Origin of the sequence: Microbulbifer hydrolyticus, from assembly GCF_009931115.1 — a bacterium.
Taxonomy (GTDB): domain Bacteria; phylum Pseudomonadota; class Gammaproteobacteria; order Pseudomonadales; family Cellvibrionaceae; genus Microbulbifer; species Microbulbifer hydrolyticus.
Window position 1 is genome coordinate 171,399 of record NZ_CP047491.1, and the last position, 57,671, is coordinate 229,069.

A 57,671-nucleotide genomic window follows, 5' to 3' on the forward strand; every position below is an offset into this window, starting at 1 on the left:
GGAATATCCGGAGCACCTGCATGATCACGGCGACCCCGAGTACAACCCGCACCATCCGGACCATTTCAAGCACGAGGAAGATGAGGCCTGGGCAGAGGTCGACCGTCTGGATCCTGCGGAAACCGAGGCGCCCGATGAGCCGAAAACACCGGAATCCGAGCATTCGTCAAAAAGCGACAGTCCCAACCAGGCGGAAGACAAGCGTCAATGACCGAGAAAGACCAACCGTTTATTGATCACCTGATCGAGATGCGCGACCGGCTGCTGAAAACGCTGCTGGTAGTTGTGGCGATATTTGCCTGCATGGTGCCTTTCGCCAACGATATCTACAATTTCGTTGCCGACCCGCTGCAGGCCCGTCTGACCGAAGGCGCGGGCATGATCGCCACCGAGGTGACGTCGCCTTTCCTTACACCGTTCAAGACCACCTTCGTCCTGGCGTTTTTCGTCGCAATACCATTTGTGCTGTACCAATTCTGGGCATTTATTGCACCCGGACTGTACAAGCACGAAAAGCGCCTGATCGGACCGCTGATGTTCTCCAGTATTTTTCTGTTTTATGCGGGCATGGCGTTTGCGTATTTTGTGGTTTTTCCACTGATTTTTGAGTTTTTTATCAGTTCTGCACATGCGGATATCAAGGTAATGCCGGATATCCGCAGTTATCTGGACCTTGCGCTGAAGCTGTTTTTTGCCTTTGGTTTTGCGTTCGAGATTCCCATCGCCACCGTACTGCTCATCTGGAGTGGTGCGATCAGCGCAAAGGATCTGGCGAAAAAGCGCCCTTACGTCATCGTCGCCTGCTTTGCCGTGGGCATGCTGCTAACCCCGCCGGATGTCATTTCCCAGACGCTGCTGGCCATTCCCATGTGGATCCTGTTCGAAATCGGGGTTTTCTTCGGGCGCCTGATCAAGCGTGGCAAGGGCAAGGAAGTCGAGGACTCCTGAGGTCATCTGGATATCGCCTCCCGTGATCATCCCATCGAAGTATTGGCGGTAGAATCCATTCCGCGCGGACTTTTCGGCTTGCGAAGATGCTGGCGCAAGCGAAGTACACTTTGTGGCTCACCCCATGGGCGGGCGCCGGAGTGAGCGTGGCTTTATGTCTGACTCACGAATAAATTGCAGCTATGCTGGAAAGGCCGGCCACCAGCAACACCAGCGGTAGCACTTTCTGGCGGTGCCGGCTACTGATCACAAACAGTGCCAGTGGGATGGGCGGAAACAGAATGGCCAGTACCGCCAGGCCGGTAGACTCGGCAATACTGAGCCGCAGAACCTGAACCCAGAGCACGGCACCAAGCACAATCGTAAAAACCAGTGAGACCGCTGCCACGGGCTGCATGGATATTTCCCTTAAACATTTTCTCGCTTCCCTAAAGTTAGCCGCTTCCGCCGCGCTTGGCAGGCGTCGATGCCGGACATTTATCTCGGCGGCGGTTATCCTGGTGCTATTGCCGACGGCGGGGTGTGAAACCGTACACTTCTACTCTCAGGCGGCCACCGGCCAGCTGAAAATCCTCGCCGGACGCAAGTCCATTGACCGCCTGGTGGTGGATGGAGAAACCGACGCGAAACTGAAATTGCAGCTGGAATGGGTACGCGCCATCCGTTCCTACGCCGCCGGTGAGCTGCACCTGCCGGTGGGCTCGGCCTACAGTGAGTTTACCCAGCTCGATGGTGAGTATGCGCTGTGGAACCTGATTGCGGCGCCGGAATTTTCCCTGTCGCCGAAACGCTGGTGCTACCCCATCGCCGGCTGCGCCAGCTACCGGGGTTACTTCGACAAAGCCGACGCGGAAACACAGGCCGGGCGGCTGCGCGCCGAGGGCTACGATGTCTACCTCGGTCCGGTTCCTGCCTACAGCACTCTGGGCTGGTTTGATGATCCGGTACTGTCGAGCTTTGTAAGCTGGAAGCCGGAACGCCTCGCCGGCCTGTTGTTTCACGAACTCGCACACCGGCGAGTGTATATTGCAGGCGACACACGCTTTAATGAGAGCTTTGCCACGGCGGTATCGCGTATCGCGCTACCGGACTGGCGCCGGCGCAATGGCATTCCCGCGCCCGGCGTCAAGAATGTGGCGCAGGCGCGTCGCGTCAATGGACTGATGGTGGCGGCGCGCAAGCAGTTACAATCGATCTACAAGTCAGATCTGAGTGACAGCGAAAAACGCGAGCGTAAACAGGCGACGCTGCAGAAGCTGCGCCGTTGTTATCGCGAGGCCTCGGTGGGCTGGGTAGAGGACGAAAAGTTTTCGCGCATGATCGAAAAGACCAACAACGCTACCCTGGCGCTGGTGAGCGAGTACCAGTCCCAGGTGCCGGCGTTTATGCAGCTGTACGAAGACAGCGGACGTGACTGGAATGCGTTCTACGGCGCCGTTGAACGGCTCGGTGCGTTGCCAAAGGAGGAGCGCAAGGCACGGCTGAAGGCGCTCAGCGGGCGGGCTCAGGATTCCAGTAAAAAGGTTACCGGGCCGTCGTTACAGAGCGATACCTGCATGTCGGCGGCAAACTGACCGCCGGCAACGGCGAATTCCGCGTCGGTTTTCATCTCGGCCTGTTGCAGAAAATATTCGTAAAGTTCTTCCGCCTGCTGTGGCGTTGCGCCGCGGCTGAAACTCGGGCGCAGCCCCTTGGCGGTATCCGCCACCAGGGTAAACTGGCTTACCACCAACAGGCCGCTTCCGGCCTGCTGTACGTTCAGGTTCATCTTGCCCTTTTCATCACTGAAAATGCGGTAGTGCAGGACTTTGTGCAATAGCTTGTCCGCACTCTCTCGGGTATCGGTCGCCTCCACACCGAGTAACAGCAGAATCCCCTGGTCAATGGCGCCGACGGATTCACTGTTCACTTCCACTTTCGCGTGTTTTACCCGCTGAATCAGGCCTTTCATCGATAACCTCTTCTAAAATCCTGTTACCCGCTAGCTAGCTGGCGGCGAATTGCCTAGATTAGCCCACTAACCAACGATAAAAAACCGGAAGCCAGAAATGAAGAAAACCGCTTTCACCCTGCTCGCCGTATGCGTTGCTGCCGCCGCCGTGTATGCCACCAGTGATAACGGCAAGCCCGAATACCCGGAAACGGCCACAGTGAAGCAGAAAGACGATTACTTTGGCACCAGTGTCGGAGACCCTTTCCGGTGGCTGGAGCAGCAGGAATCGCAGCCGGTCAAAGAGTGGGTGCAAGCACAGAACGACTTTTCGCTGCCCAGGCTCAAAGCCCTGCCCGGCTGGCAGAAGATCAACGATCGGCTGACCCAATTGTGGGAGTACGAGCGCTACGGCGTGCCGTACAAAAAAGCCGGCCAGGTTTTCTACGAATACAATGACGGCAGCTGGGACCAGAATGTGTTCTACAGCACAAGCGATATTACCAAGGACGGGCATGTGGTACTGGATCCACGCAGCCTGAGTGAAGACGGCACCATCGCCGCCAAGGGCTACGCCGTCAGTCCGAATGGACGCTATCTTGCCTACGGTACGTCCGATGGCGGCACCGACTGGACCGACTACCATGTGCGCGACCTGAAAACCCGGCGCATGCTTCCCGACCGCCTTACCGGGATCAAGTTCAGTGGTGCCAGCTGGGCCAAGGATGAATCCGGCTTTTACTACAGTCGCTATCCGTTCAAACAGGATGGCAGCGCCGACGACAGCAAGCAGGTGTCGGTGTATTTCCACAAAGTCGGCGAGCCCCAGAGCCGGGACCAGCTGGTGTATCAGATCACCGACCACCCCACCCGTAATCCGGGAGCGGAAGTCAGCGACGACGGAAAGTACCTGATACTGGGTATTTTCGACGGCTACGACAGCAACGGCGTCTACTACAAAGACCTGACAGATAAAGACGCCCAAGTGGTGAAACTTCTGGACCGGTGGGACGGGCTGTATACCTTTCTCGGCAACCAGGGCAAAACGTTTTATTTTGAGACCAACGCGGCGGCAGCCAACGGCCGCATCATTGCCATTGACCTGGATCAGCCCGACAGGGCGCACTGGAAAACCCTGGTGCCGGAACAAAAAGACGCCTTGCAGAGTGCCAGCCTGATCGGTGGGCGTTTTGTGCTGCACTATCTCGAGGACGCCAAATCCAAAGTGGTGGTGACCGACCTTTCCGGAAAACCGCAATACACGTTAAAGCTGCCGGGCATGGGGACCGTTGAGGGATTCATCGGCGATCCCGAAGACAGCGAGACCTATTATTCCTTCAGTAACTTCCTCACTCCGCCGAGTATTTACCGGTTGGATGTCGCCAGTGGAAAAACCGACAAGGTAAAAGCGCCCCGCTACCCGGCCGACTTTTCCGACTACACCATCAGCCAGCACTTTTTCAAAAGCAAAGACGGTACGCGGGTGCCGCTGTTCCTGGTACACAGGAAAGGCCTGAAAAAAGACGGTAAAAACCCCACGCTGCTCTACGGATACGGCGGTTTCAACGCCGCGCAACTACCGAGCTTCTATACCCGCTTCGCCGGCTGGCTGGATATGGGTGGAACCTTTGCCATGGTGAACCTGCGCGGCGGTAGCGAGTATGGCGGTGCCTGGCACAAGGCGGGCACCAAGCTGCAGAAACAGAATGTATTCGATGATTTTATCGGAGCCGCTGAATGGTTGATTGAGGAAAAAGTCACTTCCCCGGATAAGCTCGGCATCATGGGGCGCTCCAACGGCGGCCTGCTGGTGGGGGCAACGGAAGTACAGCGCCCGGAGCTGTTCAAAGTGGCACTGCCCATTGTGGGTGTGCTCGATATGCTGCGTTACCACACCGCCTCCGCCAATGCGCGGCAGTGGTCCAGTGACTATGGCCTGTCCGAGAACAAAGACGAATTCCAGGCGCTTTACGCCTACTCCCCGGTGCATAACACCAAAGCGGGCAGTTGCTATCCGGCCACGCTGATAACGACCGCAGATCGCGATGACCGGGTAGTGCCATGGCACAGCTACAAATTCGCTGCGGCACTACAGCGCGATCAGGGCTGCGACAATCCCATCTATCTCGCCGTGGAGACCCGCGCGGGTCACGGCGCGGGTAAGCCGGTGTGGATGCAGGTGGAAGACTTTACCAACCAGTACGCGTTTCTTGCCCATGAATTGGGGCTGGAAATAAAGTAGCCTTTTACCCTCAAGTGGCCGGGCCGTGTTGCCCGCATTCGCAAAAAGGTGGTGGTATGCACGCATTTGTAACCGGCGGCACCGGGTTTCTCGGTGCCAACCTGATTGAGCAGCTGATCGCAGGCGGCTGGCAGGTCACGGCGATGCATCGCCCCGGCGCCAATGTCCGGCGCTTGCAGGCGCTTGGCGCAACTCCGGTCGAGGCCGCACTGGACGATGTGGCGGCTTTGGAAAACGCGCTACTGGCTGAAGTGGATGCGATTTTCCACCTCGCTGCCAGTACCAATATGTGGCGGGGCGGCAATGCGCAGCAGTGGCGGGACAATGTGCAGGGCTCCGCGAATATCGCCCGCGTCGCGCGACATCAATTTGCCAGCCAGAAGCGCGCTGGCCGGCTTATCGTTACCAGTTCCATCTCTGCTTACGGTTATCACGACAACCCCATTACCGAAGCGAGCCCAAAGCTCGCGGATGATCCCCGTCACCACTATCTCTACACGAAAAAGCGCGCGGAGCTAGCGGTGCAGGAGGAAATTACCAAAGGCCTGGATGCAGTATTCCTAAACCCCTGCGGTATCGTGGGCAAGTACGATGTGTCGAGCTGGGCACAGACATTCTTCATGATCGCCGAAGACCGGCTGCCGGGGGTGCCACCGGGGGCCGGTTCCTTCTGTCACGCAGGCGCGGTAGCGCGGGCCCATATCAATGCGTTCTACAAGGGTCGCTGTGGGGAAAACTATATCCTCGCCGGCACCGATGCGACGTTTCTCGAATTTTTCGGCATCATCGCGAAGCTGCTGGGAAAGCCGGTACCCAGGCGAACCACACCAGCGGTTCTGATCCGCGCACTGGCACGTGTGCACGACCTGGTGTCGCAAGTGACTGGCCGTGAACCCGTGCTGACGCCGGAAAAGGCGGCCATGATTACCCGCCGGGTGGTGGCCGACAGCCGCAGGGCCGCGACCGAACTGGGGTACGCCAATTCACTATCGCTGGAAGAGATGTTGCAGGAATCGCGGGACTGGCTGGTGGCGGAAGGACTGCTGACAGTGGCGCCCGGTACAAAGCCACTGCACGCCAAAACCAGCGGATAGCACCGAGGAGCGCAAATGAATCGCCGCAACCTGATTTTCATCCTTGTGATGACCCTGCTGGTGTTACAGCTGGTGCAGCACTACTTCATATCGGGCGCGCAATAATCCACTCCCTGCCGCCGCGCGCACGGCAACCCGGTTGTTCTCGATGAAAAATGCGAACCCTGTGGCTTGCGTCCTAGCCGTTGTCGTGGCTGTTGCCGTATTCTTGGTCACCAACCGTAACCCGTAACTGGAGAAGCATTGTGGATGGTCTGAAAGCGCAACTGGAGGAGCTGTGGCCGGTGGCCATGGGCGTGGGACTGAATGTGCTGTGGGCACTGCTCGCACTGGTGGTGACCTGGGTCGCGGCGAAGCTCGTTTCCCGCGCGGTCAACCGGCTTACCGAGCGCGGCATAGACGAAACCCTGGTGCCGGTGCTGGAAACCCTCGCCGTCTGGGGCACCTATGTGGTGGGCGGCATGGTGGTGCTGGACATTTTTGGAGCCAATACCACTTCTCTGGTAGCGCTGCTGGGTGCCGCCGGTCTCGCCATCGGCCTCGCGCTGAAAGATACCCTGCAGTGCATCGCCGCCGGCTTTGTACTGCTCGGCCTGCGGCCCTTCCGCGTGGGGGAAACGATACAGTTCGGCAGCATCATCGGTACTGTGCGCAAGGTCGGCCTGTTCACCACCGAGCTGGATACCCCGGATGGCCTGCGTATCTCAGCGCCTAATGACAAGGTCTGGGGCGAGACGCTGACCAACTTCACCCGCAATGCCAGCCGACGTATCGAAATTATTGCCAGCATCGCCTATGGCGATGATATCGAGACGGGCATGCGCGTCCTGCGCCAGCTGGTGGCACAGGAGCCGCGTATTCTGCAGGAGCCGGAACCCGCCTATGCCGTTCGCGCCCTGGCAGACAGCTCGGTCAACCTGCACCTGCGTGCCTGGGCCAAGACCGATGAGTACTGGGACGTGTACTGGGACCTGATGAAAAAGCTCAAGCCCGCGCTGGAGGCAGAGGGGCTCACCATCCCATTCCCACAGAGAGAGCTGCACATCGTCAACGGTGCGGAAAAGAGTATGGCGAAAGCCGAGGTACTCGAGCAGCAGTAAGTACTACCCGCCACTGATCCCGCGCGGCGGTAAATTCGTCGCAGCGGTATCGACCCGGCCGGGCAGGCATGCGATGTTGGCCGGCTGAATTTTTCTTTCACACACTGTATCAACACAATTCTAAAACAGAAGAGGCAAGTAGCTATGCGCAAAGCGCTCCTGAGCCTGGTGATAGCGTCCGCAATTGCGGGCTGTCAGCAGGGAGAAGAACCCAACAAGAATACCGAGCAGGCGGCTGCCGGACAGACCGCCGAGCAGACAGTGCAGCAGACCCAGACGCAGGCAGACCACCAGCAGGACGAGACCGCGCGTCTTACCAAGTGGTTCGATACCAAGTTTGAAGAAGAGCTGCAGTTCAGCCCCATCCAGCTGAGTTACCTGGGCCGCAAGGAGCAGTACAGCAAGATCGACGATATGAGCAAAGCGGCGGACGAGCGCGAGCTGGCCTGGAAAAAGGCCACCGTCGAGGAAATGAAGCAACAGTTCGATTACGACAAGCTGAGCGCCGAGGGCAAAGAGTCCTACGATCTCTGGATTCATCAGTACGAGCAGGAAAAAGCCAACCAGCCGTTCTGGGATTACAGCTACTTTGCCAGTGAACTGGGCGGCCCCGAGTCCCAGCTTCCCACCTTCATGATCAATCAGCACAAGGTCGACACCGAGCAGGATATGCGCGATTACATTGCGCGTATTGGCGGTATCAGCCGCGCCCTCGGGCAACTGCTGGAGCGCGCGCAGGGTTCTGCCGAGAAGGGCATCCGCCCGCCGCAGTTCGCCTACGACCTGGCGATCGAGCGCGCCGGGAAGGTGACCGCCGGTCAGCCGTTCGGCGACGGTGAAGATGCGCCGCTGATGGCGGATGCCAAGAAGAAAATCGCTGCTCTTAAAGACGCTGGCACCATTGACGAGGCCACGGCCAAAGATCTGCAGGGCCAGGTGGAAAAAGCCCTCACCGGCGAAATGAAGCCGTCCTACGATGCCTACATCGCCTGGCTGAAGGAAGACCGCGCGAACGCGGATAAGGAGCCTAAAGGTGTATCCGAATTACCGGATGGCGACAGCTACTACACCAACCGCCTCGCCAACTACACCACGCTGCCGCTGACCGCGGACGAAGTGCACCAGATCGGCCTGGACGAAGTGGCGCGCATCCGCAAAGAAATGGAAGCCATCAAGGAGCAGGTAGAGTTCGACGGCGACCTGCAGGAGTTCTTCACCTTCATCCGTACCGACGACAAGTTCTACTACCCCGACACCGATGAAGGTCGCCAGGCGTACCTGACCGAAGTGGAAGGCTACCTCGCGGATATCGAAGCCAGGCTGCCCGAGTACTTTGGTATCCTGCCCAAGGCCAAGCTGGTGGTGAAGCGTGTGGAGCCTTTCCGTGAAGTCCCCGGTGGCGCCCAGCACTATGTGCCCGGCACCCCGGATGGCGCCCGCCCCGGTACCTACTATGTGCACATGTCCGACATGAGCTCCCTGTCCAAGGCCGACATGGAAACCGTGACCTACCACGAGGGCAACCCCGGTCACCACATGCAGATCTCCATCGCCCAGGAGCTGGAGAATATTCCGCAGTTCCGTACCCAGGCCCACTTCACCCCCTATGTGGAAGGCTGGGCGCTGTACTCGGAAAAACTGTCCAAGGAAATGGGTCAGTTTAAAGACCCCTACCGCGACTTTGGCCGCCTGACCGCAGAAATGTGGCGCGCCATCCGTCTGGTGGTGGATACCGGCATGCATTCGAAAGGCTGGAGCCAGGATCAGGCGGTGGAGTACTTCCTCGACAACTCCGCCATTCCCGAGGGCGCCGTGCGTTCCGAAGTGCGCCGCTACCTGACCTATCCGGGCCAGGCCACCTCGTACAAGATCGGTATGCTGAAGATCGAAGAGCTGCGCGGCAACGCGGAAAAAACACTGGGTGACCAGTTTGATATCCGCGCCTTCCACGACACGGTACTCGGCGGTGGTGCGCTGCCGTTGCCGCTACTGGAAAAGCGTGTCAACGCCTGGGCGGAAAACGTCAAAGGCTGATTCTCTCCAGCAGTGAAAATAGCGGGCCAGGTGCCCGCTATTTTTTTATTTGCTCAAGACAAACCTCTTGGTCACGCGGTCACAGAGGGGCTGGCGATGGATTCGACGTCTTTGTGGCGGATCTGCAAAAAAACCGGCACGCATTTCCACGAGCCGGAAAAAATATGAATCCGAATGTTCCGAAGCCCCGTATACATACCCACAACGCAACAAGGTACGGTTTAAAAAAGGTTTCTCAGTAAGGAAAAACAAAGCACAACGTGTTCGTGTTGTACCAGCGGGAAACGATGAAAGCAGTACTTACTAGAGTTTGGGCGATCAGCCCGCGGTGTCGGCAATGGAGAGCCGGCAGAAGCGTCTGGATTAACACAGCGCTTCAAAACTGATTGCAGCAGGTGGTCGCAATCCGGGTTGGAGCAGGGCAAGGATGCCCTTTCCATCTCTTTATGTCCCTCAAAAGCCGCTTAACTTCCCCCGAAGAGCGGTCGTAAGAGTTGCCCTTTTTGGCCGCCCTCCCCCGGGCGGCCTTTTCTTTTCTGCTGTGGTAGTGGAACTCAGAAGGCGCGCCGGCGGTAGCGGCGGTAGTTCGGCGACCAGAAATTTTTCTCGATATTCTTTTCCAGCTTTTCCTCGGTAATGCCCGGGGCCACGCCATCTTCCTGCGCCTGTTTGCCGACCGCCCTGGCGATGGCCTTGCCGACCTCCCGGATATTCGAAAGCGATGGCAGCAGGGCGCCACTGCCCTCTTTGACCACCGGCGCGTTCTCCGCCAGCGCATTGGACGCGGCCATCAGCATATTTTCGGTGACCCGGTTGGCGCCGGCGGCGATGACACCGAGGCCGATGCCCGGGAAAATGTACACGTTATTGCACTGCGCGATCGGGTACTTGTTGCCGTCCAGTTCCACCGGCTCGAACGGGCTACCTGTAGCCACCATGGCGTCGCCCCCCGTCCACGTCAGCACCTCCTCGGGTGTGGCTTCGGCGCGGGAGGTGGGGTTGGACAGGGGCATCACCAGCGGGCGCTTGCAGCCTTTGTGCAACGCTTCGATCACCGGCTGGGTGAACAGGCCGCCCTGGCCGGATACGCCGATCAGCATGGTGGGTTTGACCTTGGCGATCAGGTTTTCCAGGTCCCACTCTGGCGCCTGTGGATATTTCTCCGGATCCTGTGCCAGCTTTTCCTGGAAATCGTGCAGGCCCTTCATGTCGCTGGTGACCAGCCCGTAGCGGTCGAACATGAAGATGCGCGCGCGGGCCTCGGCCTCACTCAGGCCATCGTTGACCATGGCCGACACCACCTGTTCGGCGATGCCGCAGCCGGCGGAGCCTGCGCCCACCACCAGCACTTTCTGTTTGGACAGCTTCTCGTCCTTGGCCTTGCACGCGGCCAGCATGGTGCCGAGGGCGACCGAGGCGGTGCCCTGAATGTCGTCGTTGAAGCAGCAGATCTTGTCACGGTAGCGGTTCAGCAGCGGCATGGCATTGGTCTGGGCGAAGTCCTCGAACTGCACCAGCACCTTCGGCCAGCGGCGTTTCACCGCGGCAACAAACTCCTCGATAAACGCGTCGTACTCGTCCTGGGAAATACGCTCATTGCGCCAGCCCATGTACATAGGGTCATTCAGCAGGGTGCGGTTGTTGGTGCCCACATCCAGTGTCACCGGCAGGGTGTAGGCCGGGCTGATACCGCCACAGGCGGTGTACAGCGACAGTTTGCCGATGGGAATGCCCATGCCGCCAATGCCCTGGTCGCCGAGGCCCAGGATGCGCTCGCCGTCGGTGACCACGATCACCTTGACGTTCTCCTTGGTGGCGCTGCGCAGGATGTCGTCCATATGCTTGCGGTCCGGGTAGGACACAAACAGCCCGCGGTGGTTGCGGTAGATATTGGAGAACTCCTCACAGGCGGCGCCCACGGTCGGGGTGTAGATGATCGGCAGCATCTCCTCGATGTGCTGCTCGATCAGGCGGAAAAACAGGGTCTCGTTGTCGTCCTGGATGGCGCGCAGGTAGATATGGCGCTCCAGATCCGTGCGGCACTGCTGGTACTGGTGGTAGGCGCGGCGCACCTGCTCACTGATCGATTCCACATTGTTGGGCAGCAGGCCGACCAGGTTGAACTCGATACGCTCCTGTAGGGAAAAGGCGCTGCCCTTGTTGAGCAGTGGCATTTCCAGCAGGGAGGGGCCGGCGTGGGGAATATACAGGGGGCGTTTATCTTTCTGACTCATAAAACTATTCTGGTCTATAAATTGCCGCTCTTGGGGTGCGGGCGCAAAAAAACAGCGTAGCGGATTTGGCCGCAGATTTTACGCGCACTTGACCATATATGCCGCAGTGGATTGCAAATGCAAACATTTGTCCAGGTTCTGCGCGATTTATGGCAGATGATCACTGGATGATGGCGCCGCCGGCTGATTAAATCTGCGCTTGCTTTTATCAATACGAATCAGTGAGAGAAAGTGCGATGTTCACTTATCAGGTAGAGCCCCGTTTCAGCGAAACCGACGCCCTGGGGCATATCAACAATACTGTGGTGCCGGTGTGGTTTGAGCAGGGCCGCACGCCGATTTTTGCGCTGTTCAACCCGGACCTGGCGTTGGACAAGTGGAATTTGATCCTGAAGAAAATGGATGTGGATTTTGTCGCGCAGATCTATCTGTATTCACCGGTGGAGATCCGCACCAGTCTGAGCGCCGTGGGCAACACCTCCATGACCATCCATCAGGAGGTATGGCAGAAGGACCGGCTGGTGGCGCAGGGGGATTGTGTAATGGTGCACTTCGATTACCAGCAGCAGGCCAAGGCGCCGATCCCGCCGGAAGTGAAAGAGAAACTGTTACAGCATCTTGCCTGACACAAAAATGCCGGCAGATAGCCGGCATTTACAGGTTGGACTTGATTCGCTCAGTGGATCTGGATGCGGTGACTCACCGGCTTTTTCGGTTCCGCCTTAGGAATCGTCAGCGTGAGCACACCGTCCTTGAATGTGGCATCGATGTCGTCTTCCTTGATGTCCTCGCCGAGATTGAAGCTGCGGGTAAATTTACCGTAGCGACGTTCTTGGCGCAGTACCTTTCTTTCGTCATCACCTTCTTCCCTGCTTTCCTGGTTGACTTCCGCCTCCAGCGTCAGCACACCGTTCTCCAGGGTCACGTCCAGATCTTCCTTGCGAATTCCGGGCATTTCGGCACTGATCTCGTAGCAGTTCTTGCGCTCGTGAATGTCCACACGCGGTGAGAAAAACCCGCTGCGGGATTCGCCCCTCGGCTGTCCGGGGTTGAAAAACTGCTCTACGAAATCGTCGAAATTGAGCATGGTGTCACGGGGTATCAGTTTCATGACTCTCACCTCCCGAAATGTCAGCAGCGGCCCCTACTCCGCACAATGGAAGGTCGAAGCCACTGTGTTTTTCGCGTCTTTATAGTAGGGAAAAAGAGGCCGAGCCAGTAGCTGACCTGAGGGCCGCGACCGGATATGGGAGGGCATTTGGTCGCGGGCGGGTTAGCCTATGCTGTCACCACCTGATTGCGCCCGGCGGTCTTGGCGCGGTACATACGCGAATCCGCCTCCGCCAGCAGCTGGCCGTGGCCCGGTTCCGTGGTGCCGGAACCGCCTTCAGCAACACCAAAACTGATGGAGATGCGCACGTCCTCCGCGTAAGTCTCGCTCAGCGCCTCGACTTTTTTGCGCAGCTTCTCGGCCAGTATGCCGCCGCCTTCCACGTCGGTATTTGGCAGCAGAATCAGGAATTCCTCTCCGCCCCAGCGCGCAACGATATCGTCGCCGCGGGTATTGTCCCGCAACACTTTGGCGACATCCTGCAGCACGCGGTCACCGAAACTGTGGCCGAAGTTGTCGTTAATCGCCTTGAAGCTATCGAGGTCCCCGATCAGTACCGTGTAGCGCCCGGCCAGATCACGGTCGCGACGCTCCAGTTCATTGATCGCCTTGTAGGCCTCGCGGCGGTTGGAGAGGCCGGTGAGTGCATCGGTGCAGGCGTGGCTTTCCAATTCCGCGGTGAGCCGGTGCAGCATCTGCTGGGTCTGGTGACGGCTGCTGTCGAGGATCGCCGTCAGTGCTGTGAGGGCACCGAATACCGCGATAAAGCGTGCGCGATGGGCCGTGTCGTATTGCGCCAGCAGGCCCGGGAAGTCCGGGTAAAACAGGATCAGTGCGGTGGCACCGCCAATACCGGCGAGGGTGACCGTTCCCCACTTATAGCCGTACAGGTTGATAAATCCCGGCACCAGCATCACCGCCCACATCAGGCCGGTGTTGTTCACGCCGCCGGAGAGCAGCAGGTAGAAATAGAGCACCAACAGAAGCACGCCCACCAGCACCGGTGTTTTACCACTGGGGCCGGCCACATTCACGCCGATATAGGCAAGCAGGATGACACCGGCAACCCCGAACAGGGAGGTGGCAAGGAGCAGGTCTGCACCCATCAGGGCAATGATCCCCATGGCGCCGGTGATACCGAGGGCGAAGATCAACATATAGCCGGAGGCCTGGATGCGGCGGCGCAACTCCAGGCCCCGTACCTGGGCAATCGGGTCGGCGCCGGCGTTGTCGCGATAGGTCGCGTCGTTATTCTGGAGTGCTGCGATTTCCATAATCTCAGTGGTGTTATTCGGGCCAGTTCCTTCGGCCGATGATACATAGCCCCGGCTGCGGGGCTCCAGCGAGCTATAGTAATGGCGAACGGGTTTGGCGCGGACACCACCATGGGACAACGGCAACTGATTTGTGACGATGTTCTCACTATTGAGGCTGATGCGCTGGTCTGCCGTGCCTACAAACACCTGATCTGCGGGCGCAGGTTGAAACCTTTGATGGCTGCACGGCAGGATTTTGCCCAATTGACCGTTTGCCTGCATGACCCTGGCGCCTTCGCCATAGGGCGAAAGTTTCGGGAGCACTTCCCGGAAAACGCGGACCGATAGGAGGTGCCGTATGAGTAAGCCGGGCCGAAAGCAATTAATGCGGGAACATCACCCGGAAAACATTGCCCGCCGGCTGGATAAATCGCGAAGGCCCAACCACCTGTCCGATGCGGTTCTTGGTGCAATTGATGGTTGTGTCACCACCTTTGCCATCGTGTCGGGCGCCTATGGCGCAGGCTTTTCTCCGGTAGTTGTACTGGTGATGGGGGTGGCCAATTTACTGGCTGATGGCGTCAGTATGGCAGTGAGTAATTTTGAAGCCGTCCATGCCCAGCAGCGGTTGGTGGATAAGGCGCGCCGTACGGAAGAGCTACATATCGAGCTGGTACCTGACGGCGAGCGTGAGGAAATTCGGCAGATTTTTTCCAACAAGGGGTTCAGCGGCGAAATCCTGGACAATATTGTCAGCACCGTCACCGCTAATCGGCGTTTATGGATAGAGACCATGCTGCAGGAAGAATACGGCTTGGGGGATATTCCCCCGAATCCCGTCGCATCCGCCTGGTGGACCTTCAGTGCGTTTGTTTGTATCGGGATGGTTCCGCTGATTCCATTCCTTTTCCGTAGCCTGTCGATGCCGCGCCAGTTTGTATTCAGCACCCTGCTGGCGGGGCTCATGTTTTTCCTGATCGGGCTCACAAAAGGCTGGGTGTTTGAAAGCTCCTTGCTGCGTGCCGGGATTCGAACCTTCGCGCTGGGGCTCTTTGCTGCGGCAGTTGCCTTTATGGTTGGAAAATTACTGGGGACTTTTTTGTAATCGCGCGGCCTTGTTTGTCTTCCCATTTGCGGGTGCGCAATCTCTCATGCACCTGATTCCAATCCATCAAAGGATTATCGTGACTCCCGCACCATTTCAGGGCGGGTCTACAACTTTGGTCTAATGGCCGTGGCCCCGGGCTGCACTATATTGAGCCAAGAAGTCTTTTATTGCCCTGCCCTGTGGTCCGCGTTGGGGCACTAATCGTTTATGCAATCCAACCATAAATTTAATAACCAGGTGGCTGCGATGAACGTTTCCCGAACGCCCGGCAAGGGCGTCCTCAACGGTATTCTCTTTTTTGTTTTCGGTCTTTTCGCCTCGCTTGCGTCAGCGGGCGGCTGGCAGCAGAACCAGTCTATTGGCGGCTTCAGTTCCGTTCATGTCTACACGCCCGACTCGCTGTCGCCGATCGGCGATGGCAAAGCGCTGTTGATCGTATTGCACGGCTGCGCGCAGCCACACAATAATTTCCTCACCGCAAATCTGGAAGTGGCGGCAGAACAGTACGGCATGGTGGTCGCACTGCCAGATGCGATGAACAAGGCCGGCTTCAGTTGCTGGTCTTACTGGCAAGGGACCAAGTCGCGTAGTGCCGGCGACTACAAAAACCTGATTGCGCTGGCCAATGCCATGAGCGGCGACGCCAGCCGCAATATCGACCCAGACCAGGTTTATATCGCCGGTCTTTCCTCCGGGGCATCCTTTGCCAACACCACCGCCTGCCTGGCGCCCGACGTGTTCGCGGGTATGGGCATCAGCGCTGGCCCCAGTATTGGCACCAGCTCCAATGGCGCACTGGGCCCGTGCGAGCAGGCGGATGTCACCGCGCGCTGCAACACCTACGCGGGCAGTTACAAAAGCGAATTCGCCACGCAGATTGCTTCGATCGCGCACGGCGATGCCGATACCACGGTAAACCTCTGCTACAACGAGCAGAATTCCGATGGCATGGCCGGGGTTTACGGGGTCGAGAAGCTTTCGGGTACCACGAATATCAGCGAGTCCGGTGGCCGCACCGCAGAGGAAACCCTGTGGGAGAACGGGCGCGTATCCATGCTGTGGCTGAACAATGTCGACCATGCCTGGTCCGGCGGTGAAGGTGCGTCCGGCGGTTACATTTCCGCGAACGGCATCAACTACGCTTCCTACCTGGGCCAGTATTTCACTGCCAATAACCAGCGTGTAGACCGCAATAGCGGGCCTGAGATCGCCAATCTCGCGGCGAGTGAAAACAGCGGCACGCTGGTGGTCAGCGGCAATGCCAACGACGCCGAGGGCAGTGTGGCCAACGTCAGCATCACCATCAGCAACATCGATGGGGGCACACCGGTATTGGTGGAAACTCTGAACACACAGGCGGATCCCTCCGACGGTTTCTTCAGCGTAACCAGTGGCGCTCTTGCCGATGGCCTGTATGAAGTCAAAGCGATCGCTACCGACAATGAGGGTGCAGATGGCGATGCCGCCAGCGTGACCCGTCGCGTGGGGCCGGAGCCACCGGAAACTGCGCCGGTATTGAGCGACACTGCAGCCAGTGTCAGTGGCCAGTGTGCCACCGTGACCGGCACAGTGGTGGACAGCAACCAGAACCTGAACACCGTGATGGTCGCGTTTGCCAGCGGCGATGTCACCGCGAGTGTGACCGGAAACAGCTACTCGGCACAGGGCTGCAACCTGCCGGGTGGCGAAAACACGGCAACCGTCACCGCCAGCGATACGGCCGGGCTGTCGAGCCAGGACAGTGTGACCTTCACCGTGGACGCCGGCCAAACCGGTGATTACAACTTCCATATCAGCGCCGGGCATATTACCTGGGGTGTGGGCTACTCGGCCTGCTATCTCGCATTCGGTACGTCTGCGTTCACCATGCGCGAGTACGAGGTTGGCGGTGATTGCCAGTGGGTGGCCGATGGTGACAGTAGCTGTGCCGGTCCGGTACAGGCCTGTTCCAGCGGTGGCGGCGAGCAGCCGACCGACAGCGACGGTGATGGTGTCGAAGATGCGCTCGACAATTGTCCGAACACAGCCAATGTGGGCCAGGCCGATAACGACGGCGACGGCATCGGCAATGCCTGTGACAGTACCCCGGACGGCGAACCGGTAGATGCTGACAGCGATGGTGTGAATGACGACGTGGACAACTGTCCCGCGGTTGCCAACGCCGGCCAGGAAGACAACGACGGCGATGGTATTGGTAACGCCTGCGACAGTACGCCGGACGGCGATGTTGTCTGCACCGAGTACACCGCCAGCAATTACAGTCATGTGCAGGCCGGCCGCGCGACCACCACCGGCGGATATGTATACGCGGCCGGCTCCGGTGACAATCTTGGCCTGTACAACATCTTTGTGACGACGACGCTGGCAGAGACTTCCGCCGATTACTACGAGCTCGGCAGCTGTCCCTGATTGCGAAGCAGCATGCTGAAACTGGTTTCCGCACGGGGCCGGTAAGCATCAGACACCGCTGATACGCGGGTAACAAGGTAGCGGGCCAAACGGCCCGCTATTTTTATATCTGGATGGATAGTTTCTTCGTCTACCTGCGCATACTCATGATCCCAGGGCGATGAGGAGAGTGGCGACGACTATTGTCTGTCATGTTAATCTTTTGTGTGTGCTGGATATTGCCGTGGGCGATGCCATTTCCGAACTGCTGCACCGACTGCTCGGCAGCGGCCAACGCAAAGCCGGTGTTGCCTGATGGTTTCCCGTCAGCGGTAAGAATCCCGCCTGCACTGTGAACAAAGGAATAATAAAAATGACAGATAATATTTACCAGGCTCCCGAGGCCGTTCTGGAGCGCGAAGAGGAAACGGTTGAGCAGGAATTTTACGTAGTATCCGGCACCAAATTCCTGGTGTTGATGATCGGCACCTTTGGATTGTACGAGGTCTACTGGTTTTACCGGCACTGGAAAAACTATAGCGTCTGCCACAATGAAAGTATGTGGCCAGTCATGCGCGCAATTTTCTCGGTGTTCTTTGCGCACTCCCTCAGCAGCAGAATCGACGCAAGCTTGAAGGCCGCCGACAAACAGTATCGATGGTCGCCAAAATTACTGGCAACCGTCTTCGTGGTATTCACGGTGGTAGGGCAGATTGCTGATCGAATTTCCGGCTCGACGAGTGAGCTTTCCGCGGTAGATCTGGTGTCGTTGGGTGCATTCCCCGCTATCGTCTGGTGCCTTTACCGTATTCAGGTGGCCGCAAACATCGCTTGCGACGATCCGCAGGCGGACAGTAATACCACGTTTACGCCGGCGAATTATGCCTGGCTGGCTCTGGGTGTGGCGATTTGGGGGTTGATCATTTTTGGCTTTTACGCCGCCTACTCCGGAGTGGTTTAGGTATCGATAAACTTAGACTCAGAAGACAGTTAGTTAACCAGAAATAATGTCGTAGCTGCTGTCGATCGGGCGCACAATGGCTCTATCCCCTTGCTGGGCAGGCTGCTTATGTGAAGGCGACGTGGATTGCACAAAGATTTGTACAGGGGGATATCGCCTAGAGTGAAGCGAAAAATATCTTCGATAATATCGGTAATTATTCTTTTTAGTGTTGCAGTAAGCGGCTGCACTTTTACTATTTACGAGAAATCCATTTCTTCAGTTTCAATGGATAGATTGGAGAGCGTCATTGGAGAGGATATGGATTTCCCATTGTTTTCTCACGTCGCTGGTGAAGATTTTATCGTTGTGTCCATAGTTTCAGATGCTGATCTGATTGCTCAGGATGAGCGTCAAAACCATGTTAGTGCATCTGCATATTTCTGCGATGAAGGTAGCGAAAAATCACAAGTTGGAGCCTCGGGCGTATACTGGAGCGGCCAGAGTGTATCTGGCTTGCATTCACTAAGACATCATAGTGAATCGAATGTTAAGGAAGACTTGCCAAAGGTCTATAAAATTGTAATTTTCTCGAAGTGGGATGCGGAGTTTGCCGCTGCGAAGGGGGCGAATAATGATTTTTATCCGGAGTTTGATTTCTACAGTTCCCCAAGAGATGTCTGCCTGAGAATTCAGTACGCCGATATGGTTCGTGTGGTTGAGTCGAATGAATTAACGATTACACGGGATAAAATAAGTAAGCTCCTTTTATGAATAGCTATTATCGCGTGCTAATTTTTTCGATTACTGCTCTTCTAATCTTTTATTTTCGAGTCCTAGATTTTGCTTTTCAGAAAGATGAGCTTATTTGGGAGTTTTCATGGAAAAATGATAAAAGTCACCAAGTTGCTTTCCTTTTGAAGTTCGGAGCTTCACCGACTAATAAGATCAAGGGTTGGAATGCGATAGAAAATTCAATTTATAGTGACTCCGATAAAAATTTTTCTATTCTTTTGGATGCGGTTGGTGAGCAGGTGCGAGGGAAGTATATAGTTTTGGGCTGTCGTGAAGGTGGAGAGCGCGTTCAGCGTATGTTAAGCGATGAATGCTCGAAGAGAAATAAAGTTGATTAAACTAGCTAGAGTTTAGCAGAGCAAAAAGGTATCAATGGGGTCAGGGCAGCGATCGATGGCGATCGATGGGGGCAGAGTCATGGATTTGTTCGTGTCCACAGGCTAGTTTTCCAGCATTGAGTTTCATGGAGGAGACCTATGGCCCGCTTACCCCGTCTTTAAGAAAATTGGTTTACGTTGCGAAGTGGCGGGCAAAAGAGGTGGCGCGTATCAGCCACGGATGCTGTGACATCAACGCTCACCGAGTGCTTCACAACAGGCACAAAAAACGGGCCATCGAGGCCCGTTTTTTTGTGCTTTGAAGAATTACTTCTTCGCGCGCTTGCGCATATTTTCCTGCAGGATTTTTTTGCGAATCCGGATGCTTTCCGGAGTCACTTCCACCAGCTCATCGTCTTCGATAAATTCCAGCGCCTGCTCCAGGGTGTGACGGATGGGCGGTGACAGGGTCAGCGCATCGTCGGTGCCGGAGGCGCGCACGTTGGTGAGCTGCTTGGCCTTGGTGGGGTTGACCACCAGGTCGTTGCCGCGGGAATGAATGCCGATCACCTGGCCTTCGTAAACCTCTTCACCGTGGCCCAGGAACAGACGGCCGCGGTCCTGCAGTGCGAACAGGCCGTAGGCCAGGGTTTTGCCCTTGGTCATGGAGACCAGTACACCGTTGATACGCTTGGCCACATCGCCCTGCTTCACCGGACCGTAGTGGTCGAAGATGCTGGTCATGATGCCGGAGCCGCTGGTAATGGTCAGGAACTGGGAGCGGAAACCGATCATGCCGCGGGACGGCACGATAAAGGTCAGGCGCACACGGCCCTTGCCGTCCGGTTCCATGTTGGTCAGGTCCGCTTTGCGCAGGCCCAGCTCTTCCATGATCGGACCCTGGTGCTGCTCTTCGACGTCGATCACTACCTGCTCGTAGGGCTCGTGGATCTCGCCGTCGACTTCTTTCTGCACCACTTCGGGGCGGGATACACCCAGCTCGAAGCCTTCGCGGCGCATGGATTCGATCAGTACCGACAGGTGCAGTTCACCGCGGCCGGATACCTTGAACTTGTCCGGAGAGTCGCCCTGCTCTACACGCAGCGCCACGTTGTGGATCAGCTCCTGGTCCAGGCGGTCCTTGATATTGCGCGAGGTGACGTACTTGCCCTCTTTACCAGCGAACGGAGAGTCGTTCACCTGGAACGTCATGCTCACGGTGGGCTCGTCCACGCTCAGGGCCGGCAGTGCTTCCGGGTGGTCAGGGTCGCACAGGGTGTCGGAGATGTTCAGCTCGCCTACACCGGTGATGCACACGATGTCGCCGGCACTGGCCTGTTCCACTTCCACGCGCTCCAGTCCCAGGTAACCCATTACCTGCAGAATCTTGGCTTTGCGCTTGTTGCCATCGCGGTCGAGGATAACCACCTGCTGGTTGGGCTTGAGGGTGCCGCGCTTGATGCGGCCAACGCCGATTACGCCCACATAGCTGTTGTAGTCCAGTGCGGAAACCTGCATCTGGAAAGGACCGTCCATGTCGACCTTGGGCGGCTCAACCTTGTCGACGATCATCTGGAACAGCGGGGTCATGTCGTCGGCCATATCGGTTTCATCGAGACCGGCGAAGCCGTTCAGTGCCGAGGCGTAGATGACCGGGAAGTCCAGCTGCTCGTCGGTAGCGCCGAGGCTGTCGAACAGGTCGAATACCTGGTCCATTACCCAATCCGGGCGCGCACCCGGGCGGTCGATCTTGTTGATCACCACAATCGGGTTCAGGCCCTGTTCGAATGCCTTCTGGGTTACGAAGCGGGTCTGCGGCATGGGGCCATCCACCGCGTCGACCAGCAGCAGTACCGAGTCCACCATGGACAGCACTCGCTCTACCTCGCCACCGAAGTCGGCGTGCCCGGGGGTGTCCACAATATTGATTCGGTAGTCGTTCCAGCGGATGGCGGTGTTCTTGGCGAGGATGGTAATACCGCGCTCTTTCTCCTGGTCGTTGGAGTCCATCACCCGCTCGGAGTCGGCGCTGCGGCGGTCCAGGGTGCCTGACTGCTGAAGGAGCTTGTCTACCAGGGTGGTTTTACCGTGGTCAACGTGGGCGATGATCGCAATATTGCGCAGATTGTTTATCACAAGGGGCCTCTAGGGGGTAAAGCGCGAAAACGTGCAAAACGTGCAGGTCGCAGAAATTCAATGCGGGCGGGGGCTGCGGGGTTGATGCAGCGGCTATCCGGCCGAGGGCGGCGATTATAGAGGGGTGCCGTGACAATTGGGAGATATTTTGCACAAAAAACCGTCAATTCATCAGTTTTTTTGTGCTGGAACCCCGCTGGCACCGTGTCGGCAGGGGTAAACGTGGCCGACGGGCGTTGCGCGACAAGATTTCAGTCATCGGGGTTTTCGGGGAATCGTGTTCTGCGCTTCGCGTAAAAGCGTGTTTTGGCAACAAATTGTTACATTTGGGGGCGATCTGGCCAGAGGGTCACGAAGTACAGTCGGGCATTAGTCAGCTCAGTCTGATGATGAGAATAACCGCAAGGCATAGCCAGATGTACGCCGGCCAATACAAGCAGTATTTAAATGTGTAGCGCAGAAGTAACAGAGCAACCCCCGCAGGAAAAAGCCGCACAGCCAACGAAATCAACCGCCAACCATCAGAGCGAATCGACACTGGTCGAGATACACAAGTCGTACTCCGAAGGCCTCGCACAGTGGATGCAACAGCATCAGCTATCTCTTGCCTTTACCTGATACGATACCGGCCGCCTGTTCATGGTGGGCGCCGAAACCGGCGACAGGCTTTGCTTTGACGAACGCAGCGTGCGGCGGGTCAGCGCGGTCGCGGGCAACCGCAAGCGTCTTTATCTGGGTGGGCATTACCAGCTGTGCCGTTTTGAAAACGTGCTGCAGCCGGATCAGGTGGCGAATAAAATTTACGATGCCTGCTATGTCGCACGCAACGCCCAGTTCACCGGTGAATTGGGCATCCACGACCTGGGCGTCAAACAAGGCGGCAAGCTCGTATTCGTCAACACCGCCTACAACTGCCTGGCCGAACCCAGCGTGACCCACAGCTTCCGTGCGATCTGGAAGCCCGATTTTATCAGCGCGCTTGTGCGGGAGGATCGCTGCCATCTGAGTGGGGTGGCGATGGTGAACGGCAGGCCCAAATACGTTACCGCGGCGAGCAAGTCCGACAGCGATGGCGGCTGGCGCGAGCATCGCGACAACGGCGGTATCATCATCGATGTGGAAACCAATGAAATCGTATGCGAAGGGCTGTCCCTGCCGAATTCACCGCGTTGGCACAATGGCAGGCTTTGGGTGCTCAACAGCGGCACTGGCGATCTCGGCTATGTGGATTTCGAGTCCAGGCGCTTTGTTGCGCACACCTTTTGCCCGGGCTTTATGCGCGGTCTGGCAATCCATGGCGATTATGCGATTGTCGGCCTGTCACGCCCCCGCGATGGGCGCTTCGAAGGGCTGGCGCTGGACCAGAATCTGGCCGACAGGGACTGTGAAGTCTGGTGCGGAATCCAGTTTATCAACCTTGGCAATGGCAACGTCGAACACTGGATTCGTCTCGACGGTGCGGTCACCGAGCTGTTCGGCCTGACTGCGTTGCCGGGGGTGCGCTGTCCGATGGGGGTTAGCCAGCAGGGCAGCGCGAGCCGGGCCATGATTACTTTTGAAGACAAGTCTGGAGATGGTCCCCAACGGCAGTGCGAGTAAACAACCATCGGCCACACGTATGGTTAATCGAGGGCGGTAGCGAGCAAAATAGTTCTGACCGTGGGGCCAATAGTAGGCCCGTCTCCCCTGGCGCGCTAACAGTGGAATAATGTACTGCGCGGCTTGGTTGCTCGAAAACTGGTCACAAATTGTTACATTCGCAACCCTATACTGGGGCTCGCGGCACGTTACAGTGCTGGAGTGCCAGCTTTGCCTGGCCTACAGAATAACGATTTGGGCCGTTACCGGCCCTGCTCCAGCGCGAGAATAGGTGGTACTGACAATGAGCAATGAAGCAACCGAGAAAAATCAGCACGAAGGCAATGAGCCAGCGGCAGAGGCATCCGGGCAGTCGACCGAGGCTTCCTCTGAGCAAGTGACGGAGCCCACTGCTGGCGAACAGCAAAAGCCCAAGCAGGAGCCTGTGCGCAAGTCCTGCTCCTCGGGCCTGTCGAGCTGGATGCATCAGAACCAGCTGTCCATTGCGTTCACTTCCTATCAGTCCGGCCGTGTCTACATGGTCGGCGCCGAGCCCGGCGGCAAGCTGTCCTTCCACGAGCGCATTTTCCAGCGCGCCATGGGTATTGTGGGCAACCGCAAGCGCATTTATATGGGCGGCCTTTACCAGGTGTGGCGTTTTGAGAACGTGCTGCAGCCCGGCCAGGTCGCCAACAAGATCTTCGACGCTTGCTACGTGCCGCGCAACGCGCAGTTTACCGGCGAGGTGGATATCCACGAACTGGGCATCCAGAAAGACGGCAAGATCATTTTCGTCAACACCAAGTACAACTGCCTGGCGGAGCCGAGCCTGACCCACAGCTTCCGCGTGATCTGGAAGCCGGAGTTCATCAGCAAGATCGTGCCGGAAGACCGCTGCCACCTGAACGGACTGGCAATGGTCGACGGCAAGCCGAAATACGTGACCGCGGTGTGCAAGTCCGACACCATCGACGGCTGGCGCGAGCGCCGCGACAACGGCGGTATCGTGATCGACGTCGAGACCAATAAAATCGTCTGCGAAGGCCTGTCCATGCCGCACTCTCCGCGCTGGGTGGACGGCAAGCTGTGGGTATTGAATAGCGGTACCGGTTACCTGGGCACCGTGGATTTCGAGAACAAGAAATTTGTACCGCACACCTTCTGCCCCGGCTTCATGCGCGGCCTCGCCATCCACGGCGATTACGCCATCGTCGGCCTGTCCAAACCGCGCTACGAGCGCTTCGAAGGCCTTGAGCTGGACAAAAACCTGGCCGACAAGGACTCCGAAGCCTGGTGTGGGGTGCAGTTTATCAACCTGAAGAACGGCAATGTGGAACACTGGATCCGCCTCGACGGGCCGGTCTCCGAGCTGTTCGATCTCACCGTGCTGCCGGGTGTGCGCTGCCCGATGGGTATCGGCCAGCAGAGCAAGGAAAACCTAACCATGGTGACCTTTGAGGACGCCACCGGGACCAGTGCCGGAGCCAGTGACGCGGCCTGATTGCGATGCACGGAAACTATCACAAAGTAGCCGAATACAATGGCTACGAGTTACTCGATGTCTATCGCAAGCTGGAGCCGACCGATCTCGATGAGGTCGTGCGGTTCTGGCGCCTCAACGACGCTCTGCCAGAGGGGCTGTCGGATGAGGAGGCGCGTCAACGCACCGGGCAGGTGGCAGTGGCCGTGGTCCGCGAGGGTGAAATCGCTGCGCTGACCTCGGTCTACGTCGCGAAAGCGCCGCGCGATGGCCAGCCTTACTACTTTTATCGCAAGTTTGTTCAGCCGGAGCACCGCATCTACCTGATGTGGCGCGAGATGCTGGCGCAGACCTACGAAATACTGAAGGCGTGGAAGCCGCTGCACCTGCCGCGCAAGCCGCTGGGTGTGATCGTGGTGCCGGAGAACCGCAAGCTGACGCGCAAGAGCGTATTGCGGGCCGGCAACAAGATCGGTTTTTTCACCGTCGGTTACCTGCCCAATGGCGACCCGGTATACGGGCGCAAGTTTGATGAATCAGTAACAAGTAACCTCGCCGCGCCCCAGCAGAATCAGGCTGCGGCGGTGTCACCGAGATCTGGGAATCAGTAATGCAACCAATCCTCCAGGGTCAAAACCGGCAATCGCCGGCGGAAGGGCCGACGATCAGTCTGTGTAATACCTGCTACGAGGAAATTCCGGCAGAGATACGTATCAATGACAGCGGTGTTCACCTGCACAAAACCTGCCCGCAACATGGGCCGCAGGATATCCGTATCGAGTCAGATGCCGATTTCTATCGGCGCAGCCTTGTCTCGGGACCGGGGCAGGACTACTGGTATCAGGTGATCGGGACGACTGCGCTGGAAGTTACCGAGCGCTGCAATGTGTCCTGCCCGAGTTGCTATGCGCTGCCGGAAAATGGCGCCCAGGATCCGTCGATTGAAGAGCTGGTGGCAATTGCCAAGCAGTCGGTGTCGGAAAAAAGCAAAACGCTGATCCTGATGGGGTCGGAGCCGACCATGCGCCGCGACCTGCCGGAGCTGATCCAGGCTCTGCAAAAGGAGACCGGCAAGCCTGTATCCATGTACACCAACGGTATTCGGCTCGCCAGCGAAAAGTACTGTGACGAGGTGCTGCCGCACCTCTACTCGATCGCGTTTTCCCTGCATATGCGCGACTACCTGCCGCAGCCAATCCTGTTCGAGAAAAAGCTCAAGGCACTGAAAAATGTTGTTGAGCGCCGGGTCCGGGTGAACCACATCAGCTTTTCCCTGCGCGACCTGGATGACCTCGATGAAGTGTGGGAGCACTGCAAGGAATTCTGGGGCGTGCCGCACCACTTCCGTATCCGCACGCCGTCCCGGGTGGGGCGCTGTGATGATGAGCCTTTCTTCCTGTCCGATCTGCTGAAGGCGTTTGTGCGCAAGGCCAACAGCGAAGGTAAAAAAGTCGTCTGGTACCCGGCTGACAACAATCCCTATCACGTGATGGTGAGGGTGGGTGAGCAGTTTTTCCGGTTGATTCACTTCCCCGGTGTCGAGGAGGCCAACCTCTCCCACCTGCAGTCACCGCCTTACGCACTGTTTATGCCCGAACTGGGTGAGACCAACCTGGTGCACCAGTTCATCATGCAGGAGAAGGACAAGAAGGCGCGTACACCGATGCGGGCGGTCGAGCGGATGCCCACATCTCAGATCGACGGTATGGAGTTGATCCAGGCGGTTTCGGTTTAACCCGTGCCCGTTGCCATGGGCCCGCCGGCATGTTGCGGGCTCAGCTCCCCCGGGGCCGGTTAGGCCAGGTGAGTGTGGCGCGGGTGCCACCGAGATTTGCCGAGCGGTCCATGGCCAATTCACCATCGTGCCACATCACTACTTTCTTCACGATATACAGGCCCAGGCCATAGCCCTGCTCGTCCGTGGCGGCGCGGGTGAATGCATCGGTCAGCTCGACGGCATCGCCGGCCAGGCCCGGGCCGTTATCCTCCACAGACAGTGAGCAGAAGTCGTCGTCGACTTCGAAACGGATATCGACCCGATCGCGGGCATATTTGCCGGCGTTGACCACCAGATTCTGCACCGCAATGGCCATTGAATCCGGTTCGAACCAGGGCATGTCGTCGGGGAAGTAATAGCCGATTTCCAGCGCAGGACACTGCTCCTCGAGAGTGGAGCCGAGGTCGCCAAAAAAGGTCTCAAGTGAAACCTGCTTGGGAACAATAAACTCCTCGTGAATTTCCATTCGGGCGAAGCTCAGGAATTTGTCCACCAGCTGCTCGATATCGCGGGTGGCCCGATTGATCACGCGGCGGCTTTCGTCGCCGCTTCCACTTTTGCTCTCCTCGCTACTGTGGTCCAGCGCCAGCTGGAACTTGATGCGGGCCAGTGGCATGCGGATTTCGTGGGCAATGGTCCGCGCCAAATCCTGGTTCATCTGGAAGTAGCCGGTGACGATATTCGCCATACGCCGGAACGTCTCGGCAAGTGGGTAAATGGGCGAGCGTCGACCAACTTCCCGCGGTACGGTATAGGGTTTTCGGCTGAATTGAATGGCCTGCTTCTGCAGCCAGTGCAGGTCCCGGAACATGGGCCAGGTAAGTGCGAGTAGCACCAGCAACATGGCGCCGATAAAGAACAGTCGCCATTGGGTGACGCTCTCCGCGGGCTGGTCCGGGAATGGACCGATCTCGAGAACGTTGTCGCCGCTCAACTGGTAGAACAAAATCTCGTCGTCATTGTTATTTAGGCCGACGATTTCACCGGATTCCAGCCGTCGCTGCAGCGGGTCCGGAAAGTGCATTGCGCTGGCGGGGAAGCTCTGCGCCAGCGGCCGGTCGCCCTGTTGCAGGGATTTGGCCAGCTGTGCGGCGCTGATGGAATACTCCATCGGCCCCCGGGTGTGGAGGCTGTAAAGGCTGGTAATGGCCGAGTAAACCACCACCAGGGCCAGTGCGATCACACCGACCAGGCGAAGCATTTGCAGGCGCATTACTAAGTACCGCTGACCGTATTCAGAGAATAGCCGCGTCCGCGAATTGAGCGGATGATGACCCCGTCTGGAATGGCCGCGAGCTTTTTGCGTAGCCGACTCACGCGCATATCGACGACCCGGTCGAGGCCATCGAATTCGCGCCCGATCGCGCGCCGGAATAGATATTCCCGGCTGAGTAATTGTGTCGGCTGATCGGCAAAAATCATCAGCAGGTCAAACTCGTTGCTGGTCAGTGGCAGGGGGGTTCCGTTGACTCTGGCTTCGCGGCTGTCGGTATCCACAGACAGTGGGCCAAAGTTGAGACTGGATGTCGCCGAACTGGGCCGGTGTATGTGGCGCAGGTTGGCCTCAATCTTCGCCCACAGCAGCTCAGGATCCACCGGCTTGACCAGGTAATCGCAGGCTCCCAGCTCCAGTCCGCAGACCTGATCCTCGATCGAGCTCAGCGCACTCATAAAAATCAACGGGCAGCCGAGCTGGTGCTTGTGCTGCTGCAGCAACTGGAAGCCGCTCGCGTCCGGCAGCACCACGTCGGCCAGGATAAGATCGAAATGCCGGTGGTGCATGGCCATAGTGAACGCCTTGCCATCCGCCGCATGGGTAACGGTACAGTTGCGTTCGCTGAGAAAGCGGACAATCAGCGATGCCAGCTGTTCATCGTCCTCCAGCAGTAAGATGTTATAGCCCGTGCTTGTGTTTGTTGCGCTCACAGCAGCCCCCAGCCATAGCGGCGACGATGGCGTTTGGGCTCGTAGTGCCCGACTTTCAGCGTAGCCGAAGCAACTTCCTCTCCACTTTCGCCCTCAGTGACCTGAAAGATCAGATCCTTTTCCGAGGTAATGAACACTTCCAGCTCTTCTTTTGTACCACTCCAGAAGCAGCGCACCAGGCCCTTGCCCAGGATGGTGAGGCAATAGTGGGAGACTTCATCCGCATCAAATGCTACCCGCACCGACAGGCTGCAGGTTTGCTGTTCCTCACCGACTGCACACAGCGAGGGGGTCAGGTTCAGGTCTGCTGTATGCGCGGAAAAGGGCAGGCTGACGAACATCAGCAACGAGAGAAACTTGATCATCGGTCACTCCCAAATCGGTACTGGAAGCCGGCAAACCAGCTCATCGTCTCGCTCTTGCCGAGCACCATTGGGTTCCTTCCCTCCTCGTCGAATAGCTGGTAGCGGGCGCCGAGCCGGAACTCCACGTTCCGGGTCAACGGGTAGGAAAAGTGCAGGCGGCCGTAGGTGTCCACCACATCCTCCGGAGGGCTCTGTCGCGCGAAGCTGCGCGCCATCATGCCGCCCTCCGCCTCGGTGACGTGGTAGTAGTAGCCGATCAGGTCGGCGTCCTTCTTGATGGCGCCCAGGCTGAGCCCGAGCTTGCCACCAAACAGCGGATACACCTTGTCGAGACTCAGGTGAGTCTCACTGCCGTAGTGAACTGCGGTGACGTCGTGAAAGGAGGCGAGGGACAGGTCCGCATACTTGCCCACCAGAGTCACGCTCGGTCCGGCCATCAGGGAGATATCCCGCTCTATCGGCTCGAGTTGCGGCCCAAAACCGCCGGCGCTGCCGAGGGCAAACGACAGCGAACCCATAGTCATTTCACTGTCATCCAGGTGGTAGTAAAGCCCGTCCTCGTTAGGGCGCGCCACCAGGTCGACGTAGAAGTTGCGCTCTTCCAGCAGGCTGTAGCCGACGGCAAGGTTGCTTATAAAGAAGCGGTCGCCGTAGTAGCTGAATGAGGGGAGGAAATTGGTCTCGCCATCTGCCCGTCCGGCGAGGGGGTTCTCCAGCACACCGTGACCGGCTGCCAGGCTCAATTCCCATTCAGGCGCGGCACGGTCACTGGCCAGTGACAATGCCGGGCCAGCGCAGAGTAGCAGGGCTAACAAAGATGTTCTGTGCATATCAACTCGACGAAAAGCACCGTTTTTATTGAGCCTGATGGCTTTATAGGGGGCAGTTTTTAACATGGCGGGAGAATCCCCTCTACGGGATTGGGTAAAAAACGAACAAATTGTTACAAAACTTGACCTTGCAGACGGATCTTCGGTCAGGCGGGGGAGGGGCAGAGATTAATATTGTGCATCTCGGGCTGAGGCGGTCCCCATAATGGTGCAGGCGGTTTGCGCTGTTACACGGTGACTTTTGTGTCACAGCGAACATTACAAACTGTTACAGGAAAGCCTTGGCGAGCTTGCGTGTTGGCGTGTTTTTATCCAGTTCTGGACATTTTTTATAACCAGCGATTGAGCGCGACAACTATTCTCTCGGGGGAGAAAAATCTATGGCCGCGAATAATAAAGGCTTTCCCAGCAATCCGAGCCAGTTGACCTCTGCGGTCCGCAAGGCTCTGTTTACTTCTGCCACCGTGACCGCCATTGCGGTTGGTGCTCCCGGTTACAACGCCTATGCCCAGCAGGTGGGCGCGTGTGATCCTATTTCCACCGAATTCAGCAGCGGCACCGTGCAGTGCAGCGGTATCTTTGATGAGACCATCAACTATCAGGTCAAGGACTACACCGCAGTCAGCGGTGAAGTGACCGCCGGCGATATTACCGTCGTTGTTGCCGAGGGCAGCACCGCGACCGGCATCGAGGTAAGTGCAGCTCCGGCCGACGGCGAAACTGTTGCCGGGGGCTCCGTCACCATCGAGAACCACGGTGACCTCACCCAGGGCGCCGGCGCAGAGCTGACGATCCCGGAAGAAAACATTATCAGTTTCGGTGACGAATACGGCCTGCGCCGGTCCGGCGAGGGTAACTACAGCGGTTACACCTATACCGGTTCCGTTGCGCTGGATGCCGATGGCAACCCGGTTGGCGATGCCAACACCTTTGCCGAAGGCGTAGTGCCGGGTGATCTGGCCACTTACCTCGGGGTCGACCAGTCCGTGCTTGAAGGGAAGCCTCTGCAGGATAACGGCGGCCCTATTGAAGACCTGACCGTGGTGATCGCCGACCGGGGCGAATTGCAGTTCGACGACATCGCGGCGATCAGTGCGGAGACGGATGCTGGTTCCATCGATATCGTCAATACCGGTGCTATCAACATGGGCAGCGGCCTGAAGGTCGAGTACCACACTCGCTACAGCATCACCGATGTGAAACCCAACCCGATTGATGTGGATACCGATGGCGACGGAGTCAACGACCTTCGCCTCTACGCCGATGCCAAGCAGGTGTTCCTGCCGAATGAGAGTCGCGGTGGCACTCGTTACCGTTTCGAGACTTCGGCCAGTGTGGTCGGTATCGATGCGCTGAGCGTCGACGGTGATATCCGCGTCGAGAATGCGGGTGCAATCAATGCTGGCGATATCGCCTACGGCGTTCGCAGCCACACCGACTCCGGCGATATCACCATCAACAACACCGGTGACATCAACGTGGGCGCCGATTCCGCGGGTATCGCCGCGAGCACAGCCGCCAATGCCGAGCTGGCTATGCAGTATGGTTACAACGTGGACAACGGCGTTTCCTACCGGCCGACCAGTGGCGCCCCGGGTACCAGTAAATACAAAGCCCCCGCGTACTATCACAACAGCACAGATTATGTAGGCAAGATTTATAACGCCGACGGCGGTGACAGCATCATCAAGATTGCCAATGCCGGCGATATCACTGTCGGTGCCGGCAGTATCGGTATCAGCGCCGAGAACCCCTCCGGTGATGAGATTATCATCAGCAACAGCGGCGACATCACCGTAGGTTCCGGTGAGGGTGGTGCAGGCATAAGCGCCGACTCCAGGGCCGGATTCACAACCCAGTACACAGTCACTTATGCCCAGACTCCGGGTTGTGGTGGCTTTTTCGGTCCGGTCTGCGAGCCGCTCCCTTACGAAACCTATGTGGCCCCGGGTGAGGGCGTTGAGGCGGGCGATGCCTGGTATTCCACTGACCTGAACGGTGACGGCATCGACACGCCGACCAAGCACTACTACAACACCACCGTCAAGGAAGGTCGCGGTTACGTTGCGGACATGGGTGACATCACCATCGTCAACAGCGGCACCATCGATATCTCCGCAGCCACCGACGCGGCAGGTATTTACGCGGCGACCATGGGGCGCACCGCCATCGAAAACAGCGGTCAGATTCTGGTAGGCGACGACGGCGCCGGTATCTCCACTATCGGTGCGGGTGAGACCCTGGTCCTCAACAGTGGCGATATCCAGCTGCAGGGCACCGGCAGCCAGGGTATCAGTGCAAGCGCTTACGTTTACCATCGGCTGCTGGGCAATGAAAGCCTAGCCAATGAGCAAATTTACGGCGGATTCAGCAACGAAGATGTGAATGCTGCCTATGCGGGCTTCGGCGGTTCGGTGACCGTGTATAACTCCGGCACCATCAGCAGCGATACCGTGGTAACCGACGTGGTTCCATACAATGAGGCTGGGGCATTCCTCGACAATCCTAACTCCCTGCGCAACACCGGCATCAGCGTTATGGCCACCGGCAGTAATCTGAAGGGCACCGACATCGGTTTCGCCATGTACGGCCAAGAGTCTATCGATGCCTGGAATGCGTCCGGGGATGCCTCATTGAGCTTCCGTGAGGAAATCGAGTTTTTCGATACCACGGTAGTCAACAATGGTGACATCGATCTGGGCGACCTGTCCGAAGGCATCCGCGTCGGCGCCACCTACGGTGACGTGACCGTCATCAACAGTGGCTCCGTATCTGTGGGTAATGGTTTTATCGGTGAGGCTGCTGGCTCCTACGCACCATTCCGTGCCTATTCCCGTGCGATTGCCGCCGATGCCGGTGGTGATAACTGGTCCAACAACACCGTGATCAACACCGGCGAGGGTGTGGTTGTGGCCGGCGATATCGCCAAGGGACTGGTGGCTGAGGCGCAACACGGTGACGCCATCGTGCTGAACGACGGCAGCGTTACAGTGGGCAGCGGTGCGACCATCAAGGCCGGAGACACCCGTGATACCGACTGGAGCGTACTGTCCACTGGTATCAGCGCGACGACACTGCTCGGTGTGGACAGCTACGCCGCTGCCATTAACAACGGCAGCGTGACCAGCGGCGACAAATCCTTCGGTATGCTGGTAAGCAACAGTACCGGCCCTGGCCTTTTCACCACCGCGTTTGATCACAACTACACTGCCCTGGCGCTCAATGCCGGCGTGATTACCAGTGGTGACAACAGTGCCGGTATCGCTATCTCCGGCGCCTCCAACTTTGCGCAGAATACCGGCGATATCACCATTGGCAGTGGCCAGCTTTACTCCGGCACCTACACCAATGACTCCGCGGGGATGATGAACCTCGGCGGTATCCAGGCGAACCTGTACTCGGTACTGGTGAACGATGGCAGCATTACCACCGGCGACATGACCTCCGGTATCGACGCCAGCGGTTTCGCGCTGTCCGTGGCCGCCCAGGGGCAGAATGGCGAGATCGTGACCGGTGACGATACCTACGGTATGCGCTCCATCGGCTACATCCAGGGTATTACCCAGAATGCCGGCTCCATCCAGACCGGTGACAACAGCACCGGTATGCGCACCTACGCGATCAATGCCCAGAGCATCAACACCGGTGACATCGAAGTGGGTGACGACTCCACCGCGATCAGCGTCGTGGGCGCCGCCACTTACGTAATCAACAACGGTGACATTCGTACCGGCGACAACAGCACCGGCATTAATGTCTACAGCGTGGGCGTACCCGCGGTTGTTGTTAACCGCGGCAATATCACTACCGGTACTGGCGGTGTAGCCCTCAATGTCATCGGCGCGGACTACCTGGACGTGGAAACCGGCCAGGTGACCCCGAACCTGATCTTCAACAGTGGCAACATCACCGGTTCCATCATCACCGGTGACAGCGACGACCTGCTGCGCAACGGCTTCCGTTACGACAACAACGGTTACATTGCCGGCGTTGGCAAGATCACCCTGAACGATGCCACCATCGATATGGGTGCTGGCCGCAATACCTTCATCAACGAAGCGGGCGATATCGTCTTCTCCGGCGATAGCTCGATCGAGTTGGGTGACCAGGGTTCCATGGTCAACTACTCCGGTGGTGCCAACTACGTCACCATTTCCAGCATGGACGACCAGGTGGGCGACAGCCTGACCATCAACGGTGATGTCACCTTCGCCAACATCCAGAGCGCCGGCAGTCTGTTCCTGGTCGACGTAAGCTCCACGGCAAGCGACAGCATTACCATCAACGGTGACCTGAACGCGGTGGATATCGTGAATCAGGCGGGTGACACCCAGACCACGGGCCTGCGCGTCGCCATGAACGTTACCGATCAGGGCAAGGGTGCACACACCACTGATGCCATCCTGACCGTGAATGGCAACCAGGACGTGGAAAATGTATCCCTGGCAGGGCTGGGCGGCGACTTTGCCGACACCATCCTGAGTGCCGAGATGCAGCAGGACGGCAGTGGTAACTGGGTAATCGCCTACACCGCCGGCCTGTCTGACCTGGGCACAGCGGCGAGCTCCGTCTCCCATCTGGCCGAGAGCTTCTGGATGCGTTCCGCCTCTGCGTTCTTCGATGGCGAGCGCGCCGGCAATATCGGCGAGAGCAGTCGCACCCAGGGCCTGCAAGCCTGGTCCACCATGTTCCATACCGACAGCGATATGGCGAGCCGCGGTGACGTGGCCGGTCAAGACCTGGCCTACACCCAGCTGCTCAGCAACCAGATGGCTGGTGCCACCTACAACACCAAGCTGGGCGGTAGCTGGCTTTCCATCAGCCCGATGGTCGGTAAAGGTACTGCGGATGGCAGCCAGCTGGCGCAGCAGTCCAGTGCGGCACTGGATACCGAAACCCTGGCCGTGAACGCCACCTTCAGCCTGAATAACTTCTACGCCAGCGCAATGATGCAGCAAGTCGATTTCGATGCGCGTGTCAGAGCCAGCAACTCCGCAGGCAGCACTTCCGGTACCGCGAAGGGCTTCAGCCTGGAAGGCGGCTGGACCTACCTGCTGGAGTCGGGCATTGCCATGACTTCCTTCGCGCAGTGGGACGACGTCAAGGTTCAAATGGATGGGTTCACTTCATCTGACGGCAACTACGACTACGCCTACGACCTCGGTAACAGCAAGCGCGCGCGTGCCGGCATGAGCCTGCGCAAGTCCTTCAAGCTCGCCGAAGGTTTCGCGTCCCCGTACGCGACGTTCAGCGCCACCAACACCAACAATGCCAATAACCACGACCTGTACTCCAACGGCGTGCGCTTTGGCAGTGATGTGGCCGGAACCAGCTATGGCATCGACTTCGGCGTTGATGGCAAATACAAGCTGTGGACCATCAAGAGCGGGCTCGGTGTGCACAGTGGTGACACCGACAAGAACGGCTTGAGCGGTCACTTTGCCATCTCTCGCAGCCTGTAAGTCGTTAAAGGTAATGGGGGCGCGCGGCGCCCCCTGTATCCGGTAAGTCAAAGAATTCGCATGGGCTTGCGCCCACAGGAATTGAATATGTTTGAGAAAAAGAGACTCTCGCTTTGCGTCGCGGCGGTACTCGGGCTGGCCGTTGCCATGCCGCTGCACGCGCAAGAGGTTGCTGCCGACGAGCAGAAAACCGAACGCAAACAAGAAGAGAAAAAACAGAAGCGCTCCAGCAGCAAAGTCCAGGATGCCGATAAGGGCCTGGTCGCACGTTCTGGTGAAGCGATTGAAACGGTGGTGGTGACAGGTTCCCTGATCCCCCGCAACACCTTCGACGGTCCGGACCCGATGACCGTGCTCGATGAAGACGACATGAAGGCGCGGGGCCTGACCACCGTTGCCGACGTGATCGACTCCATGGCCGCCAACAACGGCTACAGCGAAGGTGGCTCCGGCAACCTGCTGTCCGGCTTTACCGTGGGCGCGAGCGAAGCCAACCTGCGCGGGCTCGGATCCGGCCGCACCCTGGTGCTGGTGAATGGTCGCCGCATTGCCGACTACCCGTTGCCGTTTGGCGGCCAGCAGAATGGCGCTGACCTGGGCACCATTCCCGGTACCGCTATGTCCCGTGTGGAAGTGCTCACCGGCAGTGCTTCTGCAATCTACGGTTCCGACGCCGTGGGCGGTGTGATCAATGTCATCACCAAACGCGATATGGAGCAGACCCTGGTCACCGCCAATATGGGTGCCTATGAGGACGGCTACGGCTTTACCAAAGACCTCTCGTTCGTTACCGGCAAGGCGTTTGAACGCGGCTCCGTCACCGTCAGCCTCGAGCAGCGCACCTCCAACGCCATCAGCGCGGATGAGGTGGAATATCTGGATGATCGCCGCTTCCTGGTCACCGGCATCGGTGCCAACATCCAGGACTTCGAAAATGGCTACACCGGTCCGGTTTCTCCGCAGGGCTATAGCTGCGAAGACAACAACCTGGTGACCACCGAGACTTTCAGTGAAGACGGTGCCACCCGCTGTAACTTCGATGCCTCCGAGGGCATTGCGATGGGCTCGGAGATGGATCGCACCTCGGCCTTCGTTGATGGTCGCTACCAGTTCACCGACAGCATTCGCGGCTTTGCCACGGTGCTGATGTCCAAGCAGGATGTCGGCAGCTCGGTGTCCGCGTCCAACTGGAGCGGCCGTGTCATCAACGCCGATTTCACCAAGGCTGTGGATATCGGTCGCAGCTTCTCCCACGACCTGGGCTTCACCACCTCGAGCTACGACCAGGAAATGTGGACGCTGATGGCGGGCCTCGAGGGCGAGGTCGAGCTGGGCGATACGGTCTGGAACTGGGATGTCGGCTACTCCAAAGCCCGCTACAACATGACCCAGCAGTACGGTGCCATCCGCGAGGAAGTTCTGCGCGACTGGTTCCTGGACGGTGCCAGTGAAGTCAATGAACTGGCCCAGAATATCTATCAGGTGGATAACAGCTTCTTTGACAACCGCCTGGTGGATAACATTTTCCGCGATGCCTCCGTGGATCGCGATGCCTTGATGGGCAAGGCCACCACCTTTGCCAGTTCCAGTGCCGACTCCCTCAGCCTCAAGGCTGTGGGTGAGCTGAGTGATTTCGGGGTTCTCTACAACCCGGTCACCGTGGCGATTGTTGCCGACTGGGCGAGCCAGTCCACGGAAATCAACCCGGACGAGCGCTCCCTGAACCTGGATGGTAACGGCTGGCTCAACGTCGGCGCGATCGAGGCCGGCGGCAGCCGTGACCGTAAAGCTATTGGTGCCGAGTTCCTGATCCCGGTGGTTGAGGACCTGGAGCTGACGTTCGCCACGCGTATGGATCGCTACGACGACTCCACTGCGATTGGCGGCCGCAACACTTCGTCGCTGAAGTTCCTGTACAGCCCCTTCGACATGCTGAAGTTCCGCGGCAGCTACGCGCAGACCTTCCGCGCGCCGGATATGTTCAACATCTACGGTGAGTCCACGGGCTACCAGGTCGTTACCGACCTCGTGGGCGGTGACTGTTTTGATGGCGAGAACTTCACCGGTGATTGCCCGGCGTACAACGTGGTTTCCACCCGCCGTGGCCGTGACGACCTGGAAGAGGAAAGCGGCAAGGACCTGGGTCTGGGCCTGATCTTTACTCCGACCAATAACGTCAATGTTGCACTGGACTGGTACAAGGTACGCCTGAACGATCTGGTGGTAACCGAAAGTGCCTTCGGCCTGATGGAGAGCGAGTGGCGCTGTGCCACTGGCAGCCTGCAGAACAGCAGCCGTTTCTGTGAGGACGTCAGCAACCGGGTGATCCGCGATGCCTCCGGCCGCGTGAGCAACATCATCATCGAGCCGCAGAACCATGCGTATACCGAGCTGCAGGGTCTGGACGCCACCATCAATGCGTCGTTCGAGTCTGTGCAGTACGGCAACTTTGGTGTGCAGATGAAGTACGTCAATACCCTGTCCTACGACTGGCTGCAGTTCGAAGGTGACGAGGCGATCGACATGCGTACCGGTTTGCCGGGCCAGTCCACGCCGGCGACCCGCACCAACCTGACCTTCAACTGGAGCAACCCGTTGACCGCGTTTGAGTCGGTCGGTGCTTCACTGTTTATTCAGCGTCAGGGTCGGGTGGACAACTTTACCGGTACCAATTCAATGGAACCGCATTACACCGCGAACCTGAGCGGCTTTTACCAGGCAAGTGCGCGTCTGAGAATGGGCATGACGGTCAGAAACCTGACCAACACCATGCCCACCACCGACAACACCAGCCCGCGTTGGCCGTACTACTGGAGCCACCTGCAGAGCCCACTGGGGCGCAGTGTGAACCTGTCTTTCAGCTACTTTCTGAGTAACTGAGTTCCTGTTGAGGTGTCGGCCGGCGTCCGCAATGGCGCCGGCCACAGGAGTTAAGTGATGAAAATACTAAGAACATTTGCGGCTGCGCTGGTTACCGGTGCCGTTGCCCTGGCGAGCGCTCCCGGAGCGCTGGCGGCAGAAAAAAATAACAAGGTCGACGGTACCTTTGCCGATAGCCTTGGCGAAATGCCGGTTTCGTTGGATGAGTTGTTCCGACCGGTCGCCTACGCCAACATTCGTATCTCCCCGGATGGCAAGCACATTGCTGCGGGCAAAGTGCGCGAAGATGGACTCATCGATGGCGTGATTATTGATCGCCGCACCATGGAGATTAAATCCACTCTGGAGATGGATGGCTCGGTTGGGGTCAGTGGAATCCAATGGGCCAATAACGAGCGGGTACTGTTCAGCTTCAGCATGAAGTCGGCCACTGCCGAAGGCACCGGGACCTCCTCCATCGCTGCAATGAATATCGATGGCTCGCGCAAGGAAATTATCTGGCGTGGCACCGGCGATTACGGCGGTAACGAGAGTGCCGGCCTGTCCGGCAAAATCGACGACGAGCATTATCGGGTAGTGGTTTACCCTTCGGGCTCCGGTTTGAACTTTCCGCTGCAATACATCTACAAGCTGAACATCTATACCGGCAAGACCTCGCGGATTGCGCGTTCACCCATCCGTCTGGCCAATCCCATCTTTGATAAGAAAGGGGAAATTTCCCACTGGGTGGGCCGTCTGCCGGATAGCTTCGATGATACCGTGGTGGCCACGCGTAACTCCGAGGGGGGCTGGGACAAGCAGGTGTTCGCCAACGATGAGGGTGTATTCGCGCCGATTGCCTGGACCAAAGACGAAGACTGGATGTGGTACTCCGACACGGTCGAAGCGCCCACCAAGGGACTGTACAAGGTCAATGTCGAAACCGGTGCGAAAAAACTGGTGTACCGTCACCCGAAGGTCGACTACGACAAGATCCATTTCGATGACGATGGCAATCCCTGGGGAGCAACCATCAATTACGACTACCCCAAAGTCGTGTATATCGATGAGGACAACCACTACACCAAAACGCACAAGCGTTTGCAGGGCACTTTCCCGAACAAGGTGATTCGCATCCTCAACCGTACCGCCGACGGCAACGAGTGGGTGGTACATGTAAGCGACGATCGTCACCCGGGCATTTATTACATCTACAACCAGTTTGACGGCGCGTTGAAGTTCCTCGCCAACACTGCGGAGTGGATTGATCCTGAAACCATCCCGGCCACCCACCCGGTACGTTTTACCGCGCGCGATGGTCTGGAAATCAATGGCTACATCACCCTGCCGGTGAACAAGGAAGCCAAGGACCTGCCGCTGATCATCCTGCCGCACGGTGGCCCGCATGGCCCACGCGATTACTGGGGCTACAACAAGGAGCGGGTTTTGCTTGCCAACGCGGGTTACGCAGTGATGCACGTGAACTTCCGTGGTTCCGGCGGCTATGGTCGTGACTTCCTCTACGACTGGTACGGGCACTGGGGCATGGAAATGCAAGACGACCTGACCGACGCCACTCACTGGGCGATCAAGTCAGGCATTGCCGACCCGGATCGCATCTGTATCTACGGTGCCTCCTACGGTGGCTACGCGGCGATGATGGGTATCACCAAGGAACCGGACCTCTACCAGTGCGGCATCGGCTATGTCGGTGTCTACGACATGGCAATCTTCTCGACCCACGGTGATATCCGCCTGCGCGAGGCTGGTCGTAAGTACCTGGCCGAAGCGACCGGTACCGATCCGGAAGTCCACCGCCAGCGTTCCCCGGCGCGCAATGCCGAGCGTATCAAGGCACCGGTATTTCTTGTCCAGGGCGAGCGTGACACGCGTGTGCCGATCCAGCACTACTACGCCATGCGCGATGCGCTGGAAGCGGAAGATCATGCACTGGAAACCCTGTTGGCGCCGCGCGCAGCCCACGGTGCCCGCGAGCAGGACAGCCAGCTGGAGATATATTGCCGCATGATCGATTTCTTCAACCGTCATATTGGTGATGGCAAACCCACCGACCCTCCCGCCGATGACTGCGTGCCCAAAGGTGCACTGGGTCTCGATTACAAATACTACGAGGGGGTGAAGCGTGGTTAAGTTACTGGTTGCCGCTGCTTCCCTGATCGCCGCCAGCCAGGCGTTCAGCCTGGACTGGCAGCGCCCGGACTGCTCGGCATTCGAGAGCTTCAGCGAATGCCGCAACGCCGAGAGCAATGCCTACCGTCGTCAGAAGCAGCAGGAGCTGCGTGACAAGGGTCTTTCATTCTGGTACTTCGAGCGTCCCGACTTTTCCGACAATGAAAAAGTGGAAGAGGCGCTGGAAAATAAAGTCGAAGGTGTACTTTTCGTCTCCTTCACCGTGGCAAGCGATGGCAGCGTTTCTGAAGTGGCGGTGAAGGAAAAAAGCAGCGAAGACGTAGCGGTGTATGCCGCCCCAATCCTCGCGGCAATGAAAAACTGGCAGTTTGTGCCGTCGGAAACCTCCTGGCCAAACCAGGAGTGGCGCTACCAGTTTTTCTTTGAGCCTGAAGAATGCGAAGCGGATTCGCAGGACGGAGACTGCGAAGCAGATCCGGATGCGTAAGGCTTACTGATACAAACTCTCTTGGTCGAGACATAACGGCAGCTACGGCTGCCGAACCCCAAGTTTAGCCCGGGCACTCGCCCGGGCTTTTTTGTGCCCGTGACAAATTGCTGCGGACCGATTTCTGGGCACGGGCGTTCTGTGCTGGCTGGAGAGCCAGAGGGTTGCGTTCTATAGGGTTGTGAAGGGTCGGGGCGGCAAGGAGTGATGCGCTCGCGCTGCCATTGCGCTGGGCGCGCCGCCTTGGGAAAGCAGAGTAATACTTGAGAGAAAAGATGGTGCCCAGGAGAAGACTTGAACTTCCACGACCTTGCGGTCACTAGCACCTGAAGCTAGCGCGTCTACCAATTCCGCCACCTGGGCAAACAGCGAAGTGCTTCGCTGAGGGTGCGCACTATAGCGTTTTTCTTTCGCGAGTCAATTGCCAGGTGTGACCGGAGCGTGGCGTGGCGGTATCAAGGGCACCGCGACGGCATCGGGGCCATATAGATGGGTTACCAGATGCCAGTTTTTGTAGTTTTATTACAAAAAATTCCGGCGAGGCATCTCGTTCACCGGCGAAATATGTAAAAATAACGCGCAAATTTGTTCCGGTAAGGGGGAGAAATTCCATGGATCAAGACCAAAATGCACCGTTACGCGAAGATGTTCGTCTGCTGGGTGAGGAACTGGGCTCTGTTTTGCGCGCCCAGGCTGGCGACGCCCTGTACGACACGGTGGAGACGATTCGGCAGGTGGCCGTGGAGAGTCGCGGTCAGGGGGAGATGCCTGTAGGAAAACTACGGGAACTGCTCGACCCGCTGGATGATGAGACCCTGCTCGAAGTCGCCCGGGCCTTCAGCCAGTTCTTGAACCTCGCCAACCTTGCCGAACAGCGCCACCGTGAGCGCCTGCGCCGCCAGCACGAGCGCTTCCCGGGAGATCCCGATACCGACCGCGGCCTGCGCCAGGTGCTGGCAGAGCTTAAGAATGCCAATGTGGGCCAGGAGCAAATCCGCCAGGTGCTGTCTGACCTCTCGGTAGAGCTGGTGCTCACCGCGCACCCCACCGAGGTGACCCGCCGTACCCTGATCCGCAAATACGACCAGATCGCCGACCTGCTGGCGGGACTGGATCGCCCGGATTGCACACCGGAGGAGAGCGATCACCTGCGCCGGCTGCTGCGGGAACAGATTCTTTCCGCGTGGAGCACCGACGAGATCCGCCGCGAGCGCCCCACCCCCGTGGATGAGGCCAAATGGGGTTTTGCCACCATCGAGCAGTCCCTGTGGCAGGCCGTTCCCCAGGGGATGCGCGGTATCGAGGAAGAGCTGGAGCTCGCCGGCCTGGATCCCCTGCCTTCCGACTGGGTGCCCATCCGCTTCGCCTCCTGGATGGGCGGTGACCGGGATGGCAACCCCAATGTGACGGCGAAGGTAACCCGGAAGGTGCTTACGCTGGCGCGCTGGATGGCTGCCGACCTCTACCTGCGGGACGTGGAGAACCTGCTCGCAGACCTGTCTATGCACCGCGCCAGCGATGAACTGCTGGCGCGTACCGGCGCGAGCCCGGAACCCTACCGGGTGCTGCTGCGCGAAGTGCGCGACCGCCTGCGCAACACCCGTGCCCTGATGGAAGCCCGGGTAAACGGTTCTGCGGAGCCGGAAGGCGAAATTTACTCGAGTGGCAGCGAGCTGCACCAGGAGCTGAGCCTGATCGACCGCTCCCTGCGCGCGGTGGGCCTCGGTGCCATTGCCGATGGCCAGTTAAAGGATACGCTGCGTCGCCTCAACTGTTTCGGCATCACCCTGCTGCGCCTGGATATCCGTCAGGAGTCCACCCGGCATGCGAACGTGATCGATGCCATCACCCGTTTCCTGGATCTTGGCAGCTACGCCAGCTGGGGGGAGCAGGTGAAGCAGAAGTTCCTGATCAGTGAGCTGGAAAGCCGCCGCCCGCTGGTAAACGGCGCCTTTTTTGACAGTGAGTTCTGTACCGACGAAGTGCGGGAGGTGCTCGATACCTGCAAGGTGATCGCGGAGCAGGGCCCGGAAGGATTGGGTGCTTACGTGATCTCGATGGCGAGGACCTCGTCCGATGTGCTCGCAGTCATGCTGCTGCAGAAAATTGCCGGCGTGAAATCACCGATGCGCGTGGTGCCGCTGTTCGAGACCCTCGACGATCTCAACAACGCTTTCGGTACCATGAGCGCGCTGCTCGAAATCCCGTTCTACCGTGAACGCGTCAAGTCCGGTCAGGAAGTGATGATCGGCTACTCCGACTCGGCCAAGGATGCCGGCTTCCTCGGTGCTGCCTGGGCCCAGTTCCGCGCGCAGGAAGCGCTCACTGGAATTTTCCGCGAGCACGGAATCCCGCTGACCCTGTTCCACGGCCGTGGTGGGTCCATCTCCCGCGGCGGCTCGCCCACCCGCATGGCGCTGCTGTCGCAGCCCCCGGGTTCCGTCGCCGGTCGTATCCGCGTCACCGAACAGGGCGAAATGATCCGGGTGAAATACGGCCGCCCATCGGTGGCCGCGTATAACCTCGAGCAGTATATCGCCGCGACCCTGGAGGCGACCCTGTTGCCACCCGCGGAACCGCGCCCGGAATGGCGCGCGGAAATGGATCGCCTGACCCAGGCCTCGGTGCGCGCGTATCGAGAGGTAGTGCAGGATGACCCGGCACTGGTGTCCTACCTGCGTACCGTCACCCCGGAAACCGAACTCAGCCGGCTTGCGCTCGGTAGCCGCCCGGCACGACGCAAGCCCGGCGGCGGTGTGGAAACACTGCGTGCGATTCCCTGGGTATTCGCCTGGACCCAGATGCGCCTGATGTTGCCCGCGTGGTTGGGTACCGGCGCCGCACTGGAAACCGGACTGGAAAATGCGCCGGATACCCTGCGCGAGATGAGCGACCAGTGGCCGTTCTTCCAGACCGTTGTGGATATGCTGGAGATGGTGCTGGCCAAGTCGGATACCCGCGTCGCGCTGTGGTACGAAGAGCGCCTGACCGATGACCCGGAACAGCAGCGTCTGGGTGTGGAGTTGCGCAGCCGCCTGGCGCGCACCGTCGCCGCCCTGAGTGAGCTCACCGGCCGCGAGAGCCTGCTGGACAACAACCCGGTCATGCGCTGGTCGATCCGCGTGCGCGACCCCTATACCGATCCGCTGCACCTGCTACAGGCCGAGCTGATGGCGCGCCTGCGCACCCGCGAGGAAGACCCGGTGCTGGAAAGCGCACTGATGGTCACCATTGCCGGTATTGCGGCGGGTATGCGCAACACCGGTTAACAGATCAGGGCAGAGGTTGAAGCTGCGGCGGCCAGAAATGGCCGCCGCTTTCGTTTTTGAAGCCCGGCGGGGTGCCGGGACGTCGTTCAGGGAAGATCGCTAGAACGAATTAATGCTCGGGTTTTTCCGGGCGGAATACGCCGACATTTTTGTAGCCTTCGTCCAGCAGGTGCGACGCATGCAGTTGGCTCATCACGCCGCGGGCGCAGTACAGCAGGTACTGTTTTTCCTTGTCGAGTTTCTGGAATGCCGTACTCAGACGATAAAACGGGATTGTTTCCACTTCTGCATTTTCCAGCTCCAGAGGGTTCACCTCTTCCTCTGTCGGGTGGCGAATGTCGATCACAATGGCATCGCCCGGCTCGGTGACAATTTCCACCGGCGGCGCATCTTCGCCCAGGTCTTGCATCACTTCGTCGATATTCTGCATCACCCGGTTGCCAATGGCGCGATCCAAAACGGTGAAGTCGAAGCGGGTTTCCTCGTGCAGGACTTTTTCCATTTTCGCGCGGGTGGTGGGCTTCACTGAAATCACACCGCAGTATTCCGGCATATTCGCCGCAAACTCCTCGGTGCCGATTTCGCGCGCGGTGCGGATGATGTCAGTCTTGTCGGATGTGATCAGCGGGCGCAGCACCAGGGTGTCGGTCACGCTGTCGATCACCGCGAGGTTTTTCAGGGTCTGGCTGGATACCTGGGCGATGGCTTCACCGGTCACTACTGCGTCTACGTCCAGCTCCTTGGCGACGGCGGAGGCGGCGCGCAGCATCATGCGCTTCAGGGTGACGCCCATATAGGAGTCGTCGACCTGCTCGAGGATTTCCGCCACCACTTCATCAAAGGGAACCGTGATGAATTTTACCCGGTGAGAGGCGCCGTATTTTTCCCACAGGTAAAACGCCACTTCCTTGACGCCCAATTCGTGCTGGCGTCCGCCGAGGTTGAAAAACAGGAAGTGGGTGCGAATGCCGCGCTTCATGGTGAGGTAGCTGGACACGGTGGAGTCGAAGCCGCCGGAAACCAATGAAAGTACCGGGTCCTGGGTGCCAAGCGGAAAGCCACCGAGGCCCTGATGCAGCTGTTCAATGACGTTGAGTTTGTCGTGGCGGACTTCCAGCTTGACGGTGATATCCGGGTTCTTGAGTTTTACCCCCGCTGCCTCGGTATTCTTGTTGAGGCCGCCGCCCACATACTGCTCTACGTCGAGGGACTGAAAATCGTGCTTGCCGGTGCGTTTAACGCGCACGCAGAAGGTCTTGCCCGCGAGCTGCGGCCCCCAGATCGGAAGGGTCTTCTGGTAGATGTCGTCCAGGTCGCCAAGGGGGAACTGCTGAACGCGGGCAAAGTTGGCAATGCCGGGAGTGTGCGCCAGTACCTCTTCAATGCGGTCGCAAAGGTGGGATACTGCATCGGGTGCAATGACATCAATTTTTTCCCAGTCTTTCTGCACCTTGATGCGGTCGTCCAGCTGCCGCATTAGCTTGCGCAGGTTGTCGGCAAGCTGGCGTGACATGCGCTTGCGTACCGGGTTGCTCTTGATGGTGATCTCTGGGAAAAACTTTACGACGAAGTGCATGTGAATGTGCCGGAACCGCTGTTGAATTTGAGGCCGGGATCGAACCATCGCGCTTCCCGGGAAAGGTGGCGAATTATAAACTCGCTATCGGGAATTTGCTTGTGGCACTAAAATGGTGCTTTTCGTGACTTGCTGGCCCCAAAATAGTGCATGCGGCTCTTTGGGGGCACCATTTTTGGGACTACTGTGTTTGTGCCGTAGTGGCAGGTGACTCAAAACCGGCCGCTGTTGTTGGGCTCAGCACCCCGGATAAGATCTATAGCCCGTTTGCCCCAATTTGGCACACTCCTTGCTTCGACTGTTGCCACAAGACAATGCGAATTGGCGCAACACATAACTTTTCATTCTTGGAGGACTGCAATGTCAGCGAAAACGCTCGGACTGATTAAAGAGAGCGAAGCCAAATGGGTAGACCTGCGCTTCACCGATACCAAAGGTAAGGAACAACACGTTTCCATTCCGTCTAAGGAAGTTGGCGGCGAGTTCTTCGAAGAAGGCAAGATGTTCGACGGTTCCTCCATCGCAGGTTGGAAGGGCATCAACGAATCCGACATGATCCTGATGCCGGACGACGAAACCTCTTTCCTGGACCCGTTCACCGACGAAGCGACTGTCATCATTCGCTGTAACATTGTCGACCCGATCACCGGCCAGGGCTACGAGCGCGACCCGCGTTCCATCGCGCTGCGCGCCGAGGAATACCTGAAGTCCACCGGTTTCGGTGATACCGCGCTGTTCGGTCCGGAGCCCGAGTTCTTCGTATTCGACGACATCACCTGGGGTGCCGAAATGGGTGGCGCCTTCTACAAAATCAATTCTGAAGAAGCGGCCTGGTCTTCCGGTGCCTCTTTCGCGGAAGGCAACATGGGTCACCGTCCGGGCGTTAAGGGCGGCTACTTCCCGGTTCCGCCGGTCGACTCCCTGCACGATATCCGCGCTGCCATGTGTTCCGCGATGGAAGCCATGGGCCTGGAAATTGAAGTACACCACCACGAAGTGGGTACTGCTGGCCAGTGTGAAATCGGCGTTGGCGCCAACACCCTGACCAAGAAAGCGGACGAGGTTCAGATCCTGAAGTACGCGGTACACAACGTAGCGCACGCTTACGGCAAAACCGCGACCTTCATGCCCAAGCCGCTGGTAGGTGACAACGGTTCCGGTATGCACGTGCACCAGTCCTTCAGCAAAGACGGCGTAAACCAGTTCGCCGGTGACGCTTACGCTGGCCTGTCTGAAACTGCCCTGTTCTACATCGGCGGTATCATCAAGCACGCGCGCGCTCTGAACGCGATCTGTAACTCTTCCACCAACTCTTACAAGCGTCTGGTTCCGGGCTTCGAAGCGCCGGTAATCCTGGCCTACTCCGCGCGCAACCGCTCTGCGTCCATCCGTATTCCGTTCGTGCCGAGCCCGAAAGGCAAGCGTATCGAGACCCGCTTCCCGGATCCGACCGCCAACCCGTACCTGGCCTTTGCAGCCCTGCTGATGGCTGGCCTCGACGGCGTGAAGAACAAGATCCACCCGGGCGACGCTGCGGACAAGGACCTGTACGACCTGCCGGCAGAAGAGCTGGCCGAGTACCCGACCGTTGCTTCCAGCCTGGAACAGGCTCTGGACTGCCTGGATCAGGACCGCGCGTTCCTGACCGAAGGTGGTGTATTCACCGACGACGCCATCGACGCCTTCATCGAACTGAAGCGCGAAGAGGTGCAGCGTGTGAACATGACCACTCACCCGGTTGAGTTCGAGCTGTATTACTCTGTATAAAAACGGCGAGAGCGCCCCGGCCTTAAACGCCGCAGGCGCTACCGTTTAAAACGGAGTATCATCTGAGCGCCGCCGCCGGGCTCTGTTCATACAGCGGTCTGGTGAGAACGGTGCAAAGATGACGAGAAAGCCCACACCCGCAAGGTGTGGGCTTTTTTTATGCGGGTAGAGGAGAGAGGAGTACACTAGCCTTTACTATGCAACCTCAAATAGAAAGTGAGAGGCAGGAAAGCCCATGATCAGGTGGATTGCACTGCTGGCGGTGTTGCTGGCTGCGCCGGTTCTGGCGCAGCAGGACTCGGCGGCCGATGACAAAAAGGCGAGTGGCACCTCAGGTGGCAGCGTATACAAGATTGTCGGACCGGATGGCCGGGTGACATTCAGTGACAGCCCCCCCGCTGGCCAGAAAGCCGAGAAGGTCGAGATAGGCCCCATCAACGTACAGCCCATCGCGCCGAAGCAGCCGTTGCGGACACGTAAGCTGTCCCCCGGGGATAGGCGCGACCGCGATGACTACGAGGGCCCGGTTAACTTTGCGATCGTGAGCCCCGCCAATGACGCCACCATCCCGCCGGGGCAGCGGTTTGTCGTGCTGCAGGTCGCCCTCGACCCTGTCCCCAAAGACGGCTACGAATTCTTTGTTGTGGTTGACGGTCAGCGCTGGTCGGGTACGTCGTCCGGTACCAGCCTGGATATCTCGGCACTGGAGCGCGGCACGCATACGATACAGGCGGTGTTGCTAGGTGCTGGTGGGCGCCCCCTGGCCCAGTCCCAGGCCATCCAGGTCCATGTAAAGCGTCCCGGTGGTCAGATCCCCGATTTCCCTGCCGAACAGGCGCCGCAGATGCCGAAGTTACCCCAGGCCCCCGGCGTCGCCAGGCCCCCCAAACCACAGCCGCGCTAACCGACCGCCTCGCTAACTGCGAGGGCGGCGGCAATACCCTGCCGCAATGACCTTGAGCGCCGGGGGCTCCCCACCCGGTGCCCAAATCGCTGGACGCGCCCGTCCGCGCTCGCCCGACACCCCCGTAACTTGCCCCGCGCCCGTTTCTGAGCATCAAAGCTGGCTGTTTTTTGCTCTGTGCACGATTTTGGTGCATCATCTTGTGAGGTCGGCCACCGGCGCCCCTGAAACCCTCTCCTGTGTCCGGTTTTTTGCGCCATTTTGGTTTGCTTCTTGCACTCCCAATAGGCGAGCCGAAGCAATGAACGAAATCGGACCCCCTGAATGCTCAATGATCGCCAGCTACGCCTGCTTTTGGACAACCTTACCTCGGCCGTTTTGGTGCTCGATGAAAACCTGTCCCTCTGCTACCTGAACTCGGCTGCCGAGGATCTGGTGGCGGCTTCCAGCGCCCGCTCTATTGGCCTGCCTCTCGACGAGGTCGTGCGCGAGTCTCGCTCCTCTGAGCAGGCGCTGCGCTCGGCACTGGCCACCGGCGAAAAATACACGGTCCGGCGCGCCTTGTGGCTGCTGCACAACCTGGAAGAGTGCACCGTGGACTACTCGGTGACACCCCTCACCGAGCTGGGCCTGTTGCTGCTGGAGGTCCAGTCCATGGACCGCCTGCTGCGCATCGCACGTGAAGATGCGCTGATCTCAGCCCAGGAGACCACGCGCAACCTGGTGCGAGGCATGGCCCACGAAGTGAAAAATCCGCTGGGAGGAATTCGCGGAGCGGCACAGTTGCTGCAAAGGGAATTGAGTGACCTGGAGGATGACGGCCTCGGTGAGTACACCCAGATCATCATCGAAGAGGCAGACCGACTGCGCAATCTGGTGGACCGGATGCTGGGGCCGCGCCAGCCGGTGAGGTTGCAATCGGTCAACGTGCATTCAATCACCGAGCGCGTGGCGCAGCTGATCGAGGCCGAGTGCGACGGGGCGTTGATCATCCGGCGGGACTACGACCCGTCGATTCCGGATATTCCGGCTGATAGCGAACAGCTGATTCAGGCGGTACTGAATATTGCCCGCAACGCGATGCAGGCGATTGCCGAAAGCATTGGCCTGGAGGAAGGAGACCTGACCATACGCACCCGGGTGCAGCGGCAGTTCACCATCGGCCGGAGGCATTGTCCGCTTGTATGCCGCATTGACATCGTGGACAACGGCCCGGGAATTCCGGAAGACATCCGCGAGCGGATTTTTTATCCGATGATTTCCGGGCGCGCCGAGGGCTCGGGGCTGGGGCTTTCCATCTCCCAGCACATCATTAACCAGCACCGGGGGCTGATCAAATGCGAGAGCCAGCCCGGGCAGACGGAATTCCAGATTTATTTACCACTGGCGAATGAGTAGCAAAACGGCGAACAAGCCAGTGGCAAAACCAAGACCAGAACTATTAGAACGTAATCACAGAGCCGGAAAAGTACTATGAACAATCGCGTATGGATCATTGATGACGACCGCTCCATCCGCTGGGTGCTGGAGCGCGCCCTTTCCCGGGCGGGGATCGAAACAACCTGCTATGAAAATGGCGACCGCGCGCTGGACGATTTTTACAGCGAATCACCAGATGTGGTGATCAGCGACATTCGCATGCCCGGCTCGGATGGTTTCAAGCTGCTGCAACGATTCCAGGCCGAACGCCCCGCCCTGCCCATCATCATCATGACTGCCCACTCGGATCTCGACAGTGCGGTAGCTGCTTACCAGGGTGGCGCTTTCGAATATCTGCCCAAACCGTTTGATGTCGATGAGGCCGTGGCGGTCACACGCCGCGCGCTGGCACATGCCAACGAGCAGGAACCGGAAGAGCCGGTGATCATCGAAAATGGTACCGGCAATAAGGAAATTATCGGCGAGGCGCCGGCGATGCAGGAAGTATTCCGTGCAATCGGCCGCCTTTCCCACTCCAATATCACCGTGCTGATCAACGGTGAGTCCGGTACCGGTAAAGAGCTCGTGGCAGCGGCGCTGCACAATCATAGCCCGCGTAAAAATCAGCCGTTTATCGCACTCAATATGGCTGCGATCCCCAAGGATCTGATGGAGTCCGAGCTGTTCGGGCACGAGAAAGGGGCGTTTACTGGCGCAAGTTCACAGCGCGCCGGTCGCTTCGAGCAGGCCAACGGCGGCACCCTGTTTCTGGATGAAATCGGGGACATGCCCGCAGAGACCCAGACCCGTCTGCTGCGGGTATTGGCAGACGGCGAGTTTTATCGGGTCGGTGGCCACACTCCGGTAAAAGTAGACGTGCGAATTATCGCTGCCACCCACCAGGATCTCGAGCGGCTGGTCGAACAACACAAGTTCCGCGAAGACCTTTTTCACCGCCTCAACGTTATTCGTATCCACATTCCCCGTCTCGCCGACCGTCGCGAAGATATCCCGCGCTTGGTGCGTCACTTCTTCAACAGCGCCGCCAAGGACCTCGGGGTCGAGCCGAAAATCCTGTTAAAGGAGACGGAAGAATACCTCTCCGGGCTGGACTGGCCGGGTAATGTGCGACAGCTGGAGAACACCTGCCGCTGGATCACGGTGATGGCCTCCGGCCGCGAAGTACTCGTCGATGACCTGCCACCGGAACTTCATCAGCAGGGTGCCACCACCGAGGCACCGCAGGACTGGCAAAAGGCATTGCGTCTTTGGGCCGACCAGGCATTGGCCACCGGGCAGCGGGAGATTCTCAGCGAGGCGGTGCCCGCCTTCGAGCGTGCCCTGATCGAGATCGCGCTCAAGCACACCGCCGGACGCAAACGCGATGCGGCCGAACTGCTCGGGTGGGGACGCAACACCCTGACCCGCAAATTGAAAGAACTGGGTATGAATGGCGGCGAAGACTGACGCTTCTGTTTGACTCCCACACGGAGCTTCGCCTCGAAGCTCAAATCACAACAGCGCCCGGCCAGCCCGGGCGCTGTTGCTTTTACTGGTTGTGTATATGTGTAAACCCCCGGCATCTACGGGGTATGGGGCTTGATGATCGTGAGGATGATCTCTCCGACATCGAAGCCCCACTTGGTCAGATCGGATTCGGCGATCAGTATCCGCTCATTGACCAGGTACATGCGGTCGTCGACGTCGACGTTTATCTGTCGATCGCCATAGGGTACCTTGAGGGTGTAGCGGAAAAATCCGGCATTGCCGCTGACCCTCACCGTGGCCTCGCCGACCACGTCTTCCGCACTGGCGCCGTACCGCCTTACTCCACCGGATTGCTGTTGGGGAATTAGGTGCCAGTTGCGGTACTGGATTTCGCCGTCGTCAAACTCGAAGCGTTCCGCGAGGAGCCCTTTGCCATCTTTCCAGCTTCCTTTCAGGGTGGCGGAGAACCGCCTGGTGACCGTGCCACTGCGATCCTTGACCACACCGTACGCCTCCAGATCACCCTTGAAGAATTGCTCGGGGATGAAGGCGGGCTCGCGCTTTGCGTAATCCTCTACTGTAGCGCCGCCACAAGAGGCGATGAGCAGTGATGCGAACAGCAGTAACGCGCAATAGTGGAGCCTGAGCATATTGGTATACCGGGAAATTGGTTGTATGAACTAACTACGCTTGCCAGACTCTAGTGGATCAGCTGTTAAAGGCAAAGGTCTGTATTCGCCCGGGAGATCATTGCGGTCGAATCGGGTGCAGCTTGGCCCTTAAAAAATATGGCGAAATAACGACCGTGGCGACATCATTGAATCAAATCACTGAAAATATCGCCGCAAAAACGCCGTTAATGTTTTAGTTCTGGTCGAAATGAGAAGGAAGTGGAAAGAAAAGTTATCTGGTAGACGATCTGACCGTGAGCCAAACTGGATAAACGAGTCCGGGGAAGGTCATGATTGCTGACGAACTGTTCCAACGCATACCACTGGCGGCGATATATCTTTTTACTGTGTTTGTCGTGCTGGCTGCCATCGGTCTGGGGTGGCTATTGGGGCGCCACTACATCCGTACGGTTCGGCCCGAGAAAGAGCCCTCCATCGGCAGTGCGGTAACCGCAACCCTTGGCCTCCTGGCCTTCCTGCTGGCGTTTACCTTCAATATGACCGCGAGTCGTTATAACGAGCGCAAGGCGCTGTTGCTGAATGAAGTGAATGCCATTCACACCGCTTACCTGCACGCCGACTTTCTCACGCCCGACGCAACGCGCAAGGCTCAGAAGCTACTGATTGAATACACCGAGCTGCGGGATTTCAAGGTACATGAAACGGAAATAACGGCGGAAGCGCTGGCTCAAAGTGTCGCGATACAGAATCAACTGTGGCGACTGGTCGAGCAGCATGTCGCCCAGGGTTACAACCCCGGCTACCTGCGCCAATTTGTTGAGCCGGTAAGCAGCGTCATAAATTTCCACAATTCGCGGGTGGTTGTCGGTCTGGGATACCGCATACCCGGACCTATCTGGATCGCGCTGTATTTTTTGACGGGGCTGGCCATGTTCGCAATCGGATTTCAGTTTGGGATCAGCCGGCTGGGATCGGTACAGGTTGCGCTTACTCTTGGGCTTACTTTTGCCACCGTAATCCTGCTGATTGCCGATCTCGACCGCGCCACCGAGGGCCTGATCATTGTCGACCAGAGCCCGATGGGGGAAATGAAACAGGTGCTACAGCAACAACAGTCAGGTCGATGAGTCGCTCCCGGATTCGTCCTGCTCCAGGACTGACTCTTCTCGGGGTGGAATCAGCGGTTGATCATTGCTGATGAATTCGCGCATAAAAATTTCCCAGAAGGCCATGAACAGTGCCGCTAACAGAGGGCCTATCGCAAAGCCGCTGATTCCGAACATCAGCAGTCCGCCAACGGTGGAAAACAGCACGATATAGTCAGGCAGTTTGGTGTCGCGGCCGACCAGGATCGGGCGCAGGATATTGTCCACCAGGCTGATCACCGCAACGCCGTAGATCATCAGCACCGTCGCTTTCACCGTGTCGCCGGTAGCGTAAAGGTACAGACCCGCCGGGAACCAGATAATCGCTGCGCCGACTGCCGGCAGCAGCGAAAGTACCGTCATCACAACACCCCACAACAGCGGTGCGGGCAGATCAAGAACCCAGAAAATGACACCACCAAGTGCGCCCTGGGTGACGGCGACCACAAGATTGCCTTTGATGGTCGCACGGGTAACTTCGGCAAATTTTGCCAGCAGAAGCTTTTCGCGTTCGTCGCCCAGTGGCAGCGCCCGAATCAGCAGTGCGACGAGTGAGTTCCCGTCCCGAATCAGGAAAAATGTCAGGTACAGCATCAACCCGAGGCTGACGAAGAAGTTCAGCGTATTCTGACCGAGCGCCAGTGCGTTCTTGGCGATCAGGCTGCCGGCCGTCATCAGGCCGCCGAGGAGGCGCTCCTTAAGTCCGTCAAAATCCAGGCCGATACGCTCCAGTGCCGCATTTACGCCCGGAAAGGCAGCGCGAACCTGCTCTACTTTTGCTCCGAGATTTATTTCACCCGCCTGCACCTTCTGGTACAGACCGGCCACTTCGCTGACAAACGAGCTCGCCACGAGCAGTACCGGTATTACCACCACCACGATACACAGCAGCAGGGTGGCCAGAGCAGTGAGGTTGGGCCATCTCGGAAAGCGTCTTAAAAGGTAGCGATACAGGGGGTGGAAGATCAGTGCTACCGCACAGGCCCAGAAAATGGCAGTGAAAAAGGGTTTCAGCAGGAAGCCAAAGGCGATGGTCACCAGCAGCAGCGTGAAGATAAACGAGCGTCTTTCCAGTCTTTCCTGCACCGGAGCGTCCTTGTTTGTTGTTATGGGTTTGTTGTTATGAGTTTGTAGTTCTGTGAATAACCACCGGCCGCAAAGGCATGGCCGCAATCAGCAGTCAGAAAACAGATAGGTATGAAAACAGATAGGCGCAGGGTTTACCAGCGGCGGTAACCACAGGTGTCCACGTGGAACCGGATACCGCTGTAGATGCCGAGGCCCATGTTCCACCTGCGGCCGACCTTCCTGTGAATGCGACGCAGCTTGGGTAGCAGCTGTTTGCGGGTGTATTCGTCCTCGGGAATCATGTCGAGACCGCAGAAGTGCATGTGCTTGCTGGTGCGTGCACCCCCGGCCTTGGCGTTGTAGGAAGACGTTCGCCAGCCGGACAGTACGTGAACCGGGCCGATGGCTGGGATGATATAGTCCCGCAGTACCTTGAGGGTATCCACCATGGTTTCCCAGTTTTCTTCCGGGGGAATGGCGAATGGCGGCTCGCCAATCTTCTGCCAGTCGGTGCCCTGGCGCATCAGCTCAAACGGCGGCACCACGTCGTCGACTTCGTTGATCTTGAGGAAGTGTTCCAGTTTCTCGAAGTGCGCGCGGTGGTCGTCTTCATCGAGGAATTTCTCAAACGCGATTGCTGTGGCTGCGGTGTAGCCCTTGATCTTGTAGATCAGGGGCACATCCGGGTCGAGGGGTTCCGGCATTGGCACCGGTTCGATGTATTCCACCGGGCTGACGATACGCTCTGCCAGCTCTCGTACTTTTTCCACGGTCAGCACAAGCAGCACCAGGCTACAGATCAGTACCAGGGCAACTATCCAGATGACGCGGCGACGCTCAATGTGGATGTCGATAAATTCGTGATCGGGTGTTTCCTTGATATCCATCGTGTACTGCTCAATCAACTCCGGATAGGTGTGGTGCGTCCGTTACCAGCGGCGAAACCCGCAGGTGTCCACGTGAAAGCGCACCCCGCTGTAAATACCCAGGCCCATGTGACTCTCGGGGCCCAGGCGCGCATGCAGGTTGCGCAGTTCCTCGATCAGCTCTTTGCGGCTGATATTCGAGCGCGGTACGAGGTCCAACCCGCAGAACGTTTTGTGCTTGCTCTTGCTGGATCCTCCGGCCTTGCGGTTGTAACCGTCGGTGCGGAACGCGGATACCACATCCACCGGGCCGATACTGGGGACCAGCTCATCGCGAACCAGTTTCAGCGTGGCGACCATATTTGGCCAGTAATCCCGTGGCGGAATCGCAAACGGTGGTTCGTTGATATCCAGCCAGTCGGAGCCTTGACGCAGAAGGTTTTCCGGCTCGGTCGCATCTGCCACGCCGGCGTCTTTGAGGAAGTCCGCCAGTTGCCCGAACTCACGCCGGTTGCCGCGCTCACGCAGAAACTGGTTAAAGCTGGCGTGGGTGGCGACACGATAGCCCTTGAGCTCAACATAGGGCTTTTCCAGTGCTTTGAAGTACAGGTATAGCCACAACAGGAGCAGTAATAGCAGCAGCAATAACGCGACACCAACGACGACCCACCAGTTGGTCTGCTGGTTCGGGGGAAGATGGTCGTAGCGGCGCTTAAACATAGAGAAACGATTGCCCGACGGCATGCATGCTGCCTGATTGCCCTTGCTGGCGTTCTGAATGTTGCTCCCGTTTCCCTGTTCGGAAAACGGGCCCCTCATATGACTATAGCTATGTGCGGGGTGGGCGTCGGGCACAAAAAAGGCGATCCGGAGATCGCCTTTGGAGAGCGGCAATGGCTTCACCACTACCGGACTTTATGTCAATGCGTCAGGCCTTGGGGCCAGCCGCCTTGATCTCATCGCTGACTGCGAATTTCTCGATATTGTCAGCGAACAGCGCGGCCAGCTTGCTGGCGGCGGCATCGTAAGCGCCGGCATCGGCCCAGGCATTGCGGGGGTTGAGGTAGGACTTGTCCACACCCGGTACCTGCTTTGGAATATCCAGGTTCATCACTTCCAGGCGCTCCGTTTCGGCATTCTCGAGCGCGCCGCTCTGGATTGCCGCGATCACCGCGCGGGTAACCGGAATCGGGAAACGCTTGCCCTTTTCGCCGGAGCCACCGGTCCAGCCGGTGTTGACCAGGTAGACTTTAGAGTCGAAATCCTCGATACGCTTCATCAGCAGGTCGGCGTACTCGCGCGGTGCGCGGGGCATGAACGGTGCACCGAAACAGGTGGAGAAGGTCGGGTGGATACCCGCCTCCGCGCCGAGCTCGGTAGAGCCTACGCGGGCGGTGTAGCCGGAAAGGAAGTGATAGGCCGCAGCCTCCTTGGACAGGACGGAAACCGGGGGCAATACACCGGTCACGTCACAGGTCAGGAAGATGACATTCTTCGGCTCGCCGGCGCGGTTCTCCAGCTGGCGCATTTCCACATGCTCCAGCGGGTAGGAGCAGCGGCCATTTTCGGTCAGGCTGGTGTCGTCGTAATCCGGCACACCGGCATCGTCGGTCACCACGTTCTCGACGATCGCGCCAAAGCGGATGGCATCCCAGATCACCGGCTCGTTCTTCTGGCTCAGGTTGATGGTTTTGGCGTAGCAGCCGCCTTCCATGTTGAACACGCCGCCCTTGGCCCAGCCGTGCTCGTCGTCGCCGATCAGGTAACGCTCCGGGTCTGCAGACAGGGTGGTCTTGCCGGTGCCGGACAGGCCGAAGAACAGGCATACATCGCCGTCTTTGCCCACGTTGGCCGCGCAGTGCATCGGCATCACGTCTTTTTCCGGCAGCAGGAAGTTCTGCACGGAGAACATGGCCTTTTTCATCTCGCCGGCATAGCGCATGCCCGCCAGCAGCACCTTGCGCTGGGCGAAGTTGATGATCACGCAGCCTTCGGAATTGGTGCCATCGCGGGAGGGGTCACACTCGAAGTTGGCCGCGTGCAGGATGCGCCACTCTTCCTTGCCCTTGGGATTGTACTTTTCCGCGCGGATAAACATGTTGCGACCGAACAGGTTGTGCCATGCGGTCTGGGTGGTCACTTTCACGGGGATATAGTGGTCTTCGTCCTGGCCCACGTGCAGCTGCTGCACGAAGCTGTCGTGGCTGGCGACGAAGTCTTCGACGCGGGCCCAGAGGGCGTCGAACTTGTCTGCCGAGAAGGGGCGGTTCACGCTGCCCCACTCGATATTGTCGGAAGTCGAAGGCTCCTCAACCACAAAACGGTCTGCAGGTGAGCGGCCGGTGCGAGCGCCGGTCACGGCTAGCAGTGCACCGGTATGCGTGAGGTGACCCTCTGCGCGCTTCAGTGCCTGCTCTACCAGTTGAGCGGGCGCCAGGTTGGACATTACCTGCACCGTGTCGTCTTGCTGTGCCATTCGTTTATTACCCATGAAAGTTGTATCACTGAAATAAATAGTAGGGGGTGCCGCCTAATACCGCGAGTCAGTACCGCGACCAGGCCTAGCTGGCCGGCGCATTATGGCAAACTTCAAATTCTGATCACAGGAAAAATCGTACAAACTTTGATCTAAAACAGCGTTGTCAGGGAAAAAAATCACGAAAATTCATTCAAAATTATGATGTAGTTTTTTTACTTCATAATTTTGGGGAATATTGGGTGTTCTGTAGTTTTTACTACAGCGGCGTTTGCAGCGGGAGCGGGTCCGCCGGGGCTGTCAGGCCCGAGCTGTTCAGCAGACGATGGGGGTACCTGACATGAAAAACGCGCCATCTGGCGCGTTGGGTTTGGTCGAGGAAGGCCGGGATCAGTGCACGGTATGCGGTGGGGCGTTGAACAGTTCTTCGACCTTGTCCCGGTCAAAGTGATAGGTCTTGTTGCAGAACTGGCAGTCTGCCGTGATCTCGCCACCCTGCTCTTCCAGCAGCTG

General features: G+C 58.3%; 46 protein-coding genes and 1 tRNA gene (2 of these 47 cut by a window edge). 29 read left to right on the forward strand and 18 right to left on the reverse strand.

Annotated elements, in window-relative coordinates; translation table 11 throughout:
* Together tatB and tatC are read left to right on the forward strand one after the other, a co-directional pair.
* Nucleotides 1-211, forward strand: partial view of a Sec-independent protein translocase protein TatB gene (gene tatB, locus GTQ55_RS00780; protein WP_161856996.1) — the final stretch only. 521 nt of this gene lie to the left of the window's left edge; only the last 211 of its 732 coding nucleotides appear in the window; the start codon falls outside the window, past its left edge; the stop codon is at nt 209-211.
* Nucleotides 208-948, forward strand: a complete 741-nt coding sequence (tatC, locus tag GTQ55_RS00785; protein ID WP_161856997.1) for a twin-arginine translocase subunit TatC — start codon at nt 208-210, stop codon at nt 946-948. Before tatB ends, tatC begins: the two co-directional genes overlap by 4 nt.
* Nucleotides 949-1,111: 163 nt before the next feature.
* On the opposite strand, the gene GTQ55_RS00790 is transcribed toward tatC, so the two are convergent.
* On the reverse strand, nt 1,112-1,345 hold the full coding sequence (locus tag GTQ55_RS00790) for a hypothetical protein (RefSeq protein ID WP_161856998.1): 234 nt from the start codon (nt 1,343-1,345) through the stop codon (nt 1,112-1,114).
* A gap of 103 nt (nt 1,346-1,448) precedes the next feature.
* On the opposite strand from GTQ55_RS00790, the gene GTQ55_RS00795 reads away from it, so the two are divergent.
* Entirely contained in the window at nt 1,449-2,522 is a 1,074-nt protein-coding gene (locus tag GTQ55_RS00795) for an aminopeptidase (RefSeq protein WP_237567758.1), read from the forward strand.
* Here GTQ55_RS00795 and dtd read toward each other — a convergent pair.
* Nucleotides 2,453-2,899 (reverse strand): D-aminoacyl-tRNA deacylase, encoded by a 447-nt coding sequence (gene dtd / locus GTQ55_RS00800; RefSeq protein WP_161856999.1) that lies wholly within the window; start codon nt 2,897-2,899, stop codon nt 2,453-2,455. The two genes, GTQ55_RS00795 and dtd, sit on opposite strands and share 70 nt — an antisense overlap.
* 97 nt (nt 2,900-2,996) lie before the next feature.
* On the opposite strand from dtd, the gene GTQ55_RS00805 reads away from it, so the two are divergent.
* From GTQ55_RS00805 to GTQ55_RS00820, 4 genes are all read left to right on the forward strand, one after another.
* Nucleotides 2,997-5,120 (forward strand): prolyl oligopeptidase family serine peptidase, encoded by a 2,124-nt coding sequence (locus GTQ55_RS00805; protein WP_161857000.1) that lies wholly within the window; start codon nt 2,997-2,999, stop codon nt 5,118-5,120.
* 56 nt (nt 5,121-5,176) lie between these two features.
* Nucleotides 5,177-6,214, forward strand: a complete 1,038-nt coding sequence (locus GTQ55_RS00810; protein WP_161857001.1) for an NAD-dependent epimerase/dehydratase family protein — start codon at nt 5,177-5,179, stop codon at nt 6,212-6,214.
* 245 nt (nt 6,215-6,459) lie between these two features.
* Nucleotides 6,460-7,314: a mechanosensitive ion channel family protein gene (locus GTQ55_RS00815; protein WP_161857002.1), complete on the forward strand. Its 855-nt coding sequence runs from the start codon at nt 6,460-6,462 to the stop codon at nt 7,312-7,314.
* A gap of 144 nt (nt 7,315-7,458) precedes the next feature.
* Nucleotides 7,459-9,348, forward strand: a complete 1,890-nt coding sequence (locus tag GTQ55_RS00820; protein ID WP_161857003.1) for a DUF885 domain-containing protein — start codon at nt 7,459-7,461, stop codon at nt 9,346-9,348.
* A 554-nt stretch (nt 9,349-9,902) separates the two neighbouring features.
* Here the strand turns inward: GTQ55_RS00820 and GTQ55_RS00825 are convergent.
* A complete protein-coding gene (locus GTQ55_RS00825) occupies nt 9,903-11,582 on the reverse strand; it encodes an NAD-dependent malic enzyme (protein WP_161857004.1) in 1,680 nt (559 codons plus the stop codon).
* A gap of 236 nt (nt 11,583-11,818) precedes the next feature.
* Between GTQ55_RS00825 and GTQ55_RS00830 the strand changes: the two genes are divergently transcribed.
* Nucleotides 11,819-12,208: an acyl-CoA thioesterase gene (locus GTQ55_RS00830; protein WP_161857005.1), complete on the forward strand. Its 390-nt coding sequence runs from the start codon at nt 11,819-11,821 to the stop codon at nt 12,206-12,208.
* Nucleotides 12,209-12,258: 50 nt separating this feature from the next.
* Here GTQ55_RS00830 and GTQ55_RS00835 read toward each other — a convergent pair whose 3' ends face one another.
* Nucleotides 12,259-12,693, reverse strand: coding sequence for an Hsp20/alpha crystallin family protein (locus GTQ55_RS00835; protein ID WP_161857006.1), 435 nt, complete (start codon nt 12,691-12,693; stop codon nt 12,259-12,261).
* A gap of 167 nt (nt 12,694-12,860) precedes the next feature.
* Nucleotides 12,861-13,967: a GGDEF domain-containing protein gene (locus GTQ55_RS00840; protein WP_161857007.1), complete on the reverse strand. Its 1,107-nt coding sequence runs from the start codon at nt 13,965-13,967 to the stop codon at nt 12,861-12,863.
* Between the two features lie 81 nt (nt 13,968-14,048).
* Here GTQ55_RS00840 and GTQ55_RS00845 point away from each other — a divergent pair, with 81 nt between their 5' ends.
* From GTQ55_RS00845 to GTQ55_RS00870, 7 genes are all read left to right on the forward strand, one after another.
* On the forward strand, nt 14,049-14,297 hold the full coding sequence (locus GTQ55_RS00845) for a hypothetical protein (RefSeq protein ID WP_161857008.1): 249 nt from the start codon (nt 14,049-14,051) through the stop codon (nt 14,295-14,297).
* Nucleotides 14,298-14,307: 10 nt separating this feature from the next.
* Nucleotides 14,308-15,054, forward strand: a complete 747-nt coding sequence (locus tag GTQ55_RS00850; protein ID WP_161857009.1) for a VIT1/CCC1 transporter family protein — start codon at nt 14,308-14,310, stop codon at nt 15,052-15,054.
* A 249-nt stretch (nt 15,055-15,303) separates the two neighbouring features.
* Complete coding sequence (locus GTQ55_RS00855; protein ID WP_161857010.1) at nt 15,304-17,466, forward strand: extracellular catalytic domain type 1 short-chain-length polyhydroxyalkanoate depolymerase; 2,163 nt, start codon at nt 15,304-15,306, stop codon at nt 17,464-17,466.
* A gap of 169 nt (nt 17,467-17,635) precedes the next feature.
* Nucleotides 17,636-17,761, forward strand: coding sequence for a hypothetical protein (locus tag GTQ55_RS18030; RefSeq protein WP_260182177.1), 126 nt, complete (start codon nt 17,636-17,638; stop codon nt 17,759-17,761).
* A 57-nt stretch (nt 17,762-17,818) separates the two neighbouring features.
* On the forward strand, nt 17,819-18,406 hold the full coding sequence (locus tag GTQ55_RS00860) for a hypothetical protein (RefSeq protein ID WP_161857011.1): 588 nt from the start codon (nt 17,819-17,821) through the stop codon (nt 18,404-18,406).
* 162 nt (nt 18,407-18,568) lie between these two features.
* A complete protein-coding gene (locus GTQ55_RS00865; RefSeq protein ID WP_161857012.1) occupies nt 18,569-19,159 on the forward strand; it encodes a hypothetical protein in 591 nt (196 codons plus the stop codon).
* Nucleotides 19,156-19,518: a hypothetical protein gene (locus GTQ55_RS00870; protein ID WP_161857013.1), complete on the forward strand. Its 363-nt coding sequence runs from the start codon at nt 19,156-19,158 to the stop codon at nt 19,516-19,518. Before GTQ55_RS00865 ends, GTQ55_RS00870 begins: the two co-directional genes overlap by 4 nt.
* Before the next feature lie 306 nt (nt 19,519-19,824).
* Here GTQ55_RS00870 and typA read toward each other — a convergent pair whose 3' ends face one another.
* Nucleotides 19,825-21,633 carry a translational GTPase TypA gene (gene typA / locus GTQ55_RS00875; RefSeq protein ID WP_161857014.1) on the reverse strand — a complete coding sequence of 603 codons (1,809 nt, stop codon included), beginning with the start codon at nt 21,631-21,633 and terminating at the stop codon, nt 19,825-19,827.
* Between the two features lie 639 nt (nt 21,634-22,272).
* Between typA and GTQ55_RS00880 the strand changes: the two genes are divergently transcribed.
* The 4 genes from GTQ55_RS00880 (at nt 22,273) to GTQ55_RS00895 (ending at nt 26,426) form a co-directional block, all read left to right on the forward strand.
* Nucleotides 22,273-23,232 (forward strand): TIGR03032 family protein, encoded by a 960-nt coding sequence (locus GTQ55_RS00880; protein ID WP_161857015.1) that lies wholly within the window; start codon nt 22,273-22,275, stop codon nt 23,230-23,232.
* A 283-nt stretch (nt 23,233-23,515) separates the two neighbouring features.
* Nucleotides 23,516-24,712: a TIGR03032 family protein gene (locus tag GTQ55_RS00885; RefSeq protein WP_237567759.1), complete on the forward strand. Its 1,197-nt coding sequence runs from the start codon at nt 23,516-23,518 to the stop codon at nt 24,710-24,712.
* Between the two features lie 5 nt (nt 24,713-24,717).
* Nucleotides 24,718-25,302: a DUF1707 domain-containing protein gene (locus GTQ55_RS00890; RefSeq protein ID WP_161857016.1), complete on the forward strand. Its 585-nt coding sequence runs from the start codon at nt 24,718-24,720 to the stop codon at nt 25,300-25,302.
* The gene (locus GTQ55_RS00895) at nt 25,302-26,426 is read left to right on the forward strand and encodes a radical SAM protein (RefSeq protein ID WP_161857017.1); all 1,125 of its coding nucleotides are present in this window, start codon (nt 25,302-25,304) and stop codon (nt 26,424-26,426) included. The genes GTQ55_RS00890 and GTQ55_RS00895 overlap by 1 nt, the downstream gene beginning before the upstream one ends.
* Nucleotides 26,427-26,466: 40 nt before the next feature.
* Here the strand turns inward: GTQ55_RS00895 and GTQ55_RS00900 are convergent, their stop codons facing one another.
* Genes GTQ55_RS00900 through GTQ55_RS00915 form a run of 4 tightly spaced genes read right to left on the reverse strand, consistent with a single transcriptional unit; the run spans nt 26,467 to nt 29,589 of the window.
* Nucleotides 26,467-27,681 carry a sensor histidine kinase gene (locus tag GTQ55_RS00900; RefSeq protein ID WP_161857018.1) on the reverse strand — a complete coding sequence of 405 codons (1,215 nt, stop codon included), beginning with the start codon at nt 27,679-27,681 and terminating at the stop codon, nt 26,467-26,469.
* 2 nt (nt 27,682-27,683) lie between these two features.
* Nucleotides 27,684-28,394, reverse strand: a complete 711-nt coding sequence (locus tag GTQ55_RS00905; RefSeq protein ID WP_161857019.1) for a response regulator transcription factor — start codon at nt 28,392-28,394, stop codon at nt 27,684-27,686.
* Nucleotides 28,391-28,759: a DUF3019 domain-containing protein gene (locus tag GTQ55_RS00910; protein ID WP_161857020.1), complete on the reverse strand. Its 369-nt coding sequence runs from the start codon at nt 28,757-28,759 to the stop codon at nt 28,391-28,393. The genes GTQ55_RS00905 and GTQ55_RS00910 overlap by 4 nt, the downstream gene beginning before the upstream one ends.
* The gene (locus tag GTQ55_RS00915; RefSeq protein WP_161857021.1) at nt 28,756-29,589 is read right to left on the reverse strand and encodes a MipA/OmpV family protein; all 834 of its coding nucleotides are present in this window, start codon (nt 29,587-29,589) and stop codon (nt 28,756-28,758) included. Before GTQ55_RS00915 ends, GTQ55_RS00910 begins: the two co-directional genes overlap by 4 nt.
* A 380-nt stretch (nt 29,590-29,969) precedes the next feature.
* Between GTQ55_RS00915 and GTQ55_RS00920 the strand changes: the two genes are divergently transcribed.
* From GTQ55_RS00920 to GTQ55_RS00935, 4 genes are all read left to right on the forward strand, one after another.
* A complete protein-coding gene (locus GTQ55_RS00920) occupies nt 29,970-35,051 on the forward strand; it encodes a beta strand repeat-containing protein (RefSeq protein WP_161857022.1) in 5,082 nt (1,693 codons plus the stop codon).
* Nucleotides 35,052-35,138: 87 nt separating this feature from the next.
* Nucleotides 35,139-37,931, forward strand: a complete 2,793-nt coding sequence (locus GTQ55_RS00925) for a TonB-dependent receptor plug domain-containing protein (RefSeq protein WP_161857023.1) — start codon at nt 35,139-35,141, stop codon at nt 37,929-37,931.
* Nucleotides 37,932-37,988: 57 nt separating this feature from the next.
* On the forward strand, nt 37,989-40,061 hold the full coding sequence (locus tag GTQ55_RS00930) for an alpha/beta hydrolase family protein (RefSeq protein WP_161857024.1): 2,073 nt from the start codon (nt 37,989-37,991) through the stop codon (nt 40,059-40,061).
* On the forward strand, nt 40,054-40,548 hold the full coding sequence (locus tag GTQ55_RS00935) for an energy transducer TonB (protein ID WP_161857025.1): 495 nt from the start codon (nt 40,054-40,056) through the stop codon (nt 40,546-40,548). The genes GTQ55_RS00930 and GTQ55_RS00935 overlap by 8 nt, the downstream gene beginning before the upstream one ends.
* Nucleotides 40,549-40,824: 276 nt before the next feature.
* Here the strand turns inward: GTQ55_RS00935 and GTQ55_RS00940 are convergent.
* A tRNA-Leu gene (locus GTQ55_RS00940) sits at nt 40,825-40,911 on the reverse strand.
* A gap of 248 nt (nt 40,912-41,159) precedes the next feature.
* Between GTQ55_RS00940 and ppc the strand changes: the two genes are divergently transcribed.
* Nucleotides 41,160-43,817 carry a phosphoenolpyruvate carboxylase gene (ppc, locus tag GTQ55_RS00945; protein WP_161857026.1) on the forward strand — a complete coding sequence of 886 codons (2,658 nt, stop codon included), beginning with the start codon at nt 41,160-41,162 and terminating at the stop codon, nt 43,815-43,817.
* A 109-nt stretch (nt 43,818-43,926) separates the two neighbouring features.
* On the opposite strand, the gene thiI is transcribed toward ppc, so the two are convergent.
* The gene (gene thiI / locus GTQ55_RS00950) at nt 43,927-45,393 is read right to left on the reverse strand and encodes a tRNA uracil 4-sulfurtransferase ThiI (protein ID WP_161857027.1); all 1,467 of its coding nucleotides are present in this window, start codon (nt 45,391-45,393) and stop codon (nt 43,927-43,929) included.
* Nucleotides 45,394-45,753: 360 nt separating this feature from the next.
* Here thiI and glnA point away from each other — a divergent pair, with 360 nt between their 5' ends.
* From glnA to glnG, 4 genes are all read left to right on the forward strand, one after another.
* Complete coding sequence (glnA, locus tag GTQ55_RS00955; protein WP_161857028.1) at nt 45,754-47,160, forward strand: glutamate--ammonia ligase; 1,407 nt, start codon at nt 45,754-45,756, stop codon at nt 47,158-47,160.
* A 235-nt stretch (nt 47,161-47,395) separates the two neighbouring features.
* Entirely contained in the window at nt 47,396-48,064 is a 669-nt protein-coding gene (locus tag GTQ55_RS00960) for a DUF4124 domain-containing protein (protein WP_161857029.1), read from the forward strand.
* A gap of 324 nt (nt 48,065-48,388) precedes the next feature.
* Nucleotides 48,389-49,462, forward strand: coding sequence for a nitrogen regulation protein NR(II) (gene glnL / locus GTQ55_RS00965; RefSeq protein WP_161857030.1), 1,074 nt, complete (start codon nt 48,389-48,391; stop codon nt 49,460-49,462).
* A 75-nt stretch (nt 49,463-49,537) separates the two neighbouring features.
* Nucleotides 49,538-50,950 carry a nitrogen regulation protein NR(I) gene (glnG, locus tag GTQ55_RS00970; RefSeq protein ID WP_161857031.1) on the forward strand — a complete coding sequence of 471 codons (1,413 nt, stop codon included), beginning with the start codon at nt 49,538-49,540 and terminating at the stop codon, nt 50,948-50,950.
* Nucleotides 50,951-51,066: 116 nt separating this feature from the next.
* Here the strand turns inward: glnG and GTQ55_RS00975 are convergent, their stop codons facing one another.
* Complete coding sequence (locus GTQ55_RS00975; RefSeq protein WP_161857032.1) at nt 51,067-51,621, reverse strand: DUF3833 domain-containing protein; 555 nt, start codon at nt 51,619-51,621, stop codon at nt 51,067-51,069.
* 311 nt (nt 51,622-51,932) lie between these two features.
* Between GTQ55_RS00975 and GTQ55_RS00980 the strand changes: the two genes are divergently transcribed.
* Entirely contained in the window at nt 51,933-52,730 is a 798-nt protein-coding gene (locus GTQ55_RS00980; protein ID WP_161857033.1) for a bestrophin-like domain, read from the forward strand.
* Here GTQ55_RS00980 and GTQ55_RS00985 read toward each other — a convergent pair.
* From GTQ55_RS00985 to hslO, 5 genes are all read right to left on the reverse strand, one after another.
* Nucleotides 52,719-53,834, reverse strand: a complete 1,116-nt coding sequence (locus GTQ55_RS00985) for an AI-2E family transporter (protein WP_161857034.1) — start codon at nt 53,832-53,834, stop codon at nt 52,719-52,721. The two genes, GTQ55_RS00980 and GTQ55_RS00985, sit on opposite strands and share 12 nt — an antisense overlap.
* Nucleotides 53,835-53,968: 134 nt before the next feature.
* Nucleotides 53,969-54,703: a D-Ala-D-Ala carboxypeptidase family metallohydrolase gene (locus GTQ55_RS00990; protein ID WP_161857035.1), complete on the reverse strand. Its 735-nt coding sequence runs from the start codon at nt 54,701-54,703 to the stop codon at nt 53,969-53,971.
* A 42-nt stretch (nt 54,704-54,745) separates the two neighbouring features.
* The gene (locus tag GTQ55_RS00995; RefSeq protein WP_237567760.1) at nt 54,746-55,402 is read right to left on the reverse strand and encodes a D-Ala-D-Ala carboxypeptidase family metallohydrolase; all 657 of its coding nucleotides are present in this window, start codon (nt 55,400-55,402) and stop codon (nt 54,746-54,748) included.
* A gap of 208 nt (nt 55,403-55,610) precedes the next feature.
* Nucleotides 55,611-57,158 (reverse strand): phosphoenolpyruvate carboxykinase, encoded by a 1,548-nt coding sequence (locus GTQ55_RS01000; RefSeq protein ID WP_161857037.1) that lies wholly within the window; start codon nt 57,156-57,158, stop codon nt 55,611-55,613.
* Nucleotides 57,159-57,548: 390 nt separating this feature from the next.
* Nucleotides 57,549-57,671, reverse strand: the 3' end of a protein-coding gene (hslO, locus tag GTQ55_RS01005) for an Hsp33 family molecular chaperone HslO (protein ID WP_161857038.1). It continues 756 nt past the right edge of the window; the window shows 123 of its 879 coding nt (coding positions 757-879); its start codon lies beyond the right edge, outside the window; its stop codon occupies nt 57,549-57,551.

Coding starts and splice junctions, on each gene's coding strand:
- tatC (WP_161856997.1), top strand. CDS start 208: ATGACCGAGAAAGACCAACCGTTTATTGATCACCTGATCGAGATGCGC.
- GTQ55_RS00790 (WP_161856998.1), bottom strand. CDS start 1,345: ATGCAGCCCGTGGCAGCGGTCTCACTGGTTTTTACGATTGTGCTTGGT.
- dtd (WP_161856999.1), bottom strand. CDS start 2,899: ATGAAAGGCCTGATTCAGCGGGTAAAACACGCGAAAGTGGAAGTGAAC.
- GTQ55_RS00805 (WP_161857000.1), top strand. CDS start 2,997: ATGAAGAAAACCGCTTTCACCCTGCTCGCCGTATGCGTTGCTGCCGCC.
- GTQ55_RS00810 (WP_161857001.1), top strand. CDS start 5,177: ATGCACGCATTTGTAACCGGCGGCACCGGGTTTCTCGGTGCCAACCTG.
- GTQ55_RS00820 (WP_161857003.1), top strand. CDS start 7,459: ATGCGCAAAGCGCTCCTGAGCCTGGTGATAGCGTCCGCAATTGCGGGC.
- GTQ55_RS00825 (WP_161857004.1), bottom strand. CDS start 11,582: ATGAGTCAGAAAGATAAACGCCCCCTGTATATTCCCCACGCCGGCCCC.
- GTQ55_RS00830 (WP_161857005.1), top strand. CDS start 11,819: ATGTTCACTTATCAGGTAGAGCCCCGTTTCAGCGAAACCGACGCCCTG.
- GTQ55_RS00835 (WP_161857006.1), bottom strand. CDS start 12,693: ATGAAACTGATACCCCGTGACACCATGCTCAATTTCGACGATTTCGTA.
- GTQ55_RS00840 (WP_161857007.1), bottom strand. CDS start 13,967: ATGGAAATCGCAGCACTCCAGAATAACGACGCGACCTATCGCGACAAC.
- GTQ55_RS00845 (WP_161857008.1), top strand. CDS start 14,049: ATGGCGAACGGGTTTGGCGCGGACACCACCATGGGACAACGGCAACTG.
- GTQ55_RS00850 (WP_161857009.1), top strand. CDS start 14,308: ATGAGTAAGCCGGGCCGAAAGCAATTAATGCGGGAACATCACCCGGAA.
- GTQ55_RS00855 (WP_161857010.1), top strand. CDS start 15,304: ATGAACGTTTCCCGAACGCCCGGCAAGGGCGTCCTCAACGGTATTCTC.
- GTQ55_RS00860 (WP_161857011.1), top strand. CDS start 17,819: ATGACAGATAATATTTACCAGGCTCCCGAGGCCGTTCTGGAGCGCGAA.
- GTQ55_RS00870 (WP_161857013.1), top strand. CDS start 19,156: ATGAATAGCTATTATCGCGTGCTAATTTTTTCGATTACTGCTCTTCTA.
- GTQ55_RS00880 (WP_161857015.1), top strand. CDS start 22,273: ATGGTGGGCGCCGAAACCGGCGACAGGCTTTGCTTTGACGAACGCAGC.
- GTQ55_RS00885 (WP_237567759.1), top strand. CDS start 23,516: ATGAGCAATGAAGCAACCGAGAAAAATCAGCACGAAGGCAATGAGCCA.
- GTQ55_RS00890 (WP_161857016.1), top strand. CDS start 24,718: ATGCACGGAAACTATCACAAAGTAGCCGAATACAATGGCTACGAGTTA.
- GTQ55_RS00895 (WP_161857017.1), top strand. CDS start 25,302: ATGCAACCAATCCTCCAGGGTCAAAACCGGCAATCGCCGGCGGAAGGG.
- GTQ55_RS00900 (WP_161857018.1), bottom strand. CDS start 27,681: ATGCGCCTGCAAATGCTTCGCCTGGTCGGTGTGATCGCACTGGCCCTG.
- GTQ55_RS00910 (WP_161857020.1), bottom strand. CDS start 28,759: ATGATCAAGTTTCTCTCGTTGCTGATGTTCGTCAGCCTGCCCTTTTCC.
- GTQ55_RS00915 (WP_161857021.1), bottom strand. CDS start 29,589: ATGCACAGAACATCTTTGTTAGCCCTGCTACTCTGCGCTGGCCCGGCA.
- GTQ55_RS00920 (WP_161857022.1), top strand. CDS start 29,970: ATGGCCGCGAATAATAAAGGCTTTCCCAGCAATCCGAGCCAGTTGACC.
- GTQ55_RS00925 (WP_161857023.1), top strand. CDS start 35,139: ATGTTTGAGAAAAAGAGACTCTCGCTTTGCGTCGCGGCGGTACTCGGG.
- GTQ55_RS00930 (WP_161857024.1), top strand. CDS start 37,989: ATGAAAATACTAAGAACATTTGCGGCTGCGCTGGTTACCGGTGCCGTT.
- ppc (WP_161857026.1), top strand. CDS start 41,160: ATGGATCAAGACCAAAATGCACCGTTACGCGAAGATGTTCGTCTGCTG.
- thiI (WP_161857027.1), bottom strand. CDS start 45,393: ATGCACTTCGTCGTAAAGTTTTTCCCAGAGATCACCATCAAGAGCAAC.
- glnA (WP_161857028.1), top strand. CDS start 45,754: ATGTCAGCGAAAACGCTCGGACTGATTAAAGAGAGCGAAGCCAAATGG.
- GTQ55_RS00960 (WP_161857029.1), top strand. CDS start 47,396: ATGATCAGGTGGATTGCACTGCTGGCGGTGTTGCTGGCTGCGCCGGTT.
- glnL (WP_161857030.1), top strand. CDS start 48,389: ATGCTCAATGATCGCCAGCTACGCCTGCTTTTGGACAACCTTACCTCG.
- glnG (WP_161857031.1), top strand. CDS start 49,538: ATGAACAATCGCGTATGGATCATTGATGACGACCGCTCCATCCGCTGG.
- GTQ55_RS00975 (WP_161857032.1), bottom strand. CDS start 51,621: ATGCTCAGGCTCCACTATTGCGCGTTACTGCTGTTCGCATCACTGCTC.
- GTQ55_RS00980 (WP_161857033.1), top strand. CDS start 51,933: ATGATTGCTGACGAACTGTTCCAACGCATACCACTGGCGGCGATATAT.
- GTQ55_RS00990 (WP_161857035.1), bottom strand. CDS start 54,703: ATGGATATCAAGGAAACACCCGATCACGAATTTATCGACATCCACATT.
- GTQ55_RS00995 (WP_237567760.1), bottom strand. CDS start 55,402: ATGTTTAAGCGCCGCTACGACCATCTTCCCCCGAACCAGCAGACCAAC.
- GTQ55_RS01000 (WP_161857037.1), bottom strand. CDS start 57,158: ATGGCACAGCAAGACGACACGGTGCAGGTAATGTCCAACCTGGCGCCC.